This window comes from Brevundimonas aurantiaca, assembly GCF_014199955.1.
GTDB classification, from domain to species: domain Bacteria; phylum Pseudomonadota; class Alphaproteobacteria; order Caulobacterales; family Caulobacteraceae; genus Brevundimonas; species Brevundimonas aurantiaca.
The window spans coordinates 54,638-109,780 of record NZ_JACHOQ010000004.1 but is presented as its reverse complement, the minus strand read 5'-3'; the positions used below and the strand labels follow the sequence as shown (position 1 = coordinate 109,780).

57 protein-coding genes and 1 pseudogene (2 of these 58 only partly in view) are annotated in these 55,143 nt (G+C 68.2%); 18 read left to right on the top strand and 40 right to left on the bottom strand.

Annotated features, from left to right (window positions below; translation table 11 throughout):
* The 3 genes in view from GGQ93_RS10535 to GGQ93_RS10525 are tightly spaced (at most 8 nt apart) and all read left to right on the top strand, a layout consistent with a single transcriptional unit that may run on beyond the window.
* On the top strand, window positions 1–836 hold the 3' portion of the coding sequence (locus GGQ93_RS10535) for an MFS transporter (RefSeq protein ID WP_183216866.1). Its footprint begins 697 nt before the window's first position; the window shows 836 of its 1,533 coding nt (coding positions 698–1,533); the start codon falls outside the window, past its left edge; it ends in the stop codon at window positions 834–836.
* Complete coding sequence (locus GGQ93_RS10530; RefSeq protein ID WP_183216864.1) at window positions 833–1,765, top strand: alpha/beta hydrolase; 933 nt, start codon at window positions 833–835, stop codon at window positions 1,763–1,765. Before GGQ93_RS10535 ends, GGQ93_RS10530 begins: the two co-directional genes overlap by 4 nt.
* 8 nt (window positions 1,766–1,773) lie before the next feature.
* A complete protein-coding gene (locus GGQ93_RS10525; RefSeq protein ID WP_183216862.1) occupies window positions 1,774–4,146 on the top strand; it encodes a glucan 1,4-alpha-glucosidase in 2,373 nt (790 codons plus the stop codon).
* A gap of 64 nt (window positions 4,147–4,210) precedes the next feature.
* Here GGQ93_RS10525 and GGQ93_RS10520 read toward each other — a convergent pair whose 3' ends face one another.
* The 11 genes from GGQ93_RS10520 to GGQ93_RS10470 all read right to left on the bottom strand — a co-directional run bounded on the left by GGQ93_RS10520 (window position 4,211) and on the right by GGQ93_RS10470 (window position 16,044).
* Window positions 4,211–4,912, bottom strand: a complete 702-nt coding sequence (locus GGQ93_RS10520; RefSeq protein ID WP_182714320.1) for a TorF family putative porin — start codon at window positions 4,910–4,912, stop codon at window positions 4,211–4,213.
* A gap of 84 nt (window positions 4,913–4,996) precedes the next feature.
* Window positions 4,997–6,346, bottom strand: coding sequence for an ammonium transporter (locus tag GGQ93_RS10515; protein ID WP_054764925.1), 1,350 nt, complete (start codon window positions 6,344–6,346; stop codon window positions 4,997–4,999).
* Window positions 6,347–6,565: 219 nt separating this feature from the next.
* Window positions 6,566–7,672: a 3-isopropylmalate dehydrogenase gene (leuB, locus tag GGQ93_RS10510; protein WP_183216860.1), complete on the bottom strand. Its 1,107-nt coding sequence runs from the start codon at window positions 7,670–7,672 to the stop codon at window positions 6,566–6,568.
* Window positions 7,672–8,256 carry a 3-isopropylmalate dehydratase small subunit gene (leuD, locus tag GGQ93_RS10505; protein ID WP_183216859.1) on the bottom strand — a complete coding sequence of 195 codons (585 nt, stop codon included), beginning with the start codon at window positions 8,254–8,256 and terminating at the stop codon, window positions 7,672–7,674. The genes leuB and leuD overlap by 1 nt, the downstream gene beginning before the upstream one ends.
* A gap of 149 nt (window positions 8,257–8,405) precedes the next feature.
* Window positions 8,406–9,818 (bottom strand): 3-isopropylmalate dehydratase large subunit, encoded by a 1,413-nt coding sequence (gene leuC / locus GGQ93_RS10500; protein WP_183216857.1) that lies wholly within the window; start codon window positions 9,816–9,818, stop codon window positions 8,406–8,408.
* On the bottom strand, window positions 9,811–11,058 hold the full coding sequence (locus GGQ93_RS10495) for a 2-isopropylmalate synthase (protein ID WP_183216855.1): 1,248 nt from the start codon (window positions 11,056–11,058) through the stop codon (window positions 9,811–9,813). The genes leuC and GGQ93_RS10495 overlap by 8 nt, the downstream gene beginning before the upstream one ends.
* Window positions 11,058–11,309, bottom strand: coding sequence for an ACT domain-containing protein (locus GGQ93_RS10490; RefSeq protein ID WP_054764920.1), 252 nt, complete (start codon window positions 11,307–11,309; stop codon window positions 11,058–11,060). Before GGQ93_RS10490 ends, GGQ93_RS10495 begins: the two co-directional genes overlap by 1 nt.
* Window position 11,310: 1 nt before the next feature.
* Complete coding sequence (gene ilvG / locus GGQ93_RS10485; protein WP_183216853.1) at window positions 11,311–13,023, bottom strand: acetolactate synthase 2 catalytic subunit; 1,713 nt, start codon at window positions 13,021–13,023, stop codon at window positions 11,311–11,313.
* 18 nt (window positions 13,024–13,041) lie between these two features.
* Window positions 13,042–14,055: a ketol-acid reductoisomerase gene (ilvC, locus tag GGQ93_RS10480; protein WP_054764918.1), complete on the bottom strand. Its 1,014-nt coding sequence runs from the start codon at window positions 14,053–14,055 to the stop codon at window positions 13,042–13,044.
* Window positions 14,056–14,061: 6 nt separating this feature from the next.
* Complete coding sequence (gene ilvD / locus GGQ93_RS10475; protein ID WP_183216851.1) at window positions 14,062–15,801, bottom strand: dihydroxy-acid dehydratase; 1,740 nt, start codon at window positions 15,799–15,801, stop codon at window positions 14,062–14,064.
* A gap of 90 nt (window positions 15,802–15,891) precedes the next feature.
* Entirely contained in the window at window positions 15,892–16,044 is a 153-nt protein-coding gene (locus GGQ93_RS10470) for a hypothetical protein (protein ID WP_183216849.1), read from the bottom strand.
* Between the two features lie 252 nt (window positions 16,045–16,296).
* Here GGQ93_RS10470 and gap point away from each other — a divergent pair, with 252 nt between their 5' ends.
* The 3 genes from gap to fba all read left to right on the top strand — a co-directional run bounded on the left by gap (window position 16,297) and on the right by fba (window position 19,866).
* Window positions 16,297–17,304: a type I glyceraldehyde-3-phosphate dehydrogenase gene (gap, locus tag GGQ93_RS10465; RefSeq protein ID WP_183216847.1), complete on the top strand. Its 1,008-nt coding sequence runs from the start codon at window positions 16,297–16,299 to the stop codon at window positions 17,302–17,304.
* A gap of 176 nt (window positions 17,305–17,480) precedes the next feature.
* Entirely contained in the window at window positions 17,481–18,677 is a 1,197-nt protein-coding gene (locus GGQ93_RS10460; RefSeq protein WP_183216844.1) for a phosphoglycerate kinase, read from the top strand.
* Between the two features lie 103 nt (window positions 18,678–18,780).
* Window positions 18,781–19,866, top strand: a complete 1,086-nt coding sequence (gene fba, locus GGQ93_RS10455; RefSeq protein ID WP_183216842.1) for a class II fructose-bisphosphate aldolase — start codon at window positions 18,781–18,783, stop codon at window positions 19,864–19,866.
* A 17-nt stretch (window positions 19,867–19,883) separates the two neighbouring features.
* Here the strand turns inward: fba and GGQ93_RS10450 are convergent, their stop codons facing one another.
* On the bottom strand, window positions 19,884–20,519 hold the full coding sequence (locus GGQ93_RS10450; RefSeq protein ID WP_183216840.1) for a DUF2799 domain-containing protein: 636 nt from the start codon (window positions 20,517–20,519) through the stop codon (window positions 19,884–19,886).
* Between the two features lie 101 nt (window positions 20,520–20,620).
* Here GGQ93_RS10450 and GGQ93_RS10445 point away from each other — a divergent pair, with 101 nt between their 5' ends.
* From GGQ93_RS10445 to rpoH, 3 genes are all read left to right on the top strand, one after another.
* Window positions 20,621–21,631, top strand: coding sequence for an RluA family pseudouridine synthase (locus GGQ93_RS10445; RefSeq protein ID WP_183216838.1), 1,011 nt, complete (start codon window positions 20,621–20,623; stop codon window positions 21,629–21,631).
* An 8-nt stretch (window positions 21,632–21,639) separates the two neighbouring features.
* A complete protein-coding gene (locus GGQ93_RS10440) occupies window positions 21,640–21,942 on the top strand; it encodes a GNAT family N-acetyltransferase (protein ID WP_183216836.1) in 303 nt (100 codons plus the stop codon).
* A gap of 236 nt (window positions 21,943–22,178) precedes the next feature.
* Window positions 22,179–23,066, top strand: coding sequence for an RNA polymerase sigma factor RpoH (rpoH, locus tag GGQ93_RS10435; protein WP_082382620.1), 888 nt, complete (start codon window positions 22,179–22,181; stop codon window positions 23,064–23,066).
* Between the two features lie 12 nt (window positions 23,067–23,078).
* Here rpoH and GGQ93_RS10430 read toward each other — a convergent pair whose 3' ends face one another.
* From GGQ93_RS10430 to GGQ93_RS10390, 9 genes are all read right to left on the bottom strand, one after another.
* The gene (locus tag GGQ93_RS10430; protein WP_183216834.1) at window positions 23,079–23,888 is read right to left on the bottom strand and encodes a response regulator; all 810 of its coding nucleotides are present in this window, start codon (window positions 23,886–23,888) and stop codon (window positions 23,079–23,081) included.
* Window positions 23,889–23,949: 61 nt separating this feature from the next.
* Window positions 23,950–25,245, bottom strand: coding sequence for an adenylosuccinate synthase (locus GGQ93_RS10425; RefSeq protein ID WP_054764909.1), 1,296 nt, complete (start codon window positions 25,243–25,245; stop codon window positions 23,950–23,952).
* Window positions 25,246–25,363: 118 nt separating this feature from the next.
* Window positions 25,364–25,999 carry an NYN domain-containing protein gene (locus GGQ93_RS10420; RefSeq protein ID WP_183216832.1) on the bottom strand — a complete coding sequence of 212 codons (636 nt, stop codon included), beginning with the start codon at window positions 25,997–25,999 and terminating at the stop codon, window positions 25,364–25,366.
* A 124-nt stretch (window positions 26,000–26,123) separates the two neighbouring features.
* Window positions 26,124–27,284, bottom strand: coding sequence for a phosphoserine transaminase (locus tag GGQ93_RS10415; RefSeq protein WP_183216830.1), 1,161 nt, complete (start codon window positions 27,282–27,284; stop codon window positions 26,124–26,126).
* A 46-nt stretch (window positions 27,285–27,330) separates the two neighbouring features.
* Complete coding sequence (locus tag GGQ93_RS10410; RefSeq protein ID WP_152949638.1) at window positions 27,331–28,251, bottom strand: DnaJ C-terminal domain-containing protein; 921 nt, start codon at window positions 28,249–28,251, stop codon at window positions 27,331–27,333.
* A 179-nt stretch (window positions 28,252–28,430) separates the two neighbouring features.
* Window positions 28,431–32,267 (bottom strand): baseplate multidomain protein megatron, encoded by a 3,837-nt coding sequence (locus tag GGQ93_RS16440; RefSeq protein WP_183216827.1) that lies wholly within the window; start codon window positions 32,265–32,267, stop codon window positions 28,431–28,433.
* 244 nt (window positions 32,268–32,511) lie between these two features.
* The gene (locus GGQ93_RS10400; RefSeq protein WP_183216825.1) at window positions 32,512–32,946 is read right to left on the bottom strand and encodes an NlpC/P60 family protein; all 435 of its coding nucleotides are present in this window, start codon (window positions 32,944–32,946) and stop codon (window positions 32,512–32,514) included.
* Window positions 32,943–33,590, bottom strand: coding sequence for a phage/gene transfer agent baseplate hub protein (locus tag GGQ93_RS10395; RefSeq protein ID WP_183216823.1), 648 nt, complete (start codon window positions 33,588–33,590; stop codon window positions 32,943–32,945). Before GGQ93_RS10395 ends, GGQ93_RS10400 begins: the two co-directional genes overlap by 4 nt.
* A 131-nt stretch (window positions 33,591–33,721) precedes the next feature.
* Entirely contained in the window at window positions 33,722–34,333 is a 612-nt protein-coding gene (locus GGQ93_RS10390; protein ID WP_183216821.1) for a DUF2460 domain-containing protein, read from the bottom strand.
* 97 nt (window positions 34,334–34,430) lie between these two features.
* Here GGQ93_RS10390 and GGQ93_RS10385 point away from each other — a divergent pair, with 97 nt between their 5' ends.
* Entirely contained in the window at window positions 34,431–35,135 is a 705-nt protein-coding gene (locus GGQ93_RS10385) for a DUF805 domain-containing protein (protein ID WP_183216819.1), read from the top strand.
* Window positions 35,136–35,240: 105 nt separating this feature from the next.
* Here GGQ93_RS10385 and GGQ93_RS10380 read toward each other — a convergent pair whose 3' ends face one another.
* From GGQ93_RS10380 to GGQ93_RS10330, 11 genes are all read right to left on the bottom strand, one after another.
* Entirely contained in the window at window positions 35,241–35,786 is a 546-nt protein-coding gene (locus GGQ93_RS10380; RefSeq protein WP_183216818.1) for a phage tail tape measure protein, read from the bottom strand.
* Entirely contained in the window at window positions 35,776–35,961 is a 186-nt protein-coding gene (locus tag GGQ93_RS10375) for a phage tail assembly chaperone (protein ID WP_224764448.1), read from the bottom strand. Before GGQ93_RS10375 ends, GGQ93_RS10380 begins: the two co-directional genes overlap by 11 nt.
* The gene (locus tag GGQ93_RS10370; protein WP_054764900.1) at window positions 35,958–36,248 is read right to left on the bottom strand and encodes a GTA-gp10 family protein; all 291 of its coding nucleotides are present in this window, start codon (window positions 36,246–36,248) and stop codon (window positions 35,958–35,960) included. The genes GGQ93_RS10375 and GGQ93_RS10370 overlap by 4 nt, the downstream gene beginning before the upstream one ends.
* A 482-nt stretch (window positions 36,249–36,730) precedes the next feature.
* Window positions 36,731–37,141, bottom strand: coding sequence for a phage major tail protein, TP901-1 family (locus GGQ93_RS10365; protein WP_054764899.1), 411 nt, complete (start codon window positions 37,139–37,141; stop codon window positions 36,731–36,733).
* Between the two features lie 113 nt (window positions 37,142–37,254).
* Window positions 37,255–37,665 (bottom strand): DUF3168 domain-containing protein, encoded by a 411-nt coding sequence (locus GGQ93_RS10360; protein ID WP_054764898.1) that lies wholly within the window; start codon window positions 37,663–37,665, stop codon window positions 37,255–37,257.
* On the bottom strand, window positions 37,662–37,958 hold the full coding sequence (locus tag GGQ93_RS10355; protein ID WP_197273348.1) for a phage head-tail adapter protein: 297 nt from the start codon (window positions 37,956–37,958) through the stop codon (window positions 37,662–37,664). Before GGQ93_RS10355 ends, GGQ93_RS10360 begins: the two co-directional genes overlap by 4 nt.
* The gene (locus GGQ93_RS10350) at window positions 37,955–38,218 is read right to left on the bottom strand and encodes a head-tail connector protein (protein WP_054764896.1); all 264 of its coding nucleotides are present in this window, start codon (window positions 38,216–38,218) and stop codon (window positions 37,955–37,957) included. Before GGQ93_RS10350 ends, GGQ93_RS10355 begins: the two co-directional genes overlap by 4 nt.
* Window positions 38,219–38,361: 143 nt before the next feature.
* The gene (locus GGQ93_RS10345) at window positions 38,362–39,600 is read right to left on the bottom strand and encodes a phage major capsid protein (protein WP_183216815.1); all 1,239 of its coding nucleotides are present in this window, start codon (window positions 39,598–39,600) and stop codon (window positions 38,362–38,364) included.
* A gap of 835 nt (window positions 39,601–40,435) precedes the next feature.
* Window positions 40,436–40,831 carry an HK97 family phage prohead protease gene (locus tag GGQ93_RS10340; protein WP_182714599.1) on the bottom strand — a complete coding sequence of 132 codons (396 nt, stop codon included), beginning with the start codon at window positions 40,829–40,831 and terminating at the stop codon, window positions 40,436–40,438.
* Between the two features lie 105 nt (window positions 40,832–40,936).
* Window positions 40,937–41,173, bottom strand: a complete 237-nt coding sequence (locus GGQ93_RS10335; protein WP_183216813.1) for a hypothetical protein — start codon at window positions 41,171–41,173, stop codon at window positions 40,937–40,939.
* A 49-nt stretch (window positions 41,174–41,222) separates the two neighbouring features.
* A complete protein-coding gene (locus tag GGQ93_RS10330; protein WP_221233673.1) occupies window positions 41,223–42,377 on the bottom strand; it encodes a phage portal protein in 1,155 nt (384 codons plus the stop codon).
* 104 nt (window positions 42,378–42,481) lie between these two features.
* Between GGQ93_RS10330 and GGQ93_RS10325 the strand changes: the two genes are divergently transcribed.
* The gene (locus tag GGQ93_RS10325; RefSeq protein ID WP_183216809.1) at window positions 42,482–42,721 is read left to right on the top strand and encodes a type II toxin-antitoxin system Phd/YefM family antitoxin; all 240 of its coding nucleotides are present in this window, start codon (window positions 42,482–42,484) and stop codon (window positions 42,719–42,721) included.
* A 34-nt stretch (window positions 42,722–42,755) separates the two neighbouring features.
* Here GGQ93_RS10325 and GGQ93_RS10320 read toward each other — a convergent pair whose 3' ends face one another.
* From GGQ93_RS10320 to GGQ93_RS10310, 3 genes are all read right to left on the bottom strand, one after another.
* Entirely contained in the window at window positions 42,756–43,310 is a 555-nt protein-coding gene (locus tag GGQ93_RS10320; RefSeq protein ID WP_183216807.1) for a GNAT family N-acetyltransferase, read from the bottom strand.
* Window positions 43,311–43,689: 379 nt separating this feature from the next.
* On the bottom strand, window positions 43,690–44,904 hold the full coding sequence (locus GGQ93_RS10315) for a DNA-packaging protein (RefSeq protein WP_260171200.1): 1,215 nt from the start codon (window positions 44,902–44,904) through the stop codon (window positions 43,690–43,692).
* Window positions 44,831–45,259, bottom strand: coding sequence for a hypothetical protein (locus GGQ93_RS10310; protein ID WP_183216805.1), 429 nt, complete (start codon window positions 45,257–45,259; stop codon window positions 44,831–44,833). The genes GGQ93_RS10315 and GGQ93_RS10310 overlap by 74 nt, the downstream gene beginning before the upstream one ends.
* Window positions 45,260–45,616: 357 nt before the next feature.
* Between GGQ93_RS10310 and GGQ93_RS10305 the strand changes: the two genes are divergently transcribed.
* From GGQ93_RS10305 to GGQ93_RS16495, 3 genes and pseudogenes are all read left to right on the top strand, one after another.
* The gene (locus GGQ93_RS10305; protein WP_183216803.1) at window positions 45,617–46,018 is read left to right on the top strand and encodes an IS5 family transposase; all 402 of its coding nucleotides are present in this window, start codon (window positions 45,617–45,619) and stop codon (window positions 46,016–46,018) included.
* Between the two features lie 117 nt (window positions 46,019–46,135).
* Complete coding sequence (locus tag GGQ93_RS10300; protein WP_183216801.1) at window positions 46,136–48,391, top strand: TonB-dependent receptor; 2,256 nt, start codon at window positions 46,136–46,138, stop codon at window positions 48,389–48,391.
* 100 nt (window positions 48,392–48,491) lie between these two features.
* Window positions 48,492–48,674, top strand: a pseudogene (locus GGQ93_RS16495) (hypothetical protein); the annotation flags it as partial.
* A 46-nt stretch (window positions 48,675–48,720) separates the two neighbouring features.
* Here GGQ93_RS16495 and GGQ93_RS10295 read toward each other — a convergent pair.
* The 4 genes from GGQ93_RS10295 to GGQ93_RS10280 form a co-directional block, all read right to left on the bottom strand.
* On the bottom strand, window positions 48,721–49,188 hold the full coding sequence (locus GGQ93_RS10295) for a YcgN family cysteine cluster protein (protein WP_152949622.1): 468 nt from the start codon (window positions 49,186–49,188) through the stop codon (window positions 48,721–48,723).
* Between the two features lie 32 nt (window positions 49,189–49,220).
* On the bottom strand, window positions 49,221–50,267 hold the full coding sequence (locus tag GGQ93_RS10290; protein WP_183216799.1) for a methyl-accepting chemotaxis protein: 1,047 nt from the start codon (window positions 50,265–50,267) through the stop codon (window positions 49,221–49,223).
* A 100-nt stretch (window positions 50,268–50,367) separates the two neighbouring features.
* A complete protein-coding gene (locus tag GGQ93_RS10285) occupies window positions 50,368–50,706 on the bottom strand; it encodes a DMT family transporter (RefSeq protein WP_054764885.1) in 339 nt (112 codons plus the stop codon).
* Window positions 50,703–51,281, bottom strand: a complete 579-nt coding sequence (locus GGQ93_RS10280) for a TetR/AcrR family transcriptional regulator (RefSeq protein ID WP_183216797.1) — start codon at window positions 51,279–51,281, stop codon at window positions 50,703–50,705. The genes GGQ93_RS10285 and GGQ93_RS10280 overlap by 4 nt, the downstream gene beginning before the upstream one ends.
* A 150-nt stretch (window positions 51,282–51,431) precedes the next feature.
* On the opposite strand from GGQ93_RS10280, the gene GGQ93_RS16490 reads away from it, so the two are divergent.
* The 3 genes from GGQ93_RS16490 to GGQ93_RS10265 all read left to right on the top strand — a co-directional run bounded on the left by GGQ93_RS16490 (window position 51,432) and on the right by GGQ93_RS10265 (window position 54,462).
* Window positions 51,432–53,366: an ABC-F family ATP-binding cassette domain-containing protein gene (locus tag GGQ93_RS16490; protein ID WP_183216795.1), complete on the top strand. Its 1,935-nt coding sequence runs from the start codon at window positions 51,432–51,434 to the stop codon at window positions 53,364–53,366.
* Window positions 53,367–53,434: 68 nt separating this feature from the next.
* Entirely contained in the window at window positions 53,435–53,656 is a 222-nt protein-coding gene (locus GGQ93_RS10270; RefSeq protein WP_054764883.1) for a hypothetical protein, read from the top strand.
* Entirely contained in the window at window positions 53,653–54,462 is an 810-nt protein-coding gene (locus GGQ93_RS10265) for a hypothetical protein (protein WP_183216793.1), read from the top strand. Before GGQ93_RS10270 ends, GGQ93_RS10265 begins: the two co-directional genes overlap by 4 nt.
* Here the strand turns inward: GGQ93_RS10265 and GGQ93_RS10260 are convergent.
* On the bottom strand, window positions 54,459–54,641 hold the full coding sequence (locus GGQ93_RS10260) for a hypothetical protein (RefSeq protein ID WP_183216791.1): 183 nt from the start codon (window positions 54,639–54,641) through the stop codon (window positions 54,459–54,461). The two genes, GGQ93_RS10265 and GGQ93_RS10260, sit on opposite strands and share 4 nt — an antisense overlap.
* A gap of 92 nt (window positions 54,642–54,733) precedes the next feature.
* Between GGQ93_RS10260 and GGQ93_RS10255 the strand changes: the two genes are divergently transcribed.
* A protein-coding gene (locus GGQ93_RS10255; RefSeq protein WP_183216789.1) for an alpha/beta hydrolase crosses the window boundary here: on the top strand, window positions 54,734–55,143 show its beginning. Its footprint extends 565 nt past the window's final position; the window shows 410 of its 975 coding nt (coding positions 1–410); the start codon lies at window positions 54,734–54,736; its stop codon lies off the right edge, out of view.

Here is a 55,143-nt window from a genome sequence, read left to right as displayed (position 1 = left end):
CCGCCGACGACGCGCCCGAGGCGCCGGCCCGCAGCGTGCGCGGCTGGCTGGGGTCCGGCCTGATCTGCGCCGTCCTGGGCGCCCTTGGCCTGGTGCTGATCGCCGCTCTCGATCTGGAGAAGGAGCTGCTGGTTCTCGCCGGCTTCTTCGTCGGCTTCGGCCTGCTGCAGATCGCCGTGGGCATGATGCAGCGCCGCCGCATCGCCAACGCCGTGACCGAGATCCTGAACGACGTCTATCGCATGCCCCAGACCATGCGCGATCTGGCGGTGGTCCAGTTCTTCAGCTGGTTCGCCCTGTTCGCCCTGTGGATCTACACCACCGCCGCCGTGACCAGCGTCCACTACGGCACGACCGACACCACCTCGGCCGCCTACGCCGCCGGGGCCGACTGGGTTGGGGTTCTGTTCGGGGTCTATAACGGGGTGGCGGCCCTGGCGGCCTTCACCCTGCCGGTTCTGGCCAGGCGTATCGGCCGCAGGGCGACCCACGCCCTGATGCTGATGCTCGGCGCCGCCGGTCTGTTCGGCGTCTTCCTGATCCGCGAGCCGGGCCTGCTGTGGCTGCCCATGATCGGGGTCGGCTTCGCCTGGGCCTCGATCGTCTCCATGCCCTACGCCATCCTGTCGGCGGCTGTGCCGGCGCGGAAGATGGGCGTCTATATGGGCGTGTTCAACATCTTCATCGTCGTGCCCCAGCTGCTGGCGGCCACGGTGCTGGGCCTGATTCTGAAGCACTTTTTCAGCGGCCAGGCGATCTGGGCCCTGGTGCTGGGCGCCGCCTCCTTCCTGCTGGCGGCCTTCAGCGCCCTGAGGGTGCGGGAGCAAAGGGCGTGAACCGCCGCGCGCTCCTGGCCTTGGCCGCCGCCCTGCCCTTCGCCGGCGCCGCACGGGCGCAGACGGCGGCCGGCCGTCTGATCCTCCACGAGGCCGTGACCTCGACCCATGTGAAGGCGAGGAACGTCTCCGTCTGGCTGCCGCCCGGCTATGAGACGTCGGATGCGGCCTATCCCGTCCTCTACATGCACGACGGACAGAATCTGTTCGATCCCTCGACGGCCAACTTCGGCGAATGGGGGGTGGACGAGCATCTGACGCGGCTGATCGCCGGCGGCCAGGTGCGGGCGCCCATCGTGGTCGGCGTCTGGAACACGGATCTTCGCCTGCGGGAATATGTCCCGGCCGATCTGATCGCGGCCCTGCCCGAGGACATGCGCGGCGATGTTCAGGCCGTCTATGGCGGCCCGCCCCTGTCGGACGGCTACATCCGCTTCCTGACCGAAGAGCTGAAACCCTTCGTGGACCGGACCTACCGCACCCTGCCCGGCCGCGAGGACACCCTGATCAGCGGCTCCAGCATGGGCGGGCTGATCTCCCTGTATGCGGTGATGAAGCGGCCGGAAGTCTTCTCCGCCGCCGCCTGTCTATCGACCCACTGGCCGCTGCGGGTCACAGGTCTGGACGGCCCAGGCCTGGAGGCCTGGCGCGAACGTCTGGTCGCCGCCTGGACCGGGGTGATCGAGCGCGGCCTGCCGGCGCCCGGCGCGAACCGCTTCTACTTCGACCGGGGCGATGAGACCCTGGATCAGTTCTACGCCGCCTTCCAGACCCAGGTGGACGCCGTCTTCCGCCGTCGCGGCTACGGCCCCGGCGATTTCCAGAGCCTGGTCTTCCCCGGCGCCCAGCACAATGAGGCCTCGTGGAACCAGCGGCTGGACGTTCCCCTGACCTTCCTTCTTTCCCCCGCCCCCACGCGCAACCCGTGAGGACCACAATGCGTCACTTCCGTTCCTTCTGCCTCGCCGGCGCCGCCGGCCTGGCGCTCGCCTCGACCGCCTCGGCCCAGTCCGGGATCGCTCCGGGCGCGCCGGGTGATCCGCCTACCTGGTCCAGCGCCGCCAAGACCGGCGCCGGGGCCTCCTATGAAGCCTATGTCGACGGCCAGTACCGTGACGGCGGCCCGACCGGCGCGGTGTCGAAGGTCTGGTTCTCCATCGCCGACGGCGTCCTGACCGAGACCATGTACGGCCTGATCCACGAGGCCCAGATCAAGGCCCTGCGTTTCGCGGTGGTCACGCCGGACGGCCTGGCGGTCGAGGGGCCCGACACCACCGAGCAGACCGAATATCTGCATACGGACGCCCAGGGCCGCCCCCTGTCGCCGGCCTATAGGGTCACCACGCGCGACAAGGCCGGCCGGTTCGAAATCGAGAAACGCATCTTCACCGACCCGGACCGCAACGCCCTGGTGCTGCGGGTCAAGATCACGGCCCTGAGCGGAGAGGCCACGCCCTATCTGCTGCTGGAGCCGCACATCGCCAACACCGGCGTCGACGACCGGGGTCAGGTCACGCGCCAGGCCTTCCATGCCTGGGAAGGCGACACCCATCTGGTGCTCAAGCCGAGCCGTCCGTTCGACAAGGCCGGCGTCGGCTTCGTCGGCGCCTCGGACGGTCTGACCGACCTGAAGGACGGCCGGATGGACTGGACCTACGCCTCCACCGGTGAGACGGCGGGCAATACGATGATGACGGGCGCCCTGCCGCGCCTGCGTCAGGGGCAGAGCCTGACCCGCGATTTCGTGATCGGCTTCGGCTCCAGCGAGGCCCAGGCCCAGGCGGCGGCGGACGGCGCCTTTGCGACCGGCCTGGACGAGGTCCTGGCCCGGTTCAACGGCGAGAGTGATCGCATCGGCTGGGAGGACTATGTCGCCTCCCTGACCGAACTGCCGCGCATCGCCGAACAGGCGACGGACGGCGGCAAGCTGGCCTACGCCTCGGCCCTGATGCTGAAGGTGCAGGAGGACCGCACCCATGCCGGCGCCCTGATCGCCTCCCTGTCCAACCCCTGGGGCGACACGGTGGACGCATCGAAATCTTCGACAGGCTACAAGGCCGTCTGGCCGCGCGACTTCTATCAGGTAGCCATGGCCCTGGCGGCGCTGGGCGACAAGGAGACGCCGCTGGCGGCCTTCAACTATCTGCCCCAGGTCCAGGTCGGCCCGGACACGCCCGGCAATACCGGCGTCGGCGGCTGGTTCCTGCAGAAGACCCATGTGGACGGAGAACTGGAATGGGTCGCGGTCCAGCTGGACCAGACGGCCATGCCGATCATGCTGGGCTATCGTCTGTGGAAGCTGGGCTGGCTGTCCGACGCCCAGATGGCCGACCACTATCGTTCGATGCTGAAGCCGGCGGCCGACTTCCTGGTGGACGGCGGCAAGATCGGCCTTCTGTGGAACGACGCCGAGATCAAGCCGCCCTTCACCCAGCAGGAGCGCTGGGAGGAGCAGCAGGGCTATTCCCCCTCCACCACCGCCGCCGTGGTGGCCGGGCTGACGGTCGCGGCCGAAATGGCGCGCGCCTCGGGCGATGCGGCGGGAGCGACCCGCTATCAGCTCGCCGCCGACAGCTACGCCTCCAAGATCGAAGAGCGGATGTTCACGACCAGCGGCGACTTCGGCGACGGCCGCTATTTCATCCGCATCACTCGGAACGAGAACCCGAACGACAAGGCCCCGATCGGCGCCGCCAACGGCCAGATCGCGCCCCAGGAGGACCGGGTCGTGGACGGCGGCTTCCTGGAACTGGTCCGCTACGGGGTGCGCAAGGCCGACGATCCGCACATCCTCGCTACCCTGCCCGTCTATGACGATCAGAGCCTGGAGGACCTGTACCGGGTCCGCTACGATTTCGGGCCGGAGGGCGACCAGACGCCGGGCTGGCGCCGCTACGGCGTTGACGGCTATGGCGAGGATCATGTCACGGGCGCCAACTACGGCGTCGGCGGGCAGATGAGCCCTGGGCAGCGGGGTCGGGTCTGGCCCTTCTTCACCGGCGAGCGCGGCCACTATGAGCTGGCCCGCGTCAGCCTGAACGGCGCTCCGTCCGCCGCCGACATCGCCGCCATCCGCCAGACCTATGTGCGCGGCATGGAGCGGTTCGCCAATGACGGGCTGATGCTGGCCGAACAGGTCTGGGACGGGGTCGGCGACCCTACCGCGCGCGACTACGCCCTGGGCCAGAACACCGACTCGGCCACCCCCCTGGCCTGGACCCATGCCGAATATCTGAAGCTGCTGCGGTCCTTGGCCGACGGCAAGGTATGGGATCGGTACGAGCCGGTCGAAAGCCGCTACGCCCGCTGATACGAAAAAGGCCCCGGAGCCAGTGCTCCGGGGCCTTCTTCACCCTATCAAACGAACCGCTCGATCAGAACGCCACCTTGATCCCTGCGACCACACGGTCCTCATAGTTCGCCGCATTATCGACATCGGTGTCGTAGTAGCGGACGTCCACGGCCAGATCGTCCGTCAGCGCATAAGCGACACCGACATTCCAAGTGAGATAGTCGTCGCTGACGTCCAGCCATTGCTTGCCGACCGCTCCCGAAACCGTCCACTTGTCAATCGGACTGAAGGTGGCGTTCACTTCCGCATAGGTCGCCTCATCATCCACGCCGAAGAAGTCAGGCGAATAGTAGGCCACCGCGCCTACGGTCGCCCGTCCAAACGCTCGGGACACGCCCAGCTTCGCTTCGGCGTACGTGTAGTCCGCAAAGGCGGGCTCCTTAGCATAGGTATAGCCTACCAGACCCGCATCCCAGGCGAAGCCGGCCGCTTCCCAACGATAACCGCCATACATATCGACCTCGGCGTCCGTCGTGTCCCCGAAATCGACTGTGGAGGCCCACACGCCGGCGTAAAAACCGCCTGCCGTCAGATCCAGGCCGCCCTGGATAGCGGCATCTTCGTTGGTTTGGCTGACGCCCCGGAAAACGTAATCGGTGACGATGCCGAAATTCCCGCTTACCGAGACATCGACGTTGCTCTGGGCTGAAGCCGGCGCAGCCAGGCCGAACAGCCCGACGGTCGCAGCGGCGGCAGCCGCCAAACGAAACACTTTGAAGTCCATTGTCATTATCCCTTATGATTCGAGAGAGGTCGGCGAGCGCCGAAGAATTGGGAGAGCGCGGCCGGCGGGCCGCGCCCTCTGGTTTCAGTGTTCCAGCGCCTCGCCGTGCAACGAGGTGTCCAGACCGGCGGCTTCTTCCGCCTCGCTGACCCGCAGACCCGTGGTGAACTTGCAGATCACCAGGATGATGAAGGTCCCGACCGCGCTGTAGGCGATCGTCCAGGCCAGGCCGATGGCCTGGGCGCCGACATTGGCGCCTTCCGACAGGCTGTTGATCGCCGTGGTGGCGAAGACGCCGGTCAGAAGGGCGCCGATCAGACCGCCCGCGCCGTGGATGCCGAAGGCGTCCAGCGAGTCGTCGTAGCGCAGCAGCTTCTTGATCCAGACCGACGAGATGTAGCAGACCGGACCGGCGATCAGGCCGATGATGACCGCGCCCTTGGGATCGACGAAGCCCGCCGCAGGGGTGATGGCGACCAGGCCGGCGACCACGCCCGACAGCATGCCGATCAGGGAGACCTTCTTCTTCTCAATCAGTTCGATGATCTTCCAGGTCAGGGCGGCGGCGGCGGCGGCCAGAACCGTGTTCAGCAGGGCCACGCCCATCAGCTCATTGGCGGCGCCCGCCGAACCGGCGTTGAAGCCGATCCAGCCGACCAGCAGCAGAGAGGCGCCGATCATGGTCAGGACAGGGTTGTGCGGATTGATCGGCTCGACCCCATAGCCTTTGCGGCGGCCCAGGAAGATGGCGCAGACCAGACCGGCCACGCCCGAGTTGACGTGAACCACCGCGCCGCCGGCGAAGTCCAGCACGCCGGCGGAACCGAGGAAGCCGCCGCCCCACACCCAGTGACAGATGGGGGAATAGATCAGCAGCGACCACAGGGCCGTGAACAGCAGCAGGCCCGAATATTTCATCCGCTCGGCGAAGGCGCCGGTGACCAGAGCCGGGGTGATGATGGCGAAGGTCATCTGGAAGGCGATGAACAGATATTCCGGAATGCCCGTCAGCAGGCTGTTGGCCGTGCCAAGGGTCACGCCGTTCAGGAACAGCATGTCCAGGCTGCCGACGTAGGGCTGAAGCGCGGCGTCGGCGTTGGCGCCGAAGGCGATGCTGTAGCCCGCGATGAACCAGACCAGGGAGACGACGGCGAAGACGCCGACCGACTGGGTGATGGTGGCGATGACGTTCTTGCGCCGCACCATGCCGCCGTAGAACAGGGCCAGTCCCGGCAGGGTCATCAGCAGGACCAGGGCCGTGGACGTGCCCAGCCAGGCCGTGCCCGCGCCGTCCAGCTCCAGCGCCGACTGGTGCGCCAGCAGGGCGGGCGCCGCCTCCGGCGTCTGGGCGAAGGCCCCGCCGGCGTAAAAGAGCCCGATGGTCAGAAGCAGGAGCGCAGCGACCCCCGGAAGTCGATTCCAAACGTGCGACATAAGCAAATACCCCCTTGGCAATCTCGCAAGTGCGAAGGTTTTACTGCAATCGCGTTCGACGCAAGGGGGTCAGGCTGAAACGGTGCAACTTTCTTGCAACGGTCCTGTCAAAAAAGTTAAGCCTCGCATGATCCATTCGTCCTTCGAGGCTTAAGGTTCAGATTCATGTTTCAAGGAACGCTGTTCCCGGCATGAAATTCAGGGGCGGCGCGACGCCCCTCAGGCCCAGTGCATCTGCACCCGGTGCGCCGTCGCCCAGTGAATGGCGCGGATGGCGTCGATGACGGCCTCGGTCGCCCCCCGCGTGCCCAGGGCTCCGCCGAGATCGGCGGTCACGGCGCCGGCCGCCAGGACGGCCGCCACCGCAGCCTCGATGGAATCCGCCTCGTCCTCCAGCTTCAGGCTGTGACGCAGCAAGAGGGCCGCCGACAGAATCGTGCCGACCGGATTGGCCAGGTCCTGACCGGCGATGTCCGGCGCAGATCCGTGAATCGGCTCGAACAGGCCCGGCCCTTCCGTGCCCAGCGAGGCCGACGGCAGCAGGCCGATCGAACCGCCCAGCACCGAGATCTCGTCCGACAGGATGTCGCCGAACATGTTCTCGGTCAGGATGACGTCGTATTCGCGCGGCTTCCTGATCAGGTGCATGGCCATGGAATCGACCAGGGCGTGCTCCAGCGCGATCTCGGGGAACTCCTCGGCATGGATACGGGTCACGACCTCGCGCCACAGGCGGCTGGTCTCCATGACATTGGCCTTGTCGACCGAGGTCACCTTGCCGCGGCGCTGGCGCGCGGTCTGGAAGGCGGCGCGCGTCACGCGCTCGATCTCGGGAACCGTATATTCGCACAGGTCGGTGGCGCGGTCGGCGGTGCGGGTCTTCTCTCCGAAATAGACGCCGCCGGTCAGTTCGCGGAAGACGATCAGATCGACGCCCTCGACGATCTCGCGCTTCAGCGGCGAACGGTGCGCCAGGACCGGCGAGACCTGCAGCGGCCGCAGATTGGCGAACAGGCCCATGGCCTTGCGGATGGCCAGCAGGCCTTCCTCGGGCCGGCGCTTGCCGCCGTCCCATTTGGGACCGCCCACGGCGCCCAGCAGGACGGCGTCGGCGGCGACGCAGGCGGCCCGCGTCGCCTCCGGCAGGGGCTCGCCCGTCTCGTCGATGGCGGCGCCGCCGATCAGATGTTCGGTGAAGTTGAAGCTGTGGCCGTAGAAGTCGCCGATGACCGCCAGCACGTCGCGCGCGGCCCGCGTCACCTCCGGCCCGACGCCGTCGCCGGGCAACAGGACGATCTCATAGGTCTTGGGGGCGGCTTGGGTCATCAGACGGTCTCTCTCGAACGCTCGAAGGCTTCGATCTCTTGCAGGTTTGATTGCAGCCAGCCCAGGGTGTCCACCCCGTTCAACAGACACTGGCGCGCGAAGGATTCGACCTCGAACGGCACGGGCTGGGCATTGCCGCGCCGGATCTGCCGGGCTTCGAGGTCGATTGTGACCGGCTGGTCCGGCTGCGACGCCAGATCGTCCCAGACATTCTGGCTGACGACGACGGGCAGCAGGCCGTTTTTCAAGGCGTTAGATGTAAAAATGTCAGCAATCTCGGTCGAGATCACCGCCCGGAACCCATAGTCGTACAGGGCCCAGGGGGCGTGTTCGCGCGACGAGCCGCAGGCGAAATTCTTGCCCGCCAGCAGGATGCGATGCTCGGCCGGATCGATCCGGTTCAGAATCGCCTCGGGCTTTTCCGAGCCGTCGGCCTCATAGCGCCAGTCATAGAAGGCCGCCTTGCCCAGCCCCTCGCGCGTGGTCGTGGTCAGAAAACGCGCCGGAATGATCTGGTCGGTGTCGATATTGGCCTGGCTCAGGATCACGGTCTTCGAGGTCAGGGTGGTGAAGGGCTCAGACATCAAAAACTCCGCTCATCCCGGCGAAAGCCGGGACCCAGTTCTGTGGGCGACAGGCGTCACCCGTCGCGCCCTGTCGGCGATCCCGCGCATTGTGCTTCGCGAAAGCACTGGGTCCCGGCTTTCGCCGGGATGAGCGGAAGGGGGTGTCGCTACGCATCCACGACCTCGTTCAGAAAGACGCGCGGATCGGTCAGCACACCGGCCACCGCCGTCGCCGCAGCCGTCGCGGGGCTGGCCAGTATGGTGCGGGCGTCCTTGCCCTGGCGGCCTTCGAAATTGCGGTTGGAGGTCGAGACGGCCAGCTGACCGGGCGCGACGACGTCGCCGTTCATGGCGATGCACATGGAACAGCCGGGAATGCGCCATTCGGCCCCGGCGGCGATGAAGACCTCGTGCAGTCCTTCCGCCTCGGCGGCCCGGCGAACGGCCTCCGAACCGGGAACCACCAGCATGCGCAGGCCCGGCTTGACCTTGCGGCCGCGCAGAACCTCGGCGGCGGCGCGCAGATCGGGCAGGCGGCCGTTGGTGCAGGAGCCGATGAAGACCACGTCCACCGGCTGGCTGGTCGTCGCCTCGCCGGGGGTGAAGCCCATATAGGCGATGGCCTTGCGGTCGCTGTCCGACTGGGGCTGGGGCACGGGCGCGCCGATGGGGGCGCCGGCGTCCGGCGTCGTGCCCCAGGTCGCCATCGGCCGGATGGCGGCGCCGTCGATCACGACTTCCTTGTCGAAGGTCGCGCCCGGGTCCGTGGCCAGCTTCAGCCATTCGGCGGTCGCCGCCTCATAGTCGGCGGGGACATGTTTGCGGCCCCGCAGCCAGTCGATCGTGGTCTGGTCCGGGGCGATCATCCCCGCGCGGGCGCCGGCCTCGATGGACATGTTGCACAGGGTCATCCGCCCTTCCATGTCCAGCGACCGCACCGCCTCGCCCGCATATTCGATGACGTAGCCGGTGCCGCCGCCGAAGCCGATGGCGGCGATCACGGCCAGGGCGACGTCCTTGCCCGACACGCCCGACTGCAGTTCGCCGATCACCGTCACCCGCATCGCCTTGGGCTTGCGCTGCAACAGGCATTGGGTCGCCAGCACATGGCCGACCTCGGAGGTGCCGATGCCGAAGGCCAGGGCTCCGAACGCCCCATGGGTGGCGGTATGGCTGTCGCCGCAGACGACCGTCATGCCCGGCTGGGTCAGGCCCAGCTCCGGCCCCATGACATGGACCACGCCCCGGTCTTCAGATCCCCAGCCGGCCAGGGGAACCCCGTGGGCGGCGCAGTTTCGCTCCAGCGTATGGACCTGGGCCTCGGCCTGCGGGGTGACATAGGGTTTCAGCCCGTTCAGCCCCGCCGGCAGGGTCGGGGTCGAATGGTCCAGGGTGGCGTAGGTCCGGTCGGGCCGGCGCACCTTCAGGCCGCGGGCCTCGATCTCGCTGAAGGCCTGGGGACTGGTGACCTCATGCACCAGATGCAGGTCGATATACAGGACGCCCGGCGTATCGGCCGTTTCCGGCCGCACCACATGAGCGTCCCAGACCTTGTCGAACAGGGTCTTTGGATCAGGCATACTGGGCCACCGTCTCCTCAACGCCGTCGACGCGATCAATGATGGCGATCAGTTCGGCGTCGCTGATCTCGCCGATCTGGTCGGCGCGCTGTTTGAAGCCGGCGACGACGGCCGCCAGACGGTCGCCCTCGATGGGCCGGCCGATGGTCTCTGCGCGCTTGGCGATGGCGTGGCGGCCCGAGTGCTTGCCCAGAACGAACCAGCTGCCTTCGAAGCCTACGTCCTGGGGCCGCATGATCTCATAGGTGCGGCTGTCGGCCAGCATGCCGTGCTGGTGGATGCCGGCCTCGTGGGCGAAGGCGTTGATGCCGACCACCGACTTGTTGCGGGCGATGACCGTCTCGGTGATTTCGCACAGGATCTTGGAGGCGCGGACCAGATGGCGGCTGTCGGCGCCGATGGCGACGCCATAGCGGTCTTCGCGCACCTTCAGGGCCATGATGACCTCTTCGATCGAGGCGTTGCCGGCCCGTTCGCCGATGCCGTTGATCGCGCCCTCGACCTGACGCGCCCCGCCCTGGACCGCAGCCAGGGAGTTGGCGACCGCCATGCCCAGGTCATCGTGGCAGTGGGCCGAGAAGATCACATGGGGGTGGCGCTTGTGGATCCGCGCCGCCAGGGCGCGGAAGGTCTCGCGCACCTCTTCCGGAGTCGCATAGCCGACGGTGTCCGGCACGTTCAGGGTCCGGGCGCCCGCGTCGGCGGCGGCCTCCAGCACATCGGCCAGGAACTCGGGCTCGGTGCGGAAGGCGTCCTCGGCCGAGAACTCGACGTCGTCGAACAGGCTGGCGGCGTATTCGACCGCCCGGACGGCCGTGGCCAGAACCTCGTTGGTCGACATCTTCAGCTTGGCCGAGCGATGGATCGGGCTGGTGCCGATGAAGGTGTGGCAGCGACGATGCGACTTGGGCGCCGGCTGCAGGGCGCGGAAGCTGGCGTCGATGTCCTTTTCGTTGGCGCGCGACAGGGAGCAGAAGACCGGCCCCTCGACCTCGCCGGTCACGCGGCGGATGCAGTCCTCGTCGCCCGGAGAGGCGGCGGCGAAGCCGGCCTCGATAACGTCGACGCCCAGGTCCTTCAGGACCTGGGCCATCTTCACCTTGGCTTGGGCGGTCATGGAGAAGCCCGGCGCCTGCTCCCCGTCCCGCATCGTCGTGTCGAAGACGATGACCCGGTTGGGGTCGGCGGCGATCTCCTCAGTTCGGGATACGCCGGATACTCGTACTTGTTCGGCGGTCATTACGCAGCCTCGGATTGAATAATGTCGTTGCCGATCCGGCGCACGCCGAACAGGCGGTCGATCTGGCGACCCAGATTCTCCATGCACCGACCGGCGTCTCGGCCGCGGATGGTCAGGGAGATACGGCGGAAGGCCCCTTCGTCGGCCATGTTGATGCCGTCGATGTGGAAGCCCCGGCGCTCCACAAGACCGATGAGACGCTGAAGCGAACCGTCCGCACGGTCGATCTGGATGTGGATCGTGTTGCTCATCTCAGGAGCCCTCCATCATTTCAGCATTGCTCTTGCCCGGCGGAACCAGCGGCCAGACATTGTCTCGGGGATCGATGACCACATGGGCCAGGCAGGGGCCTTCGGCGGCCAGCAAGCGCTGGATGCCTTCGGACACCTGATCGCGGCGATCGATACGGAAGGCCTCGATGCCAAAGGCCTCGGCCACCTTCACGAAGTCCGGATTGTCGGACAGGTCGATCTCGGAATAGTTCTCGGCGAAGAACAGCTCCTGCCACTGGCGCACCAGGCCCAGCGAGGAATTGTCGATCAGCACGATCTTCAGCGGGATGCCGTAACGCTTCAGCGTCGCCAGCTCCTGGATGTTCATCATGAAGCCGCCGTCGCCGGCGATGGTGACGACGGTCGCCGACGGATCGGCCAGCTTGGCGCCGATGCCGGCGGGCAGGCCAAAGCCCATGGCGCCCAGACCGCCCGAGGTGATGTGGGCCTCAGGTCTGGAGAAGCGGCAGTGCATGGCCGCCCACATCTGGTGCTGGCCCACGTCGCAGGCGGCGACGAAGGCGTCTCCGGCCGCTTCGGACACTTCTTTCAGCAGGGCCGGGGCGTAGACCCCCTCGCCCGGCGCATCATAGCGATAGGCGCCGGTCCGGGCGGCGTCGACGCACGCCTCGACCCAGGGCTGGATGTCCAGAGCCGGGCCGCCGGCCATGCGCGTCGTCAAGGCCTCGATCCCGTCCTTCAGCTCGCCGACCACGGCCACATTGGCCGCCCGCAGCTTGCCGACTTCGGAGGCGTCGATGTCGAAATGAACGATGCGGGCGTTGGGCGCGAACTCGGCCAGCTTGCCGGTGGCGCGGTCGTCGAACCGGGCGCCGACGACGATCAGCAGGTCGCTGTCCTGAACCGCATGATTGGCCGCGCGCGCGCCGTGCATGCCCAGCATGCCCAGCATGCGCGGCGCGTCGGTCGGGACGGTGCCCAAGGCGTTCAGGGTCGAGACCTGGGGGATGCCGGTCGCGGCGACGAAGGCGCGCAAAGCCTCGGTCGCGCGGCCGATCTTCACCCCGCCGCCGATATAGACCAGCGGCTTCTTCGCCGCCCGGATCGCGGCCTCGGCTGCGGCGACGGCGTCGTGGTCGATCCGCGAAGTCTCATTGGGAATGTGGAAGCCGTAGTCGTCGCTGGTCGTGGCGAACTGCACGTCCTTGGGCAGATCGACCAGGACCGGACCGGGACGGCCCGAGGCGGCGATATGGAAGGCTTCCTCGACGGCGGCCGGAACATCGGCCGCATCGCGAACCAGGATCGAGTGTTTCACGATCGGCAGGGTGACGCCCAGAATGTCGATTTCCTGGAAGGCGTCGGTGCCCATCAGCCCCTGGGCCACATTGCCGGTGATGCAGACCATCGGCACCGAATCCATCATCGCATTGGCGATGCCGGTGATCAGATTGGTGGCGCCCGGGCCGGAGGTGGCCATGCAGACGCCGACCTTGCCGCTCTTGCGGGCATAGGCGTCGGCGGCGAAGGCCGCGCCCTGCTCGTGGCGGACCAGGATATGCTTCAGCTTCGATCCGGCCAGGGCGTCATAGACCGGCATGATGGCGCCGCCCGGATAACCGAACACCACCTCCACGCCCAGCCGCTCCAGGGTGGAGACCAGCAGGCGCGCCCCCGATTGGGGGGCGGCCTCGGCTGAGGATTTGAAGGCGGCGGCGGTCATCAGGGTCATCCGGTCTTTCGCTCGGGCTCAGGCCGCTTCAGATTTGGGCGTGTTCAGCCAGGCCATCCGCTCGCGCAGACGGGCGCCGACCTGTTCGATCTGGCTCTCGCGGTCCGCCTTCAGCCAGGCCTCGTACTGGGGCTTGCCGGCCTCGTTCTCGGCGATCCAGTTGCGCGCGAAGGTACCGTCCTGGATCTCGTCCAGGATGGTCTTCATCCGGGCCTTGGTCTCTTCGTTGACGACGCGCGGGCCGCTGGCGACGGCGCCGTACTTGGCCGTCTCGGAGATGAAGTGGTGCATCTTCGAGATGCCGCCTTCGTAGAACAGGTCCACGATCAGCTTCAGCTCGTGCAGGCATTCGAAATAGGCGATCTCGGGCTGGTAGCCGGCCTCGACCAGGGTGTTGAAGCCCTGCATCACCAGTTCCTTGGCGCCGCCGCACAGGACGGCCTGTTCGCCGAACAGGTCGGTTTCGGTCTCTTCACGGAAGGTGGTTTCCAGCAGGCCGCCGGTCGCCCCGCCGTTGCCCTTGGCGTAGCCCATGGCCCGGTCGCGGGCCTTGCCGGTCGCGTCCTTCTCGACCGCGAACAGGCTGGGCACGCCGCGCCCGCGCTGGAACTCGCGACGGACCAGATCGCCCGGTCCCTTGGGCGCGACCAGGATGACGTCCATGTCGGGGCGCGGGGTGATGCGGCCGTAGATGATCGAGAAGCCGTGGGCGAACAGCAGGGCCGAGCCCTGTTTGGCGTTCGGCTCGATGATGTCGCGATAGACCTGATCCTGAACCATGTCGGGGGTCAGGATGGCGATGATGTCGGCGCCCTTGACCGCTTCGGCCGGCTCGGCGGTCGGGACGCCGTCGGCGGTGGCGTGTTTCCAGCCCGTGCCGCCGTGACGAACGCCGGCGACCACGTCATGGCCGCTGTCCTTCAGGTTCTGGGCATGAGCGCGACCCTGCGAGCCATAGCCGATGATGGCGATGCGCTGCCCGGCGATCGCGCCCGGCTTGATGTCTTCGTTGGTGTAGATGGTGATGGCCATGAGAATTCAGGCGTCCTGAGCAGCAGCGGATTTGTGAGAGGCCGGGATTTGCGCCGGCGGGGGGTTGGGGATGGTGACCGCGCCCTGGGCGGCCGAGGCCACCGAGGCGCGGTATTTGGCGAAGACGCCTCGCGCCGGGCGGACCACGTGGGGCGTGAAGCCCGCCCGGCGCGTCGCCAGATCGACGTCCACGTCGATCCGGCGGTTGGGGACGTCGATGGTGATGCGGTCACCATCGCGAATGAGGGCGATCGGGCCTCCGACGGCGGCTTCCGGCGAGATATGGCCGGCGACGAAGCCGTAGCTGGCGCCCGAGAAGCGGCCGTCGGTCAGCAGGGCGACATTGTCGATCTTGCGGCCCTTCAAGGCGGCGGTGACCTGCAGCATTTCGCGCATGCCGGGGCCGCCCTTGGGGCCTTCGTAACGGATGATGATGACGTCGCCCTCGCCCACCGAACCGTCCTGGACCGCGTGGAAGGCGTCTTCCTCGCTGTCGAAGACACAGGCCGGACCTTCGAACTTGTCGACCTTGTGACCCGTCAGCTTGATCACCGCGCCCTCGGGCGCGACATCGCCGTAGATGACGGCGAAGCTGCCGCGGTCCATCACGGGGGCGTCGAAGGTGGTCACGACGACCTGGCCCGGCGTCTCCTCCGCCTCGGCCGCCTCGGCGAACAGGCTGCGGCCGCTGACGGTGGGCGTGTTCACGATCTTGCCGGCTTCGGCCATCCGCTGGGTCACCAGGCGGGTGCCGCCGGCGGCGAACAGGTGAGAGGCCAGGAAACGGCCGCCAGGCTTCAGATCGCAGATCACCGGCGCCTCGACACAGGCCTGGTGGCAGTCCTCGACCCCGAACTCGATCCCGGCCTCGGCCGCGATGGCCGTCAGGTGCATGACGGCGTTGGTCGATCCGCCCGAGGCCGAGACGGCGACGGCGGCGTTCTTCAGGCTGGCGCGGGTGATGTATTTGCGGGCCGTGTCGCCGGCGAAGACCCGTTCGACGATCAGCCGGCCGCAACGCTCGCCCTCGGCCGCCTTGCCGGGATCGACCGCCGGCACGTCATTGGCGCCCATGGGGCTGATGCCCATGACCGACAGGGCCATGGCCATGGTGTTGGCCGTGAACTGGCCGCCGCAGGCCCCGGCGCCGGGGCAGACGGCTTGCTCGACCGCCTTCAGACCGGCGTCGTCCAACGCGCCGGCCGAATGGGCGCCGATGGCCTCGAACACCTCCTGGACCGAGACCTCCTTCGAGCCGATCACGCCCGGCATGATGGTGCCGCCGTAATAGACCAGGCCGGGGATATCCATCCGCGCCAGGGCCATGGCCGCCGCCGGAATGGTCTTGTCGCAGCCGACGATGCAGACCACGCCGTCCAGCTGGTGCCCCTCGATCGCCAGTTCAATCGAGTCGGCGACGACCTCGCGGCTGATCAGCGAGGCCTTCATGCCCGCCGTGCCCATCGAAATGCCGTCGGTCACGACGATGGTGTTGAAATCGACCGGATAGCCGCCGGCCGCGATGATCCCGGCCCGCACGTCCTTGGCCAGCCGGTCCAGGTGCATGTTGCACGGGGTGACCGTCGACCAGGTGTTGACGATGCCGATCATCGGCTTGTCGAAGTCGGCGTCCTGCATCCCGGCGGCGCGCAGATAGGAGCGGGCGGCGGCCCGGTTCGGACCGGCCGTCACCGCCGCGCTGCGCGCGTTGGGCTTTCTGGGCTCTGAGGTAGAATCTTGCGTCATCGGTCCGGTTCGTTTCGAACCGCCAAGCACGAAAAACCCCGCTTCCTTTCGGGAGCGGGGTGGTGCGAGGCGATCCTGAGTGTGTTTAGGTCAGGTCGCGTGCATCCACGCCGCTTGCGTAAGCAGGCCGAGGAGTACGAGGAGAATGAGGATTACAGGGCTTTCCAGGCCGATCGGCGCGCGAGCGGCCACGACCGCGTCAGCGGTGCGTCCCTTCGTCATGTCGCGCGTCATCACAGCCACGGGCGGCTCCCTGTTCTGACGCCAAGAAACCATATGGGCCGGGGCCGCACAACCCCTGTCGCAAAAATTTTGCTCAAAAGGCCGACGACGACCGCCATGGAGGTGTTTCTTACCTTGCGCCCGCAAGTCTCTCCGCCGGCCGTAACGGTTCCTAACCGCTTGTTAGGGCCGCAGGCCCCGCGCGGGGTTGAAACCGGGCCGCGACAGTTCCATTGAGACCGCCAACAACATAATCGTTCAGAGGAGCCCCCCATGACCGTTCGCGTCGCCATCAATGGTTTCGGCCGCATCGGCCGTCTCGTCCTTCGCTCGATCATCGAGCACGGCCGCACGGACATCGAGGTGGTGGCGATCAACGATCTGGGCCCGGTCGAGACCAACGCCCACCTGTTCCGCTATGATTCGGTGCACGGCCGCTTCCCCGGCACGGTGACCTCGGGCGAGGACTGGATCGACGTCGGCACGGGCAAGATCAAGGTCACGGCCGAACGTGATCCGGCCAATCTGCCGCACGCCGAGCTTAAGGTGGACATCGCGCTGGAGTGCACCGGCATCTTCACGTCGAAGGACAAGGCCAGCGCCCACCTGAAGGCCGGCGCCAAGCGCGTCCTGGTCTCGGCCCCGGCCGACGGCGCCGACAAGACCATCGTCTTCAAGGTCAACCACGAGACCCTGACCGCCGACGACATCGTGGTGTCGAACGGCTCGTGCACCACCAACGCCCTGGCCCCCGTCGCCAAGGTGCTGAACGACCTGTTCGGCATCGAGCGCGGCTATATGACCACCATCCACTCCTACACCGGCGACCAGCCGACGCTGGATACGATGCACAAGGACCTGTACCGCGCCCGCGCCGCCGCCCTGTCGATGATCCCGACCTCGACCGGCGCCGCCAAGGCCCTGGGCCTGGTCCTGCCGGAACTGAAGGGCAAGCTGGACGGCTCCTCGATCCGCGTCCCGACCCCGAACGTCTCGGTCGTCGACCTGAAGGTCGTCGCCGGTCGCGAGGTGACCGTCGCCGAGATCAATGAGGCGCTTCAGGCCGCCGCCGACGGGGCGATGAAGGGCGTCCTGTTCACCACGACCGACCCTCTGGTCTCCAGCGACCTGAACCACATCGCCGCCTCCTCCACCGCCGCCCTGCCCCAGACCCAGGTGGTCGACGGCAAGCTGGCCCGCGTGCTGAGCTGGTACGACAACGAATGGGGCTTCGCGACCCGCATGAGCGACACCGCCCTGGTGATGGCGAAGTTCCTTTAAACCCCCGCCTCCCTCTCCCAGCGGGAGAGGGCTTGAGCGCACGGCGGCGCAGCCGCCGTTCTGGCGCGAAAGGGTGAGGTCACGGTGTGCGAATTGGCCCACCGGCTGTACCTCATCCGTCTCGCTCCGCGAGCCACCTTCTCCCCGTGGGAGAAGGATCATGAGAGATCGAAGCCATGACCTTCCGCACCCTCGACGACGCCAAGGATCTCGCCGGCAAGACGGCCCTGGTCCGCGTGGACTTCAACGTCCCTATGGAGGGCGGCAAGGTCACGGACGACACCCGTCTGCGGGTCGCCCTGCCGACGATCCAGCGTCTGCGCGACGCCGGCGCCAAGGTCGCGCTTCTGGCTCACTTCGACCGTCCCAAGGGCCAGCGCGTCCCGTCCATGAGCCTGAAGCCGGTCGTGGATGATCTGGAGACCCTGCTCGGCGCCCCCGTCCGCTTCGCCGACGACTGCATCGGCCCGGACGCCGTGGACGCCATCCGCGAACTGGACGCCGGCGGCGTGGTCCTGCTGGAGAACGTCCGCTTCCATGCGGCGGAAGAGGCCAATGATCCGGTCTTCGCCCGGAAGCTGGCGGATCTGGGCGATCTCTATGTCAACGACGCCTTCTCGGCGGCGCACCGCGCCCACGCCTCGACCGAGGGGATCGCCCACCACCTGCCCGCCTACGCCGGCGAATCCATGCGCCGCGAACTGGACGCCCTGGATGCGGCCCTCGGCAATCCGCAAAAGCCGGTCATCGGCATCGTCGGCGGCGCCAAGGTCTCGACCAAGCTGGACCTCTTGAAAAACCTGGTCGGCAAGCTGGACCGCCTGGCCATCGGCGGCGGCATGGCCAACACCTTCCTGTACGCCCAGGGCATCGACATCGGCGGCTCCCTGGCCGAGCGCGACATGGCCGACACGGCCCGCGAAATCATGGCCGAGGCCGAGGCGCGGGGCTGCAAACTGCTGCTGCCGGTCGATTTCGTGGTGGCGACCGAGGTCAAGCCGGGCGCCGCCGCTCGCCCGGTCGCCGCCGGCGCCGCCCTGTCGGCCGACGACAAGATCCTGGACGCCGGCCCGGCCACGGTCGCGCGTCTGCTGGAGGCCCTGACGGCCTCCAAGACCCTGATCTGGAACGGCCCTCTGGGCGTGTTCGAGGTGCCGCCCTTCGACGCCGCCACCGTGACGGTCGCCCGTCATGCGGCGGCCCTGGCCAAGGCCAGCGTCCTGACCGCCGTCGGCGGCGGCGGCGACACGGTCTCGGCCCTGAATCACGCGGGGGTGTCGGACGACATGACCTTCGTCTCCACCGCCGGCGGCGCCTTCCTGGAATGGATGGAGGGCAAGCCCCTGCCGGGGGTCGAGGCCCTGCGCGCCTGAGCCTGACGCAGCGGAAACAACTGTAACACGGCGTGACTTTGAGCGCGCCGCCCGCTAGTCTCGCGCCCAATCAAAAAAGACTTTCGGCTCAGGAGACTTCATCATGGCGCGCATCACGCTGCGACAGCTGCTCGACCACGCGGCGGAGAACGGCTACGGCCTTCCCGCCTATAATATCAACAACATGGAGCAGGGCCTCGCGATCATGGAGGCGGCCCATGAGGTCAATGCGCCCGTGATCATCCAGGCCTCGCGCGGCGCCCGGAACTACGCCAACGACATCGTCCTGGCCAAGCTGATCGACGCCCTGGCCGAACTCTATCCCGACATCCCCGTCTGCATGCACCAGGACCACGGCAACGGCCCGGCCACCTGCGCCACCGCCATCCAGTACGGCTTCACCTCGGTGATGATGGACGGCTCGCTGGAAGAGGACGCCAAGACCCCCGCCTCCTACGAATACAATGTCGAGGTCACCCGCCGCGTCACGGAAATGGCCCACGCCTGCGGCGTCTCGGTCGAGGGCGAACTGGGCGTTCTGGGCTCGCTGGAGACCGGCATGGGCGAGGCCGAGGACGGCCACGGCTTCGAGGGCAAGCTGGACCACTCCCAGCTCCTGACCGACCCGGATCAGGCCGTCGACTTCGTCGCCGCCACCAAGGTCGACGCCCTGGCCATCGCCATGGGCACCAGCCATGGCGCGTACAAGTTTACCAAGAAGCCGGACGGCGAAATCCTGGCCATGCACGTGATCGAGGAGATCCACCGCCGCCTGCCCAACACCCACCTGGTCATGCACGGCTCGTCGTCCGTGCCGCAGGAGCTTCAGGACATCATCAACCAGTACGGCGGTCAGATGCCCCAGACCTGGGGCGTGCCGGTCGAAGAAATCCAGCGCGGCATCCGTCACGGCGTGCGCAAGGTCAACATCGACACCGACAATCGGATGGCCATCACCGGCGCCATCCGCAAGGTCCTGGCCGAAAAGCCGGGCGAGTTCGACCCGCGCGCCTATCTGAAGCCCGCCAAGGAGGCGATGAAGAAGCTCTGCAAGGAGCGCTATCAGCAGTTCGGCTGCGAGGGCCAGGCCTCGCGCATCCGCCCCTTGTCCACCGCCCACATGGCCAAACGCTACGCCTCGGGCGAGCTTGACCCGTCCTTCCGCAATGCGGCGGTCAAGGCGGCCTGACGACCGCCCCTCCCTGATCAGACCGGGTAGCGGCCGCTCAGTTCGAACCGCACCCGGTCCTCTTGCCAGCGCGCCCGGTCCAGCTCGTCCCTGGCGTCGCGGGCGTTGCGGCGAGCGTCGCGGATTTCGCCCCGCACCTCTTCGATTCGGTTGCGGATCCGCTCCTTCTCCTCGTCGGTCAAGCCGTCCTGACGCAGTTCGCGCTGTTTGGCGTCCAGCTTGTCCTCGCGGTCGTCGATCCGCGCCTCGGCGCTTCTCAGCGCGCTCTCGGCCGCCTCCACCGCCGCTGCCGCCTCATGCAGTCGCCGCCCGTCGTTATAGGCCGGGAGGAAGGCCGCCTCCTCCTCGGGCCGACAGACGCCGTAATAGGTGTTGCCCGCCCGCCCCTCGATCCAGCCGCGCTGGAAGGTGCAATAGCCGCGCAGCCCGTCCTCGCGGGCGCGGCTGTAGGTCGCCGGATCGGGCGCGACCTGATATTTGGCGCAGGCTTGGGCATGGTCGTCCAGCCGGCTCATCGGATAGCCCGCCGCCCCATCGGCGTAACCCTTGTCGCCCCAGGCGCCGGCCAGACACTCTTCCTGGCTCATGGTCGAGCAACTGCCCAGCAGAACGGCGGCGGCGGCGACGCCGCTCGCGATCATCAAGGTCTTCATCACGGTTCCCCACGCCCCCAAGCGCCACTATTCACGTCAGATCAGGCCCGACGCAAGCGCCCTCGCTGGAAGCCGATCTTCCGATGCTTTACGGATAGAGGGTGTCCGACCCCGAACTGATCGACGACGAAGACCCGGCGCCGGCCGCCGAGACCCTGGAGGCCCGGATCGACCTGTCCGGCGTCCGCCTCGACAAGGCCCTGGCCGAGGCCTTTCCCGACCTGTCGCGCGCGCGTCTCCAGGCCCTGCTGGCCGAGGGGGCGGTGCGCCGTGACGGGGTCGTCCTGACCGGCGGCTCGGCCAAGGCCCAGCCGGGCCTCTATCGGGTCGATCTGCCGCCCGTCGCCCCCGCCGCTCCCCAGCCCCAGGTCCTGCCGCTTGCGGTCCTCTATGAGGATGCGGACCTGATCGTCATCGACAAACCCGCCGGAATGGCCGCCCATCCGGCGCCGGGCACGCCCGACGGCACCCTGGTCAATGCGCTGCTGGCCCGTTGCGGCGACAGCCTGTCCGGCATAGGGGGCGTCGCCCGACCGGGCATCGTCCACCGGCTGGACAAGGACACCTCGGGCGTCATGGTCGCGGCCAAGAGCGACCGCGCCCACCAGGGCCTGTCGGCCCTGTTCGCCACCCACGACATCGAACGCACCTATGTCGCCCTGACCCGCGGCGCGCCGACCCCGCTCCAGGGCCGGATCGAGACGCGCATCGGCCGCTCGACCGCCGACCGCAAGAAGATGGCCGTGCTGAAGACGGGCGGGCGCGAGGCGATCACCGACTATGGGGTCCAGCGGACCTTCGGCGAACCGGCCCGCGCCGGCGGCGCGCCCCTGGCGGCGCGTGTCGCCTGCACCCTGCAAACCGGCCGCACCCACCAGATCCGGGTTCATCTGTCGTCCAAGGGCGCGCCCATCCTGGGCGATCCCGTCTATGGCTCCGGCAGCCCCGCCGCCCCGGTCCGCGCCGCCATCGCCGAGGTCGGACTGACGCGCCAGGCCCTGCATGCCGCCGTCCTGGGCTTCGTCCATCCGATCACCGGCGCGCCCCTGCGTTTCGAAACCGACCCGCCTGCCGACATGGCGGCCCTGGAAATCCTGCTCTCCACCCTGTGAGGCCGCTGATGGACCCCGATATCCACGACAATACCGCGCTCAACCGCTATGAACTGCCGGTCGACGGAGAGACGGCCGTCGTCACCTACAATCTGTCGCCGCCCAATCTGATGATCACCGAGACCCTGGTGCCCGAGCGGCTGGAAGGCCAGGGGATCGCCAGCCGCCTGGCCCGTCACGTCCTGGCCGACGCCCAGGCGCGGGGCCTCTTGATCCTGCCGGTCTGCCCCTTCTTCTCCGCCTATCTTCAGAAACACCCCGAACACGCTGAGGCGGTGCATCCGACCTATCGCGGCATACTGGGGATCTGACCGCCCCCTAGGCGCCTCGTCCCCGATGCGCGTCTTGAATAGCAACTGACTAAGTTCTATATTGAGCCGGTCGGCGTGAGTGGCGCCGGGGTCACGGTCACGCTTTCGTGTGACGATCCGCCCCTAACAATGGCGGCAACCCATCGCTACTTCACCGGTTGAGGGGTGAGGCGTCGGCGCACATGCCGTGGCCGACGGCGAAGCGCCCGCTCGTTCTAGACGGTCGGAGGGACCATATGGCTGCCAATAGCACGCTCGCGGTGATGTCGCCTGAACAGGGCCTGTCGCGTTATCTGACGGAAATCCGCAAGTTTCCGATGCTGACCAAGGACGAGGAGTTCATGCTCGCCAAGCGTTGGTCCGAGCATCAGGATCCGGAAGCCGCCCACCGTCTCGTCACCTCCCACCTGCGCCTGGTCGCCAAGATCGCCATGGGTTATCGCGGCTACGGCCTGCCGATCGGCGAGGTGATATCCGAGGGCAACGTCGGCCTGATGCAGGCCGTCAAGAAGTTCGATCCGGACAAGGGCTTCCGCCTGGCGACCTACGCCATGTGGTGGATCCGCGCCTCGATTCAGGAATACATCCTGCGCAGCTGGTCCCTGGTGAAGATGGGCACCACGGCCGCGCAGAAGAAGCTGTTCTTCAACCTGCGCAAGGCCAAGAGCCAGATCTCGGCCTTCGAGGAAGGCGATCTGCGCCCCGAACATCTGTCGGCCATCGCAACCAAACTGGGCGTGTCGGAACAGGAAGTCACCGACATGAACCGCCGTCTCGGCGGCGACGCCTCGCTAAACGCGCCGCTGCGCGCCGACGGCGAAAGCGAATGGCAGGACTGGCTGGCCGACGACACGGCCGTCTCCCAGGAGACCCAGCTCGCCGACGACGAGGAAAAGGGCATCCGCATGAGCCTCCTGCAGGAGGCCATGGAGGAGCTGACGGATCGGGAAAAACACATCCTCACAGAGCGCCGCCTCAAGGACGACCCCGTCACGCTTGAGGAACTCGCCGGCCATTACGGCGTCTCGCGCGAGCGGGTGCGTCAGATCGAGGTCCGCGCCTTCGAAAAACTGCAAAAGGCCATGCGGGCCGCCGCCGAAGAGCGCAATCTGGTCGACGCCTGATTTCCTCGGGTATCAGGACGCCCGGGCGACCGGCGCGTTCGACGCCGGCGTCTGGGTCAGGGCCAGTATGGCCCCGACCGGCTGGGCCAGACCGGCCTTGGTCACGCCGCCGTCGTCCATGAAGGCCTCCAGCCCGCCCGCCGCGATCGCCAACCGGGCGTCGCCGCTCTTGATCGCCACCGCCTTCAGCGTCTGCGCCTGCTGGCGGATGGCGCGGGTGGCCTGGGCCGGGTCCTGGTCGAACTGGGCCATGGCCGCAACGAGGATCCGCATCGCCTGATCCTTTATGTCCAGCCCGCCCTTGGCCGACGCATCGGTGCGGCGCTTGGGCGCTCCGGCGTATTCGCCCGAGTTGAAGCGCCGACGATCCGGCCCGACATAGCCGACCGCCTCGATCCAGGGGCGGGGCTTCAGGGCGACGTTCTCCACCCGTTTGAACAGATCGCCGGTCGTATAGGGTTTTCTCAGAAACTCGTGAACGCCCGCGTCGCGCGCCCCCTTGATGGCCGCCGCCGTCGCCTCGTTCGTGACCATGATGATCGGCGCCATGCGACAGACCATGGAGGAGCGCCGCACCCGCCGCGCCAGCCGCTCCCCGCTCAGGGTCGGGCCGGCGTATTCGGTGAAGATCACGCCGGGCTCGACGTCGCGCAGCAGCTCCACCGCCCGCTCCTCGTCGCTCTCCACATAGATTTCCCGCGCGCCCAACCCCTTGATCAGGTCCGACATCAGACGCGCAGAGGCGGCGTTGGGTTCGATGATGGCGACGCGCCGCACCGTGGGCTCGATGCGGCTCAGGGTCTTTGCGTCCGCAGTGAACAAGGGGTCGGCTCCGTTTGACTCCTCGACCCTATCTGACCGCCGTTAAGACTCGCTGAATTGCTCAGCCCTGGAAGGGATCGCGCATCAATATGGTGTCGTCCCGCTCGGGGCTGGTCGACAGCAGGGCCACCGGCGCCCCGATCAGCTCCTCGATCCGACGCACATATTTGATGGCGTTGGCGTTGATGTCCTTGAAGCTGCGCACGCCTCCGGTGCTCTCGCTCCAGCCTTCCAGCTCCTCGAACACCGGCTCTGCGGCCGCCTGATCCTTCAGGCTGGACGGCAGATAGTCCAGCACCTCGCCGTTGACGCGATAGCCGACGCAGATCTTCAGCGTCTTCAATCCGTCCAGCACGTCCAGCTTGGTCAGGGCGATGCCGTCGATGCCGTTGATCGCCACCGACTGGCGCACCAGCACGGCGTCGAACCAGCCGCAACGCCGCGCCCGTCCGGTGTTGACCCCGACCTCGCGGCCGACCGTCGCCAAATGCTGACCGACCGCGTCGTCCAGTTCGCAGGCGAAGGGCCCTTCGCCGACCCGGGTCGTATAGGCCTTGACGATGCCCAGCACATAGCCGACGCCCCGAGGCCCGATGCCCGACCCCGCCGCCGCCTGCCCCGCCACCGTGTTGGAGCTGGTCACATAGGGATAGGTGCCGTGATCCACGTCCAGAAACGCGCCCTGGGCCCCTTCGAACAGCACCCGCTTGCCCGCCTTCTGCGCCTGGTCCAGCACCCGCCAGGCCGGCTTCACATAGGGCAGGATCTTGGGCGCGATCTCCAGCAGTTGGGCCAACAGCGCCTCCGGATCGATCGGCTCCAGGCCCAGACCGGCGCGCAGCGGATCGTGGTGCGAGCGCAGCCGGTCGATCTTGACCTTCAGGTCGTCCGCATTGGCCAGATCGCACACCCGAATGGCGCGTCGCCCCACCTTGTCCTCATAGGCCGGGCCGATGCCGCGTCCGGTCGTGCCGATCTTGGCCCCGGGCGCGCTGGCCGCCGCCTCGCGCGCCACGTCCAAGGCCGGATGGATGGGCAGGATCAGACAGGCGTTGTCGGCTATGGTCAGGATGTCGGGGCTGATCGCAACGCCTTGGGCTGCGATCTTCTCGATCTCGCCGACCAGATGCCACGGATCGACGACGACGCCGTTGCCGATGATCGACGGCTTGCCCTGCACCACGCCCGAGGGCAGCAACGCCAGCTTATAGACCTTGCCGTCCACGACCAGCGTATGGCCCGCATTGTGCCCGCCCTGGAACCGCACCACCATGTCGGCGCGGTTGGACAGCCAGTCCACGATCTTGCCCTTGCCCTCGTCGCCCCACTGGGCGCCGACCACCGCCACGTTCGCCAAAGTCCGTACTCCGCCTCGCGTCCTCGTCAGAGACCGCATCAAAACCAGCAGGCGCCGCGTCTTGAGCGGCGTCCCGAGCGCGGGCGCAGCCTATAGCGGTAGAATCGTCAGATGCCCATCAAGCCAAAGGCTTTTTAGGCCGATAGTCTCGCTTATCGATACAGGCGTCGTACATCGTCCTGTCGATCTTGATCCAATCCGTCTTGTTTATGCCTCTCCAACCCTTTGTGGCCGGGCTGAACGGATAGGCGGAAGCGACCTTGATCCACCGATCCTGCAGACTGGCGATAAGCCTTATCTCAGACGCCACCTCCGCAAGATCCTGATCACGGCAGAACAACAAGGCCACGTCATACTCATTGCGATGGGCCATCTGGATGACGTCGAGCGCGATCCTGACGTCTATGCCCTTTTCGTCCCCGTCCAGAAACGTGTGAAATGATCCGTCGGGCAGCCTCACCTGCTTGTTTCTGTACCGAAGTGGTCTGGTGCAGATGTAAGCCCCTTCCCGTCCCATCTGTGCGCCCTTCGCGGTCCAGAAGTGATGCCAGAATGGATTGTCCGCCGCGTCTGGAACTCCCGTGTAGAATCGCACCCCTTGGACCTGCCAGCCCTGAGCCGCGCAAACTGCCTTCGTCAGGGCGACAGGATCGAAGTTCGGAAAGGGATAGCCGAACGCAGCTTTTGCACTGTGAAAGAGGTTTTGACCGTCGAAGAAGGCGACAGCTCTGATAACCTGGGGAAGCTGGGCCATGCCGCAAGAGTTGCAGAACTCCGGCCCAAAAATCAATAACCCCGCCGGAGGCCCCTTTCAGGGCGTGTCCAGCGGGGAAAAAGTGATAGCCGCTATATGGCGCGATCAGTCTGAATATTCAACTTCAATCTGAGATCTCCCCCACCGCCGTCTCGAACGCCCATTCGAGCCACGGCGTCGCCGCCACTACATCGGCCGTCTCGACGGTGCAGCCGCACCACAGCCTCAGGCCGGGCGGCGCGTTCCTGTGGGGCTCCATATCGAACACGGCGGCCTCGCCTTCCAGCAGGGCCTTGAACCGTTTGACGAAGGCCTTCTGCCCCGCCTCGTCCAGGCCGGTCACGCGCGGATCGAGGAACTTCAGACAGACTGAGGTGGTCGAGCGGATTTCGGGCCTCTCGGGCAGGAAGGCGATCCAGTCGGTCCGCTCCACCCAGTCAGCCAGGGCGGCGAAGTTGGCGTCGGTGCGCCGGACCAGTTCGCTCAAACCCCCGATCCCTTGCGCCCATTCCAGGGCGTCGATCCAGTCCTCGATGGTCAAAATAGAGAAGGTGTTGATCGCCACCCCGTCGGCCAGGGCGCGATCGAACCCCTTGCCGTCGGTCAGGCGCAGCAGTTTCGGGACGGGTCGTTCGGGCCGATAGGAATCCAGCCGCGCCACCGCCCGCGGCGACAAAACCATCACCCCGATCCCCGCCTCGCCGCCCAGCGCCTTCTGGAAGCTGAAGGTCACCACATCCAGCTTGTCGAACGGCAAGGGCATGGCGAAGGCGGCCGAGGTGGCGTCGCAGATCGCCAGCCCCTCGCGATCGTCCGCGATCCAGTCGGCGTCCGGCACGCGCACGCCCGAGGTCGTGCCGTTCCAGGGGAAGACCACATCCTTGGACCAGTCGGCCCGGCTCAGGTCCGGCAGCTCGCCCCAGGGCGCCGTCAGGGCCTCGGGCTCCAACCCCAGATGATCGCGCACGTCCGCCAACCAGGTCAGGCCGAAATTCTCGAAGGCGACCACCTGCACCGGCCGCTGCCCCAGCATGCCCCACAGGGCCGCCTCGACCGCCCCGGTGTCCGATCCCGGCGTATAGAGCAGCACATGGCTGTCCGGCACTTCCAGCACCGCCCGCGTCAGCCTCAGCCCGTGGGCGAACCGCTCCACCACCTCGGGCGCACGGATGCCGCGCCCCAGCAAATCCTGCGGCAGGCCGCCCAGGCTGTAGCCCGGCCGTTTCGCCGTCGGTCCGGCCGAGAACCACGGCCGCGCCGGTTTGACATCAGGCTTTGCGATCATGGTCTCTTCCCCTTGTGCGAGCGACGTCGCCCGGCCCAAGCGCCGCTCAACGCCCCGGCGTATAGGGCCGCTTGGCCCGCCAGTCTTCGGCGAACTTGATCAGGGCCGCATCCGGCGTCTCGGGCAGGGTCACGACGATACGGGCCAACAGATCGCCGCGCCGCCCCTGGGCGAAGGCGCCCCGTCCCTTCAGCCGCAACAGCTTGCCCGAGTTGGAGCCCGGCGCGATCGTCACCTGCACCTCCCCTTCCGGCGTCGGCGCCCGCACCTTGGCGCCCAGAACCGCATCGGGCACCGAGACCGGCAGGTCCATCGTCAGGTCCGCCCCGTCGCGCTTATAGATGGGGTGCGGCTCGATCTTCAGCTCGATCAGGGCGTCGCCGTTCTCGGCGCCCCGCCCCGGCGCCCCCTGGCCGCGCAGGCGGATGGTCTGGCCGTCCGACGCGCCCTTGGGAATGGTCACGTCCAGGGTTCGACCGTCAGAGAACTGGATTCGCCGGGTCGCCCCCGAAATGGCGTCCTCCAGGCTGATGTTCAGGCTGGCGCGCACGTCCTGGCCGCGCGCGGTGAAGTCGCGCGGACCCCGCTGGCGGCCCGCGCCCCCGAACATGCCGAACAGATCGTCCAGGTCGATGCCTTCGAAGTCGGCCCGACCGCCCGGTCCGCCGCCGCCGGAGAAGCCGCCCTGGCCGAAGGGATTGCCGCCCGGCCGTCCGCCCCCGCCGAAGCCGCGATACTGTTCATTGCCGTCGGCGTCCAACTGGCCCGCGTCATACTTGGCCCGCTTTTCCGGATCGCCCAACAGGTCGAAGGCCGCCGTCACCCGTTTGAACCGTTCCTCGGTCTTGGCGTCGCCGGGGTTCTTGTCGGGGTGCAGTTCCTTGGCCAGTTTGCGGAACGCCTTCTTGATCTCGTCCGCGCTCGCGCCCTTTGAAACGCCCAGTTCCTTATAGGGGTCGCCTGCCACGTCCGTTGCCGCTCCAACTGAAAACACCTGAGAGGCCGTCAGTTAAGCCATGCCCCCGCCCCCGCAAAGGGCCGGACCCGGATATTTGCTCAGGCCAGAGCCTGATCCGTTGAGGAGGAACCGCTTCGCGGATCCGCTGAAACGGTGAATCAGGCTCCAGATTAGAGCGAGAGCCTGATTCACGCTTCTGTCGGAACCGCCGCGCGGTTCCGTCCGAAACCATCAGGCTCTAAGCCGATTTCCGCCTCCGCGCCCCAGCCGAACCCCTCGCCCCATTGGGCCACGGCGATCCGCGCCGTCGGGGGCGGCCCGCCGGGAAAGTCCACCGCCGCGTCCGCTGCGGCGTAAAGGGCCGTCGTCGTCTCGACCTCCATCGTCCGCACCACCGCGCCCCTGTGCGTCACCCGGAGACGAAAACGCATCGGATCGACCGGCGTCGGCTCGCCGTCCCAGCCGTCGCCGTACAGCCGCACGCGCGGCGTCCAACTGATCCGCCGGCCCTCGGCCGAGGCCCGGACCGTCAGCCCCGCCGGCGACCACGGCCGGTCGTAAAGCCCCCGCAGGGTGAATCCCGCCTCGCGGAACCCCGCCCCGCCCGGCGCCGCCCCCGCCGGCCCGACGCGACAGACCAGGGGCAGGCCCCGTTCGGCACGCCCGATCTCCGCCCGCGCCGCGCGCGGCTCCAGGAACACCACCACCGCCCCGGCTGCGGCGCCCGCCCGCATCTCTGCCTCCGTCCCCTGCTGACCGCGCAACAGGCCGCTCAGCCGCCAGACGTCCGGGGCGATCAAGGTCGCGGAACGGTATTGCGCCACCTCCCAGCCCCCCGTCGTCTGGATCGCCAGGGTGTTCGCGCCGCCCAGCACCGCCGTCTCCGCCGCGCTCTGCGGCGCCGCCCCCTCGACCCGCACCACCAGGGCGTTGACCGTATCCCAGCGCCCGGTCGCCCCTGGCCGCAAGGGCTCGACCAGCACTCCCACCGGCGTCGGCGCGTCCAGATCGGCGCGCGCGGTCAAGGCGCCGGCCGACGGCCCGGCGTGCAGCCGCATCGGCCGCCACGGCTCCACCGCCGCCGCCGCCACCGGCCGTGCGTCGTCCTCGCTCCCTATCAACGGCGGCAGATCCAGCAGGGCCAGAAAGGGCGCCCCGGTCGTCGCCGGACCCTCGCCGCCCCTTCCTCCCCCCTGATCCTCATAGAGTCTTCGCGCGCCGACCGGCTCCAGAGTGATCGCCGGCGTCTCCTCCGCCGCGACGCGCGCCACCCGCCAGTCGCCGTCGCGGCCCTCCAGCCGCACCACGTCCCCAGGCTCGGCCGCCAGGGCCTCCAGCGGCCCCAGGGTCAGGACGACCGTCTCGGCCTGCTCCGCCTCCAGCGCTCGCTCCGCCATTGCTCGCGCCAAGCCGTCGCCGCAGACCAGGGGCAGGTCCAGATCGACGCCGCCGCCGGTCGCGGCCCGCCCGTCCTCGGCCCGCCCGTCCTCGGCTCGCGCAGTCACCGCCCCCGTCTGATAGTCCGCCGTCTCATCGACGAAACGCACCCGCGCCGCGCCGAGTCGGGCCTCCAGCCGTCGCGTCGCCGTCTCGGCCCCGCCTGCCCTGGGCAGGGCCAGGCCGTCGCGGCTCAACACCGTCCCGCTCGCCGTCCGTCCCAGGACGGAGACCCGCCCGTCCCGCTCCGCCGCCACGGCGTCGAAGGCGGCCAGCAGCGGCTCCAGGGCGTCGCGCGTCCGCATCGGTCGGTCGATCACATAGCCGGCCGCCGCCCCCTCCACCCCCTCGATGATCCGTTCATCCGCCGCCAGGCCGCCGCGCGCCAGGACGGCGGCGACCAGATCGGCGCCGTCGCCCGCCAGCCGCCCGTTCAGCCAGTGACCCGCCCGCCACGCCCCGGCGTCGGCCCAGACCTCCGCCCGCGCCGGAAAGGCCGGATAGGGCCGGGCGTCCCAGCACCAGGCGTCCGCCCCGGCCAGCATCGGCCCGCCGTAGACGGGGGAGACCGGATTGTTCTCAGGCGCCGCGAAATGGCCCAGCACCGCCTCCAGCGCCGCCCGCTGCACCGCGTCGTCGCGCGCCCCGGTGGAAAAGGGCGGCAGGGCGCTCTCGCCGCTCTTGGGGTCTTGAAACAGATTGGGCGCATTGCCGCCCCGGTCCACCGCCGCACAGCCGAACTCGGTCAGCCGCACCGGCTTCATCCCCGGCCGCCAGGCCGTCGGCGTCGCCGCCCGCACCCCGCCCGGCCGGTCGTAGTGCAGGTTCGACCACCAGCCCTTCAGATCCTTGGGCCTGAACAGCCAGTCCTCTCCGTGCGCCCCGTCCGAGATGGGCGTCCGCACCTGGGCCGCCCGGTCGGACGCGCTGGCGTAATACCATTCGAACCCCTCGCCGCCCGCCACGCCCGCCGCCAGATAGGCCGGGTCCGCCGCCCCGTCGAACCGGGCCGCATCCAGCCCCCCGTCCCCGTCACGCCAGTCGGTCAGGGGCGGGTACCAGTCGATCGACACATGGTCGATGTTCGGATCGGCCCACAGGGGGTCGAGGTGAAACCGCACGTCCCCGCCCGCCTGCCGTCCGAAATATTCGCTCCAGTCGGCGGCGTAGGACAGCTTCACCCCCGGCCCGACCACCGCCCGGCACTCGGCCGCCAGGGTGCGGAACTGCTCCACCGCCGGAAAGCCGCCCGCCGCATCGCGCGTCCAGGTCACGCCCCGCATCTCCGATCCGATCAAGAGGCCGTCCGCCCCTTCCTCGGCCGCGATTCCAGCGTAGTGCAGCGCCATCCGCCGCAGGCCCCAATCCTCCGGCCCGCCGAACAGGGCCGCGATCTCGGCGGCCGCCCCCGCCCCGTCCGTCCCGGCCACCCGCCCTCGCCACGGATAGCCGGGACAGTCCATGAAGACGAAGGGATACAGCGTCACCTCCAGCCCCCGGCTCTTCAACGCTCGGATCGCCTGGCGCACGCTCTCATCCGACGGCGTCCCGCCATAGGCCGGCGCAGATCCTCCCCCGCTGGGGGAGGTGTCGGCAGAGCCGACGGAGGGGGCCAATCCTCCCCCCGTGGGGGAGGTGGCGGCGAAGCCGACGGAGGGGGCCCGACTGACCTCATAGGCCTCATGCCGCGCCACCCCCGCCACCGACCAGATCATCGGCTCGGTCGGCTTGTCGCGCCGCTCCACCCCCGGCCGCACCCGACAGTGACCGGCCCTCAGATCGTCCCCGAACCAGCCGACCACCAGGCTGACCCGTTTCAGATTCGGCAGCTGGGCCTGAAGCTGATCCAGCGACACGATCAGGTCGGCCCGCCCCTCGCCGTTATGGACGTTCTCCGCCGTCGTCCGCGTCAGCCCTTCGCGCCGCACCACCGCCTCGGTCGCCAGGGCGAACTCCCCGGCGCCGGGAATCAGACACACCCCCTCCAGCCGGTCCTCCAGCCGCGGCCCCGCCCCGCGCGGCCGCCGGAACACCTCGAAACTCAGCTGCGGAACCCGGTCCCCGAACGGCCCCAGCGGCAAATCTTCGAACACCACATAGGCCACGCCGCGATAGGCCGGCGCATCCTGCTCCACCGCCTCGATCAGCGGGTCCGGCCTCTGGTCCTCCCCGCCGCGATGCACCCGCATCGCCACGCCGTTCAGCTCCATCAGCCGTCCGTCGGCCCAGACCCGGCCGATCCCGTCGATCTCGCCTTCGCACAGGGCCACGGCGAAACTCAGCGAATAGGCGTAGTCGACCGTCTTCGGCCCGCCCTTGCCCGCCCGTCCCTTGACCTTGCCTTCCAGGAACCGCGCGGCCCAGATCACCTGTCCCGCCACCCGCGCCCGACCGAAGACGCAGGCCATCGGCGCCCCCTCGGCCGTCCCCTGGATCTTCAGCCCGTCCAGCCTCGGCCCCAGCTGTCGCGCCGGCGACAGGGAGCCGATCACGCGATCGTCGATCACCCGCCCGATCGTCGCCCCGATCACCCGACCGACCGGCCCGCCGACCGACTGCCCCACCGCGCTCAGTACGACTTGCGCCATCTACGCCTCCAAAAAGAACCTCCCTCCCCCTCGGGGGGAGGGTCGTCGCAAAGCGACGGGGTGGGGGCGGCCCTCCCCAGACCCTTTCCCGCTTGCGGGAGAGGTGGCCCGTCGATCGGCGCAGCCGATCCAGGGTCGGAGAGGGGAGTCTTTTTGGAGCAAGAAGACTTCCCCCATCGTCAGGCGTGTCGCTCCGCTCGACGCGCTGACACTTCCCCCGCAAGCGGGGGAAGGTCTGTAAGCCTCACCCCGGAAACCGAAACGCCGCGACCAGCCGTCGTCGCCACCATATCCCCATCCAGCTCTCCACCACCGCCCGTCCCCAATAGGCGTGGATCATCTTCGGCTCCGGCCCCTCGACCGCGCTCAGCACGGCGCAGTGTTTGGCCGCCACGCCCGGCGACATGCGAAACAGCAGCACATCCCCCGCCCGCATGGCCTCGACCGAAACCGGCCCCAGCCACCGCTCCAGCGCCTCCCGCAACAGCTCGCGCCCGCCCGCCTCGGCCCAGTCCGGCGAATAGGGCGGAACGCCTTCCGGCTCCTCGCCCACCACCTCGCGCCACAGCCCGCGCACCAGACCCAGACAGTCCGCCCCCACGCCCTTCACACTGGCCTGATGCCGATACGGCGTCCCCAGCCAGGCCCGGGCGGCGGCGGCGATCGCCTCGCCCCTCACCGCCGGCTCCCGCCGTCATGGCGGCCGCCCTGCGCCGGCCAGGCCGTCAGGAAGTCATCCCCCGGCACGTCCGGAAAGCCCCGAAAATTCACCCCATTCCCGAACGTCCCGACACAGGTCTCCCACCGCTTGTCGCAGGTCCGCCCGGCCGCATCCGCGACCCCGCAGCGCGCGTCCCCCAGCCGCGCGTCGCACAGCCGGCCGTAGGTCCGCCCGACCACCCGCTCCAGCTTCGCCAGCGGACCTTCCAGATCGGCGACGAAGGCCCCGTCCTGCCGCCTCAGCCGCGTGATCGTCCCCGACCACAGCCGCACCCTCAAGTCCGGCTCGGACCAGTCCACGCGCCACAGCTCGACCGCCGCCCCGTCCAGCCGGCCCTGCGCCACATCGGCCTCGCGGATCGAGGCGTCGTCCAGCACGCCCGAGGCCGAGGCCGTCCCCGCCGCCAGCCCGACCCCGCTCTCGGCCGCCCCGACGGTCCAGCCGCTCGCCGCCCGACAGACCACCCCGTCCAGCGTCAGATCCCGGTCATGGTCGGTGAAGCCCGCCCGCGTCCCGTTGACGCGCCGCATCAGCCAGACATGGCAAAGCCGCGCCGCCCCGCTTTCGATGCGGGCGGCCAGATCGTCCGGTATGTGTCTCATCTTCGCCTTCGCTCAGTGGTCGGTGGCGAGTGGCGAGTAAGCGGGCCGAACATTCGTTCCGACGATCAGGTCTCGGCGCTCCCGCATTCCGAACCGCCTCGCCCCTCGCCACTGACCACTCGCCACTCTCTTCAGACCCGCACCTCGATCAGCGGGACCGCCGCCATCCGCCCCGCCTCAAAACTCTCCAGGGTCGTCTCGATCCGGTCGGTGTCGAACCGCACCGGCGTGTCGAATTGAAAGCCCGCCGTCACCGTCACCCCCGGCGCCGGCGCGGCCGCCAGGGTCACGGCCCCCGTCGTCCAATCGACGGAAAGGCCCTGGGTCTCCACGCCCCCGACCGCTACCCGAACCGACCCTTCGACCGGCTTCCGGATCGGCCGTTCGACGTCGCCGTAGGTCTTGATCAGCGGAAACACGGTCCGCGCCCCGTCGCCGAGGCCCAGAATCTGATCCCCGGCCGAAACCGTCCCGCTGGGCGCGCACGATTTGAAGTCGGCGAAATCCTTGAACCGGAACCCGTACAGCCGCCCCCGCCGCGCCTCGAAGAAGGCGACCAGTTCTGCCATGTCGTCCAGCGACCTCAGGTTCGCCCCGATCAGATACCGCCTGCGCCCCAGGGCCCAGGGCGTCGATCGCCGCTCGAACCCGGACGCCAGGGTCGCGATCTCCGTCCGACGCTCCACCCCGCCGGTCGAACCGAACGCCAGCCGCGCAGGCAGGCGCGCCTCATGGAAGTTCATCCGAACCTGTCCCCTGTTTCACTTGTCCGAACGGCGCCGCTCATCCATGCTCGACGAACGACGGCCGAGTGGGCCGTATCGAAACGGGAGCGAAGACTTGCGCGGCGAAATTCTCAGCTATGACACCACGGCCGGAACCGGCCTGATCAGCGGCGACGACGGCACCCGTTACGACTTCACCTCCGCCGCGCTGCAATCGCCGGCCGTGCCCGCCGCCGGCGTCCGCGTCGACTTCGTGCCCGAAGGCGCCGCCGCCACCCAGATCCTGATCCTGGCGGGCTCGCCCACCACCACTGGCGTCGCCGGCGGCTACGCCAGTTCGACCGACACCACCGTCGCCGGTTTCGACTGGCAGAAGCTGTTCCTGTCCTTCGAGGGCCGCACCCGCCGCAGCCATTTCTGGATCGGCTGGCTGATCCTGCTGGGCGTCGGCGTCGTCGCCGGCTGGCTGCCGATCATCGGCGCCCTGATCTCCCTGGCCCTGATCTGGCCGAACCTGGCCATTTCGGTGAAACGCCTGCACGACATGGGCAAGACCGGCTGGCTGGTCGCCATTCCCTGGGTCGCCGCGACGGTCTTCACGATCATCGGCTTCGTCATGGTCATGGGCGCCGCCTTCGCCGGCGGCATGGGCCCCGACTATTACGAAGACAATCCCGCCGCCTTCTTCGCCCTGATGGGCCCGGGCGTCGGCGCCTTCATCCTGGCGGGCCTGGTCCCTCTCGCCTTCCTGCTGTGGATCGGCCTGGTCGAGGGCGACAAGGGCGACAACCGCTTCGGCCCCAACCCCAAGGGCGAATAGCAAGACAGTGACGAGTGGCGAGCGGTCAGTGGCGAGACAGGCCGCATCCGCATCGCCGCTCGTCACTCGCCACTCGCCCCCTCGCCGCTCGCCACTCAAAAAAGCCTACCTCCCCCGCGCCCCCAGGCTGACCGCCCGCGCCAGCATCTGGGCGATCTGGGCCTCGGACCGCAGCAGGGCCTCGGCCCCGCCGTCCACCGCCACATGGACGGTCACAGCCCCGCCCGTCGCCGACCCGATTTCGCCGCCGACGCTCGGGCGAAACACCTCCGGCCCCCGTTCTCCGACCAGATAGGCGCCGCCCCCCAGCACCGGCCCGCCGTCGGCCCTAGCCCCGCCGAAATTGGCCCCGCTGAAACTGGACGCCGCCGCCTGGATCGCCGCGCTCAGACTGCTCCCCGATCCGCCGGACCCGGCCGCCGCATTCACCGCCTTCAGCACGGCCTCGGCCAGCTCGGACAGAGACACCTCTCCGTCCGCCGCCGCCCGCGCCAGCGACCGGCTCAGGCTCTCGCCCGCCCGGCCGAAGGCCGCCTCTATGGCGTTGGCCGCCTCCTCGGCCGGTCCCTTCAGCGCCTCCAGCGCCGCCCCCGCCTCGGCCGCCTTCAGCGGCAGGTCGTCGATCCCGTCCCGTCCGAACTCATCCGCCATCGGGCCAGTCCTCCATCAGTTTCGCCAGGCCCGCCCGGCCCATCGGCGCCGTCCCGCGCGGCGCCTCGGTCAGCATCCGCCATTCCTTCAGCGACAGCCGCCAGAAGGCCTCGGGCGCAATCCCCATCCGCATCGCCGCCCGCATCATCTCGCCCCAGGGCGTCGCGCCCGTCATCTTCCGGCTTGACCGGAGGACGCCTCAAAGGCCGCCGCCACGGCCCGCGCCGCCTCGCGCGGATCGACCGCCTCGACCTCCGGCCGGGCCTCGCCCCCGCCGCGCAGCACCGCCGCCAGGACCACCATCAGATCCCGCGCCGACAGGGTCTTCATCCGCTCGGCCGCCGCCGCCAGACCCTCGACGCCCAGCCCGGTCTCGATCTCGGCCAGGGCCCCCAGGGTCAGACAGACCCTGCGCCGCACCCCGCCCAGCATCACCGCCGCCTCGCCCCGCGCCTGGTTCATCGTCGCTTCCAATCTCAAGTGAAAAACGCCGGGGCCAGTGCTAGTGCGAGTACGAGTGCTAGGGCCAATCGACATTGGGCCTGCCGCCGTCCTGCCGTCCTGCGCGCAGCCGCCGACCCAAGAGAGGCGCCTCGGGCGTTGAAGACTCTATTCGATTGAGTGTCGGTCTTCCTTCCCGCGTCAGCGGAAGGGAAAACGTCTGGCGGCGTAACGCCGATTGAGGGTGGGTTCATCACAACGGGCACGACGAGGTCACGGCGAACACGGCGGGTTCCGATGGCGTCGTGACCGCTGTGAATCCGCCGTGATCGCTGTGAGGAACCCGCGTCCGCCGCATCAAGGCCCTCTGACGCGGGAAGAGCGGCCTGACCGCAGCAAGCTGAATGTCGATTGAACCTAGCGAGCGTCTACCCAGCCGCCCCGCCGTTCTCCGCTCACCGGCGAAGCCCGCTCACTAGCACTAGCACTAGCACTCACCCCCCTCACGCCGCCGAAAACCCGACCGCCCCCGCGCTGGCCAGGCTGAGGGCGAAGGTCGCCTCCCCCTCATGCGTTCCGGCGTATTCCAGGGCCGCCACCAGGAACGGTCCCTCCAGCACGCCGAAGTCCGGCACCACCAGCCGCCACCGCTTCGCCGCCTGATCGAAGAAGGCTTCCCGCACCAGGGCGTCCGAGGCCGCGTCGCGGAAGATCCCCTGCCCGGACACCGCCGCCGACTTGACCCCGGCCCCGGCCAGCAGCTCGCGCCACCGTCCGGCGCTGTCGCCGTCGGTGGCGTCCACCGTGCGCGCGTTCAGCGAAATCGTCCGCGCCCTCAACCCCGCCACCGTCGTGAAGACGCCCGGCGCGCCCTCGATCTTCAGCAGCATGTCCTTGCCCGCCTGTGCGGTCATCTTGTCCTCGCTTTGCTCCTGAGTGGCGGGTGGCGAGTGACGAGTGGCGAGGAAGGTCGTCGCAACGGCTCCCCCGCTGCTTCCGCCCGCCCGATCCAGCTCGCCACTCGCCACTAACCACTCGCCACTTCCTCGGTCACCGCCCTCAGCCGCACCACCGCATAGGTCCGCCGCCCGTCGCTCGCCCCGAACACGTCGGCGAAGGTCGCTCTCAGGGTCGCGGTCCGCACCCCGTCCGCCTCCAGCACCGCCTCGTGCAGACAGGCCCGCACCGCCGCCGCCATCGCCTTGGCCTCTTCCGCGCCGAGGAAGCGCGACACCCCGGTCAGGGTCAGTCTCTGCTCCACCCCGCCCCCGTCCGCCGCCAGCGGCCGGCTCTCGCATCGGCCCAGCGCCAGATAGGGGCAGGCCGCGCCCTCCGGCGGCCGGTCGAACACCCGCCCGCCGATCAGGGCCGACACCGCCGCATCCGCCTTCAGGGCCGCGACCACCGCCTTTTGCAGGGCGCTCTCATGATCCTTCATCGCACCCGCTCCAGCTCCAGCCGCAGCCGCCCCGGCCGCAGAGGATCAAGGCCGACGATGTCCCAGTCGGCCCCGCCGAACCGCAGCACCCGCCCGACCGCCAGCCGCGCGTCGGCCCGCGCCTCGGCGCTCAGCCGCTCGACCGTCCGCCTCTGATCGCCCTCGCCCCGTTCGACCCGCCGCCGCGTCCCGCAGGTCAGCCAGGCCGAGCCGACGGGTTCGAAACTCACGCTGCGCCCGCCATAGGGGGTCTCGGCCTCCACCGGCCGGAACAGGCTCGCCAGAACCCTCACAGCCGCACCGTGCGATAGGGGGCGGTCCATTCGTCGATCGACAGGTCCGCCGCCGCCTCGCCCCGCTCATAGGCCCGCAGCACCAGCATCAGGATCGCCAGCCTCAGCCCCGCCGGCGCGGTCGAGGTCAGGCTCAGCCCCACCTCCGCCTCCACCCGCGCCTGGGCCGCCTCAATCAGGGTCTGGATCAGGCCGTCCTCGGCCTCATGCTCGACCCTCAAAAACAGCTTCGCCTCCGCCGCCGTCACCGGTTGCGCCATGTCTCTCCTCGCCTTGCTCGGAAGTGGCGAGTGACGAGTGGCGAGCGGCGAGACCGCCACCCCTACTCAGCCCAAACGCCGTTTCATACGTCAGCGGCGAGCGACCACTCGCCACTCGCCACTGACCACTCGTCACTCCGCGACTACGTCGCCGCGAACCGCATCACCTTGATCGCGTCGAAGTTCTGCACCCCGCCGCCGACGCGCTTGGTCGTGTAGAACAGCACATAGGGTTTGGCCGAATAAGGGTCGCGCAACACCCGCACCCCCGCCCGATCCACGATCAGATAGCCCCGCTGGAAGTCCCCGAAGGCGATCGACAGACTGTTGGCCGCCACATCCGGCATGGTCTCGATCTCGGTGACCGGATAGCCCAGCAGGCTGGCCGTCTCGCCCAGCCGCGTCGCCGGCTGCCAGACGTAGTTGCCGTCCGCGTCCTTGAACTTGCGCACGGCCGAGACCGTCTTCCTGTTCATCACGAACCGGCCGTTCGGCCGATACTGGGCCTTGGGCGCATAGATCAGGTCGATCAGCCGGTCGGTCGGACTGTCGGCCGCGAACCCGCCTGCGGCGCCCGAGGCCACATAACCGATCTGGCCCCACTGCTGCCCGGCGTCGGCGACGGTCGGATAGGCCAGAAAGCCCTTGGGCTTGTTCACCCCGTCGCCGTTCACGAAGGCCTGGGTCTCCTGGGCCGCAAAGGCGTCCTCGACCTCGGCCGCCAGCCATTCGTCCAGATCGACCATGGCGTCGTCCAGCAGGGCCTGGGTCGCCGCCGGATTGGCGTACAGGTCGGCCGAGGGGAATTCCAGCAGGGCCAGGGTCGCCGGATCGGTCTCGGGCCGCGCCTCCGTCTCCGCCACCCAGCCGCAGGCCACGCCCGCCGTCGAGACCGGCTTTCGGAACACGCCCGCCGCCACCGTCCTGACCGTCGCGATCTCGCGCATCGGCGAGGCCGCCATCAGCCGCCGCTCGATGGCCCGCTCGGTCTCATAGGGCGCGACATAGCCGCCCGAGGTCGGCCCCGCAGACAGCCCCGCCTTGACCTCCAGGGCGCCGGCCAGTTGAGGCGAGTGGCCCGTCTTCAGATAGCCGTCCCACGCCGCCTTCGCCTCCGGCGCCGACACAGGCTCCACCGGCTCGCCGCCGATCGCCGGACGCCGGTTCTGGCTCATCACCCGGTCCAGCCGCGCCTGGGCCGCCGCCACCGCCTGGTCGATCCGGGCGACCTTCTCCTCCAGCAGCACATCGGCCGCCGCCTTCTTCTCGATCTCGCCCAGCCGGGCGTCGTTCGCCCCTTTGAACGCCTCGAACGCCGCCATCATCTCGCGCACGACAGCCTGCGCTTCCGGGGAGCCGGAAGCCTGTTTGGTCTCTTTCATGATGTCTCCGGTGTGAGCGCGTCCATGAGGGGCGCGCGGGAATGTCCGGGTTGCAGCCCGGAATTGTGTGATCCAGCCCCTAGCCTTGATTGCGCCTCATGCTACCAATGCAGCATGGATAGAGGGGCTCTACGGCGGGCGGCGACTTGGGGCACACTCGCCCTGATGCTTCTGGCTAGCGTTTTTTACGGTCGGCTTGCCCCCTCGCCGCCGCCCGGCATGGGAGGGCTCGGACTTTTGATCCTATCAACGGTCTTGGCGGCCGCCGGTGTGGCCGTCGGACTGCGAAGCAGGTTTCCAGCGCTTCTGACCTGGGTCCGCGCCCAACGCGCGCAAGCGTCGCCGCAGCAGAAAAAGGCCCTTTCCGCACTCACGGGATGGATGGTCCCGGTCGTGCTTACTCAAGCCTTAGGGATAGTGGTGGGCGGTCTTAGTCTCTTGCTGGAGGGGGCGAACGCTTGGTGGGTTTACCTGTCTGGCTATGCCATGTTGATCGCAGCCACGACTGGCGGCCTGATCGGCAGGCTGCGTGAAATAGATATCCTTCTGACCGCCGATCCGAAGGCTCCGGGCGGCTAGGTTCAATCGACATTCAGCCTACTGCGGTCAGGCCGCTCTTCCCGCGTCAGAGGGCCTTGATGCGGCGTCCGGGTTCATCACGGCGATCACGGCGGATTCACAGCGGTCACGACGCCATCGGAACGCGCCGTGTTCGCCGTGACCGCGTCGTGCCCGTTGTGATGAACCCATCCTCAATCAGCGTTCCGCTGCGCACCGCCCCGGCAGGACGGCGGCAGGCTGAATGTCGATTGGCCCCAGGCCGTCCCAGGGCGCGTCAGGCGACGCTAAACCGCGCCCCCGGCAGCATGGGAAACGTCACCAGCGACACCTCCCACAGCTCGACCCCGCTCAGCACCCTCAAACGTCCCTGACGCCGCGCCCGCGCCGTGCGGTATCCGATCGACAGGCCGTCCATCGCCCCCGCCCGGCTCAGGGCGGCGGCGAAGCGGGCCTCGGGCGACCAGTCTTCGATCCGGCCGCGCACGAACAGGCCGCGCTCGTCCTCGCGCACCTCGTCCCAGACCCCGACCGGCGCCCGGCCGTCGTGCTGGTTCAGCATCCGCACCCCTTCGGCGCCCGTCTTGGCCAGACTGTCGGCGAACGCCCCCGCCTGGACCACGTCCCCGTTCAGATCCGCCACGCCCCACAGGGAGGCGTAGCCCTGGATCAGGAGTGGCGAGTGGCGAGGGGCGAGGGGCGAGCGAAGTCGCGCCTGCCTTCGTCCAATCGCCTGGTTCGCCTCACCACTCGCCACTCGCCACTCGCCACTAACCACTCACCCGCCCCCCTCCAGCCGCCGTTCGATCCGCTCCACCGCCGCCGCCGTCGCCTCGCCCTGGGCCTCCAGCCGGGCCAACCGTTCGGCCACCAGCCTCTGCTCGCTCACCCTCTGCTCCAGCGTCGCAATCCGCGCCGCCGCCCCGCCCGCCCAGACCAAGCCGCCGATGGTCTGCACCACGACCGCGATCACCAGGGCGGTCGGCACGCGCCGGACCTGAGAGTCGTCGCTCATGCGTCACGTCTCCCTCGCCACTCGCCACTCGACACTCGCCACGCCTTCCTCATACCTCCACCCCCGCCATCCGTCGCCGCTCCGCGTCGGTCAGGAAGCTTGCCGCCTCCAGCCGCGCCCACAGGGCGTCGCGTTCGGGCTGCAAGGCCGGCACGGCCTCCAGATCGGCCCGCACCTCGCAGCCGGGGAAACGTCCCCCCAGCCAGCCGGTCATCGCGCCGGCGGCCTTGCGCGCCAGGGGTATGACCGTCTGTCGCCAGAAGGCGGTGTTGGCCTCGCGATAGTTGGAATAGGTGGCGTCCCCCGGTATCCCCAGCAGCTGCGGCGGAACCCCGAAGGCCAGGGCGATCTCGCGCGCCGCCGCATGTCGCCCGGCGGTGAAGTCCATCTCGGCGGGGGTCAGGCTCAGGGGCTTCCAGTCCATTCCCCCCTCCAGCAGGATCGGCCGCCCGGCGTTCTCCACCCCGGCGTAGGCGCTGGACAGTTGGGCCTTCAGCGCTTCGAACTGGCCGTCGGTCAGCCGCTCGCCGCCCTTGGCCCCATAGATCAGGGCGCCGGACGGCCGCGCCCCATTGTCCAGCAGGGCCTTGTTCCAGGCCCCGGCCGCATTGTGCGCATCCACCCCCTGCGCCGCCGCCTCCAGCGGCGACAGGCCGTACCAGTCGTCCAGCGGATGCCACAGCTTCAGCTGCATCACCGGCGCCCAGCCGTCAGCCGCCCGCCCGATCCGGATCGACCGTCCGTCCACGGAGTAATCCCACGCCTCGGGCCATCCCGACCGGCCGGGAACCACCTTGACCCGGTCCGACCTGAGCGCCCACAGCTCCTCGGGAACCGCGTCCCCCACCGCTTCCACCCAGGCGTTGCCCGAGACCTGAAGCGATCCGTAAACCGCCTCCATCAGCTCCGCCCCCGACTGTTCGGGATTGGGCCGGCGGATCAGCCGCGCCAGCGGATGGGTCTCGTCGCGCACCCCGTCCACAAAGACCGCAAAGGGCGCCGAGGCCGCCGCCTCCGCAATCATGCGGATGCAGCGATAGGCCACGGCGTTCTTCTGATAGCCTTCGCGCGCCAGGCCGGCGTAGTCATTGCCCGTCCACCGCGCCCGCCCGACGCCCGACAGCAGCACCGCCGTCCGACTGGTCTTCGCCTCCGGCGCGCCCGGATCGGGCGCACGCCCGCCCCGGCCGAACGGCCACCGCATCCCACCCATCGCACTCTCCTGAAAATGTCTCACCGCAGCGGAGGCGGCGGCCGGCGCTCGGCGCCGCCGTTTCGCCTCCGCCCCGCCCGTGCTAGTCTCGGCCTATGACGATCCACGTCGACATCGCCCGGTCTCAGGCCACCCTGGCCGAACTCGCCGCCCAGGCCGAACAGGGCGAGGAAATCGTCCTGTCCCGCGACGGCCACGCCGTCGCCGTCATCCGCGCGGCCAAAGCTCGCCCCAGCCTCCGCATCGGCGCCCTGGCCCACCTCGGCCCGCTGACGGATGAAGAAGCAACCCTCTTCCTTCAGCCGGAAGCAGATTCACCGGCGCGGCAGGATTGACGAATTCGGCGTCAAAAGCGCCGTAGCGGCCGGATCACGCCGTCTGCTCGATCAAGTCTATGGCGGACTGAGCTGGGTAGAACATCTTGGGCATGGAACAGGGCTTTCCATAAGTTTCAAACCCCATTCGCCTATAGAAGGCCGCCTTGCGCTCGTCCGCCGCCACCAGCGTCAAGGCGCAGATGCCGGTTCTCAGCGCGACTTCGCCAAACTCCCGGATGGCATGCGTCAAGAGCAACGGCCCCAGAATCCCCTTGCCTTGCAGCGGCCGTTGGACCGCGAGGTAGCAGAGCTGAACCGCTGAAAAATATCCGTTTTCGGTGCGAAACACCTTGCCGTGGCCAGCGATATCAGTGTCGGATTCCAGCCTAATACGCATGGAGTAAAGTCCCGCGACAGCGGGATTGCCCTTGAGGTGGGCCGTCACCACGCGCGACTTGAGGGCCTTGTGCTCCTTGTGGGCGCCCGACACCCACTGATCGATCTCGCGGTATCCACACAGAAAAGCGCCTCTCTGAATCGGACCAGAGAGGCGCTTGAATTCAAAGGTCGGAACAGGCGGCTCAAGCCTCGCGGCTGCGTCGTTCATTTTCCAACAGGTCAGCGTAAAGGCGCTTCATTTCGGGCGTTACCCCGCCTGTCCTGTTATAAACCTTCTTCGCAAACTCGCGCGCATGCCGAGATTCCCGCGGCGCCACAGGCTTACGAGAAAGGATGGCCGTAAGGTCGGCCCAAAAGCTGTCTTTTCTAAGCGCAGTCATATCGTCCTCCTTTCAGCCTAAAGGTCTTGATCCGTCGCTCGCGTATCGCGACATCAAGCAGATTGCGTCCGGATCAGCGCTCGTCAAGCGGCGTCCAGGTTGACAAAAGGCGACATATATGGCACGAGCAAACGCTCTTTCCGTTTGATCGCTTGCCCGCATCGGGCGAGGTACAGAAAATCTAATTTTCTGCGGATTTTCTCCTCCTCACAACAGCCGCACCGACGGCCCCTCGCCCTGCGGCTCCAGCATCAGCCGCGACACGCCCCAGACCAGGGCGTCGGCCCGGTCGGGGCTGGGTCCGCCCTCGCAGCCCAGGGCCAGCATCTCCTCCTCCAGGGCGGGAAAGTCGCCACAGTGGACGACCCGCCCCTGTTCGTACAACAGGGCCACCGGCTCGGCCCGGGCGGCCTTGGAGCGGCGGGCGTGGACCAGGGCGACCGGGGCCGGACAGTCCGCCTGGCCCAGGACGCTTCGCACCATCTCCCCGCCCTGATTGGCCTCGGCCGCCACCTCCTGGGCGTCGAAATCCCGCGCGGCGCGACAGACGGCGGCGGCCCAGCCGCCGGGCGACAGGCCCCGCACCGTCCGGTCGGCCAGGACGAAGGCCCGCCGTTCGCGCCGTCCCACCACCACTATGCCGCAGGCGTCGCCGTGGGCGCTGGCGGGCGGATCGACCGCCACGACCACCCGGTCCAGCTCGGCCGGCCGGCTTCCGCGCGCCTGTTTCAGATCGGCGATGCGGAACAGGGCGCCCTCGCCCTCCACCACCTGTCCCTCCAGCTCCTGAGCCGCCAGCCGCGTCCCGCCGTAAAGGTCGGTCAGATGATCGATATAGCCCGGCGACAGGTTCTCTGCGTTGTCCGCCGTCGCCGCCCGGTCCGTCACCGTCCCCGCCTCGGCCATCAGCCGCCGCAGGGCCGGAATGGGCCGGGGCGTGGTCGTCACCGCCAGCCGGGGATCGGGCCCCAGCCGCAGGCCGAACCTCAGGTTCGACAGCACCGCCTCGGGCTTGCGCCAGGTGCAGAATTCGTCGGCCCAGGCGGCGTGGAACTGGGGTCCGCGCAGACTGTCCGGGTCCTCGGCGGAAAAGGCGTAGGCGGTCGAGCCGTTGGCCCACACCAGCCTTCGCCGTCCGGCCTCCCAGCGGGGCCGGTCGCCCGGCTCGGCCAGGGCCTTGATGCCCGCCTCCCCCTCGACCATCACCTCGCGCACGTCGTGCAGGGCCGGACCGACCAGGGCGATGACCGCGCCGGGCCTGAACCGCGCCGCCACATCCATCCACACCGCCCCGGCGAAGGTCTTTCCCGACCCGCGCCCGCCCAGCAGCAGCCAGGTCCGCCAGGGCTCATCCAGGGGCGGGCATTGGTGAGGATGCAGCCCCGTCGCCCGCACCATCCGCCTCAGTTCGCGCGCGTCCATCTGGTCGGGCGCCTTTCGTCTCCAGAATGCGGTCCAAACGCTCGGAATGGAGGGTGAGCCGGCGTCGCAGCCGCGCGTCCTCCTCGGGTCTGTCGGTTCGCCCACCCATTTCGTCCTCTTCGCTGTCTTTTTCGGCCCTGCGCTCAGCCTCCATGCGGCGGCGGATCGCATCGACCGCCAGGGCGGCGCGCGCCACCACGCCGGCGCGCCGCGCCAGCGTCTCCGCATCCGCCTTTTCCTCGGGATCGTCCTTGGCCAGCACGGCGGCGGCGCGCTGAACCGCCCCCTTCAACTGCTCGAACAGCGGCGCCAGCCAGTCGCCGCCCGCCTCGCTCTCTTCGCTTTCTCCCGTCATGCCCAAACCCTAGCGCACCAGCGTCCCCAGGCCGGAAGTTCGCGCTTAGAAAGGCGTAATGGTTTGGAAGAACGGGATTTCAAGCAGCGTCGCCCTACGGCTTGAAGCCATGCATCCGACAACGGCTCCAAGCGCGGTAGGCCCAAAAATGACAAAGGGCGCACCCATAAGGATGCGCCCCGGAATTCGACGGCTTCAGCAGCTTGTCATCGCCTCCTGAAGCCCGCCACGCCGTCAAGCGGAGTGGTCTCAAAGCCCGATGCCTGAACAGAGCGGGGACGCGCCCAATCTGGGGGCTATAGGTGCCGTGTCAACTGCTGGAGGCAAGCCGCAGAGTACGGAAACCCTGATGCTTTGATGCTCTGGAGACGACCTGTCTCGACTAAGATCCATCTCCGCTGCAACGCTCAGGGCCTCCCCGTCGCGGTTTGTCTGAGCGGCGGTCAGGTCTCGGATGTGAAGGGCTATGCGCCGGTGATTGACCAACCCGGTCCCGACCCTTGCGTCCTGCTCGCCGACAAGGGCTACGACGCCGACTTCATCCTGGCCGACCTGGAAGCCAGAGACGTCGCCACCGTCATCCCCGCCAGGCGGAACCGCAAGGTCCAGCCCGTCATCGACGGCCATATCTATGGCCTGAGGAACCACGTCGAGCGATGCTTCTCGAAGCTGAAACACAACCGCAGACTGGCCACTCGATACGACAAGACCGCAGACAGCTTCCTCGGCTTCGTCCTCGTCGCTTCAATCCGCCTATGAATCAGACACTTTTCCACACCGTCTAGAATAGAATTTAGAATTAACAAACGCTAATTCGTTCGCAAGGCGTGTTGCGTCTAGGTTGTTTGACGAGAGATTATCGTCAGGGGGGCAGGCTTGACGTTCCATCGCACGCGCCGTCATTTTCAAAGAATCCGCAACCGCGCGACGGGGTTCGAGACGCCCTGCCGCCATCCAAGGTGGATCGATCTTTCAGCGGCGGCGCGGATAGGCGCATCGGTCGTTGCGCTGTCTGCGCCGGCCTCCTCTGTCTTGGCTGCCACTCAGGCGGCCCCTGGCGCCCCGCCGGCGGGACCGCAGAGCCAAGGCCCGACCGAGGTCGAGACCGTGACAGTGGTGGGCAATGCGCGGGTCAGGGGCTCGGTCGATCGTCGCAGCTACGACATAAAGAACGATCTTCAGTATCAATCCGGTTCGCTCGCCGACGTCCTGAGCGGCGTGCCTTCCGTCAGCGTCGATCCCGACGGCTCCGTCAAATTGCGGGGGGCGTCGGGGGTCACGATTCTGATTGACGGGGAGCCTGCGCCTCAGGTCAACGGAGCCAATCAGGCGGCGGGGGTTCAACAGCTACGTGCCGCGCAGTTCAGCCGGGTCGAGGTCATGACCAATCCTTCGGCGGCGTTCAGCCCCGAGGGTCAGGCGGGGATCATCAATCTGATTTCTCGTAAGGACGGACAGTCGCAGCCGACGACCAATATCACGGTCGGCGGCGGCAGTCGCAGCGCAGGGAACTTCAGCGTCAGCCACTCGGCCAATCATGGACCGCTGTCGTTCAATGGGTCCGCCGGCGCCAGACGAATCCCCCTTGTGATCGACGACACTACGACCCGGCGCTTCATCCAGCCCGACGACGCGATCGATCAAGACCGTCTTGAGAGCCGGACGCAGCTTCGCAAGACGGAAAGCAATGCGTCATCGACCGTGGGATGGCAGCTTGACCCCAAGAGCAAGCTCACGCTCGATCTGGACTATTTCGGCCTGGACCAGCGCCAGGACCGCCGCGCGGTCTTCGACTCGTCCGCCCGGACGAGCGGCGCCGAACCGGCCTTTGAGAGCACCAGCCATGGGCGCAGCGACGCCGACCTGGTCTCCGGCGGCTTGATGCTGAAGCGTACGCTTTCGCGGACGGACAGCTATGCTTTGGCTCGCCTGCGCGTGTCTCGTCAGACCGAGGACGAAGCCCAGGACGACGTCATCGACTATTGGGACGAGCCCACCAGGAACCGGCGACAGGCCGCCCTTCGTTCGCTCGAGCTGCAAACGGTGACGTTTAAGGCGGAATACAAGATCGAGGCCAGGCCGGGCGGGGAACTGATCGTCGGGTCCGATCTGGAGCGGCAGGAGGCCGACGTAGGCTACGCCGAGGGGCAGACGCCTGGAGCCGCCGGCGGCGCAAGAGACGATCCGTTTCGCTACGATCGCAGCGTCGCCGCCGTCTACACAACCTACAAAACTCGATTTGGCGAACTCGAGGTTCTGCCGGGCGTTCGGCTGGAAGTCGCCGACTGGGTGACGCGACAAGGCGGGAACGCTCAGCGCACACGTGATTTCGAGATTTATCCGACGGGCCATGTTCGCTACACGGTCGCTCAGGATTGGATCATCGGCGGCAGCTTTACGAGACGAGTCGATCGTCTAAGAGCGAATGATCTCGACGAGACCGTTAAATATTCTGGCCCCTTGTCCTATTTCAGCGGCCGACGTGATCTGAAGCCCGAAAAGACCAGCGCCTATGAACTGGAGCTTGAACATGAAGCTTCAGGACGCAACTATTTAGCCACCGGCTACTATCGTTCCACGTCGAACCGGATCGGCACGCTCAGCACTTTGCGGGCCGACGGTGCGATCCTCGACCGGCGCGCCAACATCGGCGAGTTTCGAACAGCCGGCCTAGAGCTTGTGGCGAGCGGCTCGGTCGGATCGACGATCACCTACAAGTTGACCGGCCGGTTTGCTTGGAATGAGGTCAGCGGCGCGGAGGGGGCAGGCTCTTACCGCCGCAGCGCTTGGACGCCCTCGTCTCAAGCCAACGTCAACTGGAAGATCACCGACCACGATTTCGTTCAGATAAACGCCGTTCAGCTCGGTGAAGATCTGAGCCAGCAAAGACGACGCGAGGCGTTCAGTGTCGTCAACCTCGGCTACCGACGAAAACTCGCCGACAGCCTCTTTCTCACGGCCACGGTGTCAGACCTCTTCGACAGCGCCCCAAGACGAGAGAGGGTGCGCGGCGAAACCTTCGATCAGGACATCGACCGCCGCTACGACGCCAGACGCTTCACGCTCTCCCTGTCCTACGCCTTCGGGAGGCGCACCGGCAGCCTGGAGGATCGCTTCGACTACGGAAACTAGGCGGTGCGGACAAAGTGGATTCCCAGATTCTCTGATTGCTGATTCAAGGCTGTTCTTTGCGGAGAGCGGCGTTGGTTCGGGGTTTGATGACGGACGAGGAATGGGCCTTCTTCGAGCCGTTCGTGATCGAGACGGGACCGAGGCGGGATCGGCGGCCACTCAGTGCCTCCCTGTCGCGGTTTGTCTGAGCGGCGGTCAGGTCTCGGATGTGAAGGGCTATGCGCCGGTGATGGACCAACCCGGTCCCGACCCTTGCGTCCTGCTCGCCGACAAGGGCTACGACGCCGACTTCATCCTGGCCGACCTGGAAGCCAGAGGCGTCGCCACCGTCACCCCCGCTCGACCATCCATTCGGGCGCCTCGAAGTCCAGGGCGTCTTCCGGCTCGGCCAGGGCCAGTTCCGAGATCGTCTGTCCCCGGACCGAAACCCCGGCCGTATGCACCGTCTCGGGATCGCCCGAGACCAGCGGATGCCAGGCCGCCAGCGGCCGCCCCTCGTGCAGCCGGCGATAGGCGCAGGACAGGGGCATCCACTCCAGCGCCTCGATATTGTGCGGCGTCAGCTTGATGCAGTCCGGCACATGGGCCTTGCGGTTCGCATAGTCCGAACAGGCGCAGGCGTTCGGATCGAACAGCCGGCAGTGGACCCGCGTCGGGATCACCTCGCCCGTGTCCTCGTCCTCGAACCGGATGACGCAGCACAGGCCGCAGCCGTCGCACAGCCCCTCCCACTCGGCCGGGGTCATCTCGGCCAGGGTCTTGGTTTCCCAATAGGGTCGGGGGGAAGCGGGCATCATCGGACGGGGCGCCTAATCGACGGATGCGGCCATCAGATGGCGGCCGCGTCCTGGACCAGGCATCCATACCACCCCAGACCCTGATAGGTCTCATAGCCCGGCGTGCGGGCGTAGCCGACGGTCCGGTCCCCCTTGGCGTAGCTGCCCATGACGCCGCCCGCGACGTCCAGCTTGACCGTCTCGCTCAGCACCCCGACCCCGTCCGAGGCCGCCAGGACGCGGTGCTTCTGGTCCAGCAGCAGCACCCGCGTCCGGGCCTTTTCGTCGGGCGTCAGCCGCACCCCGTCCACCACCGTCTGGGCCTGGGCCTGCCAGTCGAAATGGACGCCCAGAACCCCGATCGCCGCCCCGTTCGCCAGGCCGCCCTGTCGGATGGCGGTGGCGTAGGTCGCCGTCGGCGCCCCGTTCAACGCCTCCAGCCGGGCGATGTCCGCCACGGCGAAATCGTCGCCCGACTTGGTCGCCAGGGCGTCGCGGAACCAGGCCATCTCCCGCGCCGACTGACCCCTGACCGGATAGCGGTCCGGCCGACCGTTGGCGACGATCGTCCCGGCCCTGTCGCAGATCCAAAGGTCCAGATAGACGGTGTAGGCGTCCAGAATGACCTTCAGCCGGCGGCCGGCGTGGTCCGCCTTGGCCGCGTCCGGCTGGGCGACGCAATCCACCACGGCGCTGTCGGTCGCCCACCAGCGCACGTCGCAGGTCCGCTCGTACAGGTTCCGGTCGATGATCTCGATGGCGTTCAGCGCCAGGTCCGCCAGCCTCTGGCCCCGCAGCTGGCCCAGGATCGCCCCGCCGATGGCCGACAGCTCGGTCAGGTCGCCCCGCACCTGCTGCTCCAGGGCGCCGGCGATGTCGTCGATCTGGCCCGAGATGCGCTTGAACTCCTCGGCCACCACCATGAAGCTGCGCCCGGCCTCGCCGCTGCGGGCGGCCACCACCTGGGCGTTGACCACCAGCATCTTGGAGGCCCGGTTGACCGAGGCGATCTCGCCGATCTTCTCGCCCGCCACGGCGTTCAGCCGCTCAGACAGTTCGAGAATACGCTCGGGCCTGACGCCCGCGTCCGCTTCACTCATGGAGACCCCCGTCCCGCCCGGCGCGCCACAAGGGGAGGCGGGCGAACCGAGGCAAGCGCGAAGGCTAGGACGATAAAACTTAACGCCAGATAACCACGGCTCAGTGAGCCATGCTCTTGGAAAACAACTGGATCACCACCACCCCGCCGACGATCAGGGCCAGGCCGAGCATCGCGGGCGCATCCAGCCTCTGGCGAAAGGCCACGGCGCCGATCACCGAGATCGCCACCACCCCCAGGCCGCTCCAGATCGCATAGGCGATCCCCACCGGCATCTGCTTCAGGGCCACCGACAGCAGATAGAAGGCCAGGCCGTAGCAGACCGCCGTCCCCGCCGTCGGCCAGGGCCGGGTGAACTGCTGCGAGGCCTGAAGCAGGCTGGTGCCCGCCACTTCGCAGGCGATGGCGGCCAAGAGGGCGGCCCAGGTGACGGGGCTCACGGCTCGTTGGCCGTGATCGTATGGCCCGGCGTCAGCAGGGACAGCAGGGCCTTGCGCTGCTCGTCCGAGACCTGATGCAGGCCGAACAGGTCCGACATCCACAGGCCGTCGGCGATCAGCCGCAGCATCAGGGCGTCGTCGGCCCCGACCGGATCATTGGGATCATCGATCTTGATCCGGTCCATCCAGGCCTTCCAGCGCAGCACCAGGCTGGGATCGAGGGCGAAGGCGGCCAGGACGACCCGGCCGATGCTGACGTCCTGCAAGGTCACCGGCTCATTGACCGTCACCCTCAGATAGGCGCGGGCGTTGCGGCCGTAGGGCTCCGGATCGCGCGCCGCCTCGGCCAGGACGCTCTCCACATGCATGGCCCCCAGATGATCGATCATCCCCTCCAACAGGGCGGTCTTGCTGGGAAAGTGGTGCAGCAGGGCGCCCTTGCTGACGCGGGTGCGCGCCGCCACCGCATCCAGGGTGAAGCCCGTCGCCCCCAGTTCGGCGGCGACCTCCAGGGCCTTGTCGATGATTTCGGCGCGGGTCTGATCGGGCGCGCGGCGGCGGGAGGGGGTGTCCATAAACGCTACATACCGGCCGGACGGTAACTGTCAAGCTGGGCGCCGCTGGACGATCTTTCCGGTGGCGTCTCGGCCCTCCAGCCCTTAGATCAACGCCCTTCCCGCCCCTTCCCCGCCCGTACAGCCTCCCCAGGGAGGATCGAAAGTCAGATGGCCGCCAGACCCCCTCTCGTCGCGCTCAAGGACGTCCGCCTTCAGGACGGCCCCCGCCCCCTGTTCGACGGCGTCGATCTGGCGGTCGAACCCCGCAGCCGCGCCGCCCTGGTGGGCCGCAACGGGGCGGGCAAGTCCACCCTGATGAAGGTGGTCATGGGGCTGATCGAGCCCGACAGCGGCGACCGCTCGGTCCAGTCCGCCACCCGTTTCGCCTATGTGCCGCAGGAGCCGATCATCACCGGCGAAACCTTGCTGGACTACGCCTCGTCCGGCGAGGCCGAGCCCTGGACCGCCGAGGCCTGGCTGACCACCTTCGGCCTGGACCCGGCCAAGTCCACCCAAGGGCTGTCGGGCGGCGAAACCCGCCGGGCGGCGCTCGCCAAGGCCTTCGCCGAGGAGCCCGATCTGCTCCTGCTGGACGAGCCGACCAACCACCTCGACATCCTCGCCATCGAGCTTCTGGAGACCGAGCTGATCTCGGCCCGGTTCGCCCTTCTGGTCGTCAGCCACGACCGCGCCTTCCTGAACCGGGTCACCGACACCGTTCACTGGCTGGAGGGCCGCCGCGTCCGCACCCTGAACAAGGGCTTCGTCGAGTTCGACGACTGGGCCGCCAAGACGCTGGAGGAGGAGGCGGAATCCCTGCGTCGCCTGACCAAGACCATCGAGCGCGAGACCGAGACCTTCTACCGCTCCATCACCGCCCGCCGCAGCCGCAACGAGGGCCGCGCCCGCGCCCTCCAGGCCATGCGCGCCGAACGGGCCGAGAAGATGAAGGACGTCCCGCGCGAACTGTCCCTGGGCGTCGATTCCGGCGCGACCTCGGGCAAGCTGGTCGCCGAGATCAAGGGGGTGTCGAAGGGGTTCGACACAGTGGCGAGTGGCGAGTCGCGCGTGGCGAGCGATGGCTCCGCCGCCCCGACCGCCGAGCAGGACCCGTCGCTCTCGCCACTCGCCACTCGCCACTCGCCACTTCCTGCCCGCCGCACCCTGTTCAAAAACCTGACCACCCGCATCATGCGCGGCGATCGTCTGGGCATCGTCGGCCCCAACGGGGCGGGCAAGACCACCCTGGTCAAGACCCTGCTGGGCGAACTGCCCCCTGACGAAGGCACGGTCCGCCTGGGCGCCAATCTGGAGCCCGTCTATCTGGATCAGTCGCGCGAGGGGCTGAAGTCCGACATGACCCTGTGGGACGCCCTGACGCCCGGCGGGGGGGACTCCATCCTGGTGCGTGGCGTGTCCAAACACGTCGCCGCCTACGCCAAGGAGTTCCTCTTCTCCGAGGCCCAGCTGCGTCAGCCGATCTCGACCCTGTCGGGCGGCGAACGCAATCGCCTGCTCCTGGCTCGCGCCCTGGCCAAGCCCGCCAATCTGCTGGTCCTCGACGAACCGACCAACGACCTGGACATGGACACGCTCGACAAGCTCGAAGAGCTGCTGGAGGGCTATGACGGCACCCTGATCCTGGTCTCCCACGACCGCGACTTCATCGACCGGCTGGCGACCTCCACCCTGGCCCTGAACGGCCGCGGCGAAATCGTCGAAACCCCCGGCGGCTGGACCGACTTCATCCGCCAGAATCCGGGCTTCCTACAGAATTCTCCCTCCCCCTCGGGGGAGGGCAGGCCGCGAAGCGGCCGGACGGGGGCGGCCGAGGAGACCGTGTCGCCCGCCCCTCAAAAGAAGACCGCCAAACTCTCCTACAAGGACGCCCGCCGTCTGGAAGAGCTGGAAAAGCTGATCGAAACCCTGCCCGCGACCATCGCCCGCCACGACGCCGCCCTGTCGGACCCCGACCTCTACGCCCGCGACCCCAAGGCCTTCGACGCCGCCATGAAGGCCGCCGAAAAGGCCCGCGCCGAGCTGGAATCCGCCGAGATGGAATGGCTGGAGCTGGAAGAGAAGAAGGCGGCCCTGGCTGGGTGAGGGGCGCCGCTTGAATCGGATGCGCCAAACCCAATCTCATGCTAGGGTGAAGCCCTGAAGGAGACTCCATGTCGACGATGCAGATCGCTTCTGAAGAGACCCTGCGCGCCGGTCGCAGGATCGTCGAACAGTACGGCAGCTGGTCGGCCGCCATCGCCAAGGGCGAGCGTCGCGACGACGGCGTCGTCATCCTGCCCGCGCCGCCCTCTGTCGCGACCACCGCTCAGGCCGAGGCGCCCGCCCAGGCTCAGGCCAAGATGCAGGCCAAGACCCCGGCGCGCGCCGTTTGACCGTCACGCTCGGGGTCGCCTGGGCGCTGTTCATCCTGGCTCCAGGTCTGGCGGTGTTCGCCGCCCTCTACACCTCGGGCGGCGGCAAGGTGGTGGCGCCGGCCCCACCTGCCCCCAACTCCTTCACCGCCCTGTCCATCGTCATCTTCGGCGCCCTGACGGCCCATGCGGCGGCGGCCTTCGTCTTCGTCCTGGGGGACGGCGTCGCCTACTCCCTTCCGGCCTTGCGTCCGCCGTGGAACCCCAATCCTTACGCCTATTTCCGGGCCGCCCCGCCCAAGACCGACCCCTTCCTCGGACTTGAGGTCTGGTCGCTGCTGTTCGTCCTCCTGGTCCTTTCGATCGGCGCCTATCTGGTCATGCGGTGGGCGATCGGCCGTGCGGAGCGGACCAGCATCGCTCGGGCTCGGCTTGAGCCGCCCCAGCCTGCGGTCCCCCTGTTCCGATTTCTGTACGGCGGCTGGGCTTCGACCCTGGTTCAGCTCAGTCCCGAAGCCGCCTACGACAAGCATCTGGCCGCCTATGTGGTGACCGACATGGAGACCGAGAACGGCTGGGTCGGCTATGAGGGCGAGGTCGCCAGCCTGTCTCTCGACACCGACAAGCAGATCGTCGCCCTGACCCTGAAGAACTGCCAAGCCTTCCGGCTGGAGCCCACAAAGACCAGCCTCAGTCACAGGGTGATGGCCCGCGCGGCGCCCATTCCCCTGCTGCTGATCGAACGGTCGCAGATCAAGAATGTGGCGCTTCAGGTCGTCTTTCAGCGCAAGCCCAGTCCTCGTCCGGCGGACGGAACGGTCGTCTAGCCCTGCGCCGGTCCGCCGTCCTGATCCTCAGGCGGCGTCTTTCCCGCTCCCCGGTTCTGCATCACACCGACCACGATGAAGGCGACCAGGCCGAAGGCGAACCACAGGCCGAACTTGTCGGTGAGCAGGCCGATCAGGCCGAAGATCAGCAGAACGCCGAAGGGGGTGAGCTTCTTCATGGGGCGGACGTTAGCCGGGTTTCTTTCGGCTGACGAGACCTTCCGAAACCTCCGCCCTTGAAACCAAAGCCGCCCTTACCCACTCCAGCCTCATGACCCTTTCCACCCATGTCGTCGACTTTCCCCCGGCCCAGCAGGCGGCGGTGCGGCGGATCAACGCCGTCCTGGCCCGCGCCCCGCGTCTGCGGACCGACCCCTGGCGGATCGAGGCGGGCCAGCGCCTGTCCCTGTGGTTGGACGCGGCCGCCGGGGCCGTCACCGTTCCCCGCCTGCGCAAGCGCGGCGTCACCGTCGAAATCCGCCAGACCGACGGCGAGACGCCCGTTCCCTTGCGCATCCTTCGGCCCGAAGGCCCGCCCCGCGCCGTGGTGCTGGACATTCACGGCGGCGGCTGGGTTCTGGGCAGCGCCGGGCTGAACGACCGGCTGAACGCCCATCTGGCCCGGCACGGCTTCTGCGTCGTCTCGGTCGATTACCGCCTGCTGTCCGAACGGCGCGGCGT

Excerpts from the sequence above, each read along its gene's own strand:
- leuC (WP_183216857.1), bottom strand. The coding sequence starts at position 9,818 with ATGCCTGATCCAAAGACCCTGTTCGACAAGGTCTGGGACGCTCATGTG.
- GGQ93_RS10350 (WP_054764896.1), bottom strand. The coding sequence starts at position 38,218 with ATGGCGCAACCGGTGACGGCGGCGGAGGCGAAGCTGTTTTTGAGGGTC.
- GGQ93_RS10280 (WP_183216797.1), bottom strand. The coding sequence starts at position 51,281 with ATGGACACCCCCTCCCGCCGCCGCGCGCCCGATCAGACCCGCGCCGAA.
- GGQ93_RS10335 (WP_183216813.1), bottom strand. The coding sequence starts at position 41,173 with ATGAGCGACGACTCTCAGGTCCGGCGCGTGCCGACCGCCCTGGTGATC.
- GGQ93_RS10525 (WP_183216862.1), top strand. The coding sequence starts at position 1,774 with ATGCGTCACTTCCGTTCCTTCTGCCTCGCCGGCGCCGCCGGCCTGGCG.
- GGQ93_RS10390 (WP_183216821.1), bottom strand. The coding sequence starts at position 34,333 with ATGAACTTCCATGAGGCGCGCCTGCCTGCGCGGCTGGCGTTCGGTTCG.
- GGQ93_RS10315 (WP_260171200.1), bottom strand. The coding sequence starts at position 44,904 with ATGGACGCGCGCGAACTGAGGCGGATGGTGCGGGCGACGGGGCTGCAT.
- GGQ93_RS10260 (WP_183216791.1), bottom strand. The coding sequence starts at position 54,641 with ATGAAGAAGCTCACCCCCTTCGGCGTTCTGCTGATCTTCGGCCTGATC.
- GGQ93_RS10375 (WP_224764448.1), bottom strand. The coding sequence starts at position 35,961 with ATGACGGGCGCGACGCCCTGGGGCGAGATGATGCGGGCGGCGATGCGG.
- GGQ93_RS10325 (WP_183216809.1), top strand. The coding sequence starts at position 42,482 with ATGACGATCCACGTCGACATCGCCCGGTCTCAGGCCACCCTGGCCGAA.
- fba (WP_183216842.1), top strand. The coding sequence starts at position 18,781 with ATGGCGCGCATCACGCTGCGACAGCTGCTCGACCACGCGGCGGAGAAC.
- GGQ93_RS10460 (WP_183216844.1), top strand. The coding sequence starts at position 17,481 with ATGACCTTCCGCACCCTCGACGACGCCAAGGATCTCGCCGGCAAGACG.
- GGQ93_RS10370 (WP_054764900.1), bottom strand. The coding sequence starts at position 36,248 with ATGAACCAGGCGCGGGGCGAGGCGGCGGTGATGCTGGGCGGGGTGCGG.
- leuD (WP_183216859.1), bottom strand. The coding sequence starts at position 8,256 with ATGTCTGAGCCCTTCACCACCCTGACCTCGAAGACCGTGATCCTGAGC.
- GGQ93_RS10515 (WP_054764925.1), bottom strand. The coding sequence starts at position 6,346 with ATGTCGCACGTTTGGAATCGACTTCCGGGGGTCGCTGCGCTCCTGCTT.
- gap (WP_183216847.1), top strand. The coding sequence starts at position 16,297 with ATGACCGTTCGCGTCGCCATCAATGGTTTCGGCCGCATCGGCCGTCTC.
- GGQ93_RS10290 (WP_183216799.1), bottom strand. The coding sequence starts at position 50,267 with ATGAGTGAAGCGGACGCGGGCGTCAGGCCCGAGCGTATTCTCGAACTG.
- GGQ93_RS10495 (WP_183216855.1), bottom strand. The coding sequence starts at position 11,058 with ATGACCGCCGAACAAGTACGAGTATCCGGCGTATCCCGAACTGAGGAG.
- ilvC (WP_054764918.1), bottom strand. The coding sequence starts at position 14,055 with ATGGCCATCACCATCTACACCAACGAAGACATCAAGCCGGGCGCGATC.
- GGQ93_RS10295 (WP_152949622.1), bottom strand. The coding sequence starts at position 49,188 with ATGATGCCCGCTTCCCCCCGACCCTATTGGGAAACCAAGACCCTGGCC.
- GGQ93_RS10440 (WP_183216836.1), top strand. The coding sequence starts at position 21,640 with ATGGACCCCGATATCCACGACAATACCGCGCTCAACCGCTATGAACTG.
- GGQ93_RS10520 (WP_182714320.1), bottom strand. The coding sequence starts at position 4,912 with ATGGACTTCAAAGTGTTTCGTTTGGCGGCTGCCGCCGCTGCGACCGTC.
- GGQ93_RS16440 (WP_183216827.1), bottom strand. The coding sequence starts at position 32,267 with ATGGCGCAAGTCGTACTGAGCGCGGTGGGGCAGTCGGTCGGCGGGCCG.
- GGQ93_RS10395 (WP_183216823.1), bottom strand. The coding sequence starts at position 33,590 with ATGAGACACATACCGGACGATCTGGCCGCCCGCATCGAAAGCGGGGCG.
- GGQ93_RS10270 (WP_054764883.1), top strand. The coding sequence starts at position 53,435 with ATGTCGACGATGCAGATCGCTTCTGAAGAGACCCTGCGCGCCGGTCGC.
- GGQ93_RS10360 (WP_054764898.1), bottom strand. The coding sequence starts at position 37,665 with ATGAAGGATCATGAGAGCGCCCTGCAAAAGGCGGTGGTCGCGGCCCTG.
- GGQ93_RS10330 (WP_221233673.1), bottom strand. The coding sequence starts at position 42,377 with ATGCGGTGGCCGTTCGGCCGGGGCGGGCGTGCGCCCGATCCGGGCGCG.
- GGQ93_RS10305 (WP_183216803.1), top strand. The coding sequence starts at position 45,617 with ATGCTCTGGAGACGACCTGTCTCGACTAAGATCCATCTCCGCTGCAAC.
- GGQ93_RS10365 (WP_054764899.1), bottom strand. The coding sequence starts at position 37,141 with ATGACCGCACAGGCGGGCAAGGACATGCTGCTGAAGATCGAGGGCGCG.
- rpoH (WP_082382620.1), top strand. The coding sequence starts at position 22,179 with ATGGCTGCCAATAGCACGCTCGCGGTGATGTCGCCTGAACAGGGCCTG.
- GGQ93_RS10345 (WP_183216815.1), bottom strand. The coding sequence starts at position 39,600 with ATGAAAGAGACCAAACAGGCTTCCGGCTCCCCGGAAGCGCAGGCTGTC.
- GGQ93_RS16490 (WP_183216795.1), top strand. The coding sequence starts at position 51,432 with ATGGCCGCCAGACCCCCTCTCGTCGCGCTCAAGGACGTCCGCCTTCAG.
- GGQ93_RS10380 (WP_183216818.1), bottom strand. The coding sequence starts at position 35,786 with ATGGCGGATGAGTTCGGACGGGACGGGATCGACGACCTGCCGCTGAAG.
- ilvD (WP_183216851.1), bottom strand. The coding sequence starts at position 15,801 with ATGACGCAAGATTCTACCTCAGAGCCCAGAAAGCCCAACGCGCGCAGC.
- GGQ93_RS10420 (WP_183216832.1), bottom strand. The coding sequence starts at position 25,999 with ATGGCCCAGCTTCCCCAGGTTATCAGAGCTGTCGCCTTCTTCGACGGT.
- GGQ93_RS10310 (WP_183216805.1), bottom strand. The coding sequence starts at position 45,259 with ATGACGGGAGAAAGCGAAGAGAGCGAGGCGGGCGGCGACTGGCTGGCG.
- GGQ93_RS10490 (WP_054764920.1), bottom strand. The coding sequence starts at position 11,309 with ATGAGCAACACGATCCACATCCAGATCGACCGTGCGGACGGTTCGCTT.
- GGQ93_RS10415 (WP_183216830.1), bottom strand. The coding sequence starts at position 27,284 with ATGATCGCAAAGCCTGATGTCAAACCGGCGCGGCCGTGGTTCTCGGCC.
- GGQ93_RS10320 (WP_183216807.1), bottom strand. The coding sequence starts at position 43,310 with ATGAACGACGCAGCCGCGAGGCTTGAGCCGCCTGTTCCGACCTTTGAA.
- GGQ93_RS10450 (WP_183216840.1), bottom strand. The coding sequence starts at position 20,519 with ATGAAGACCTTGATGATCGCGAGCGGCGTCGCCGCCGCCGCCGTTCTG.
- ilvG (WP_183216853.1), bottom strand. The coding sequence starts at position 13,023 with ATGACCCTGATGACCGCCGCCGCCTTCAAATCCTCAGCCGAGGCCGCC.
- leuB (WP_183216860.1), bottom strand. The coding sequence starts at position 7,672 with ATGACCCAAGCCGCCCCCAAGACCTATGAGATCGTCCTGTTGCCCGGC.